The sequence below is a fragment of the Pseudomonadota bacterium genome, from assembly GCA_039028935.1.
GTDB lineage: Bacteria > Pseudomonadota > Gammaproteobacteria > Steroidobacterales > SZUA-146 > SZUA-146.
Genome location: JBCCHD010000023.1, coordinates 1 through 57,671 on the forward strand (window position 1 = coordinate 1; position 57,671 = coordinate 57,671).

The window sequence follows — 57,671 nt, forward strand, 5'->3', positions numbered from 1 at the left end:
CCCTGTCTTGTTGACATTAGTATCTCAATGTTTTGTGCGCTGTACAACTTTACCCATACACTTAGTCGTCTTGGCCTACTCATACATGCATTCGAAACACAGTGAAGACGCGCAGTCATACTCATATTTCTTGTCTCAGAACGAAATGGTTTCAGTGCAGACTTCCAGTAGTATGCTCTCTTCTGTTGGCGGACGGCTGTTAGTAACGAATGTGCAGCGACTGCAGCCGCTCGAGTGACGAACTGCCGGTACCAAAATCATCCAACATCAGTTTGACGCCCATATCGCGCAGATTGCCAAGGACACCTTTTTCAACCGTCCGACACGCTTGCAGTGTGGTCTCACTTAGTTCCAGTCGAATTCGCTGGGGATCGATGTTGCCACGACGAAGCGAGGCGCCCAGTTTTTCCACAAAGTCACCCTGGACGAACTGCGACTCGTCGATATTGATGCACACGCTCACCGACTTATGAGCGTCGTTTTCGCTCGACCAAATATTCATATCGCGCACCACCTTACCGATCACCCACTGACCGATATCCAGCGCAAGCTGAGACTGCTGTGCAAGCGCCATAAAATCTCTGGGAAGTAAAATACCGCGCGATGGGTGATGCCAGCGAAGGAGCGCCTCAAAGGCCACCACCGCTCCGGTCTGCGTCGAAAAAATAGGTTGATAAAAGAGACTCAGCTCTTGTCGCTCGAGCGCATCCCGCAACTCGTCCTCCAGTCTAATGTCCGCTGGACTTGGATGCCGCAAGCCGTAACCATAGGTCACGAACGCCGCGCCACCTTTGGTCTTGGCATCGAACATCGCGACGTTGGCGTCTTTAAGTGTTTCGATCGCTGCGCGTTCTGATGCGGTCTCAGAAATACCGATACTCATCGACACGTAAAAAGAATGCCCCGCGACACGTAACGGCTTCCGGAAGCTACGCAATATTCGTTGCGCAATCAGCTCTGCGTCGGAGCCGATGCGTTGACCAGGCGCCATAATCGCAAATTCATCTACGCCAATACGCGCCATCATGTCGCCAGGGCGCAACAAATCCTTGAGCCGATGAGCGATCGCCACAATCACTTTGTCGCCGATAGTGTGACCAAACTGTTGATTGATGAGCGAGAACCGATCGACATCTAGGTACAGCACGGCCGTCGTAGTAGTCGCACTACGCCGTGTCTGACGCGAGTCGCGTTCAAGATGATCGATGAGCATATTGCGATTAGGCAGACCGGTGAGTGGATCTAATAATTCATGGTTTGCATCGACTCGACTGGTGGCATCATTGACAATGTTGGCCACCAATTCGAGGAGCGAGTGGAGCATTTCACGATCGTCAACCGACAACTCCCACGCGTCGGATTGCTCACGCGCATTGCCACCGAGCAAAATAGCCAGACCGCTCGCCTGATGAAAACACCACACCGTTTTTTCAGTGTGCGTTAAAAAGCGGACAAACTCACTAACGCCTGGAACAGCGCTTCTGGCGTCGGCACAAACAAATTCGGGCATCGCCGATTTACGTGACAAATCGCACGCTTCGTCAATTGAAAAGCCCACGCTGGCGAGTGTTTTGAAACCCGCCTCATGGGTTGACTTGGCATACAGCGCGCCACACTCGACACCCATATAGCGGGTTAACGAAGACAGGACGCGTTCCGCAACCTGGGTGGGCGAGTATCGTGCCGCCTTGAGGCGAAACAAATGCCTCGTGAGCGTATTGGTCAGTTTCGCGCGACGTACGTCCAGCAAGGTTTGCCGTTGACGACGGTTACTTTGCTTCAGCTGGTCGCTGAGCTTTGCACACAAATCGCGGTAGTAGTCTGCCGATTGACTAGGCGTATCGACGATGGGAGTGTTTTTATTATTATTCATGAATCACCAGAGTTCGATTACTGATGACACGCTAGCACAATCCGCGATTCGCTTGAGGCGGATGTAACGAAATATCGGCAATTGGTGTTAGACTCGTAACATAACGCGACGATCAACTCTCTGGCCGCAACATAATTCGTGACCATACCTCCACTGCAACCCCCGCCCGACTCCGAGGCCGTCAAACCGCCAATGCCAGCGGTAGCGGCCTGCATGAACTGCGGCAAACCTCTCGACGATCAGTTTTGCTCTGCCTGTGGACAACGTAAACAACGGCGCTTGGTGTCGCTCTTCAGTTTGGCGGGTGACTTTGTCAGCGACTTAGTCAACTGGGATTCTCGAGTGTGGCGCACGCTGTGGCCGCTGTTTTTTAAACCCGGTCTTCTTACGCGCGCGTATTTGGACGGGCGTCGTGAGCACTACACACCGCCGGTGCGTATGTATTTAGTGAGCAGCATTATATTCTTCCTGCTCATTTCTATGTCGCCGCGCAGCTTTCTAAGCGAACTGTCCGACCTGATTAATTTTAAGGCGGGCGGCGTTATTCCCGGGCTGGAACAAGGACTCGACTCACCGATCAACAGCGAATCGTCGCGCGCGGTCATCAATCTGATTAACGAGAAGAGCAGCGTGGGCAAGGGTGGCGCAGTGATTCTCACTTCTGCCCCACAACGCAATGGCGAGAATGACGATGACTCAGCGGATGAAGCCACAACACCAGAAGACGAACTCATACCGTCCATTACGCTCGACGATCGGGTTGTTATAGACGTCGACGCCCTCGCGACCGAGCTTGAATCGCCGCGCACCGAAACTCAAGACGATTCAACGGCCGAAAGCAACGTAGTCGAAGACGAGCTGGCCGACAGCGCCGACACCCGCCCAGAAGACGCCAGCGCAATAGTCGAAGACGAACCAGAGAGCGGCGACATTCGGGTGGAATGCGGATGGATCTCTACGGGCGCCTTCTCACCGGGCGCCGAGTTTATGCGCGCGCCCAGCCAGCGATTCTGCGAGTCGGTGTCGACGTGGCGCGGCCTCATCAATTTTTTGGCCGAACTGATCGACAGCCTTCCCAAGACGCTGTTTGTACTCTTACCGCTAATGGCCCTAGCCAACAAAACTCTCTATCTGTTTTCACGTCGCTTCTACGTTGAACACCTGCTCTACTACGTGCACAACTATTCATTCTTGTTTCTGTTTACGGTAGTGATGGTGGGTATCACGAAAGCGTTTGAATTAGCCGGTGCCAACGCTGGCAACGTAATCGCACCCGTCGGCTTCTTATACGTGGTGTACTACTTTCTCAAATCCATGCGAGTGGTCTACGGTCAGGGTTGGCTGCTGACCATCATTAAGTGGATTATGTTGATCATGGCATTCATCCTGCTACTGAGCGTGGTGCTCGTGTTTTACATGCTCGCGTCGGCGGCCATGCGTGGCCTGTGACCACCGACACCGATAATCGCGTCATCATGCATGTGGACATGGACGCGTTTTACGCCTCCATTGAGCAGCGCGACAATCCCGAATTGCGTGGCAAACCGGTCGTAGTGGGCGGCGGCGGTCCGCGCGGTGTGGTAGCCGCCGCCAGCTATGAGTCACGCCAGTTTGGCATCCGCTCAGCCATGCCCGGCCGCGAGGCACAAAGACGCTGTCCTGACGCCATATTTATCAAGCCTCGTATTCATCATTACCAGACGGTGTCTCGCGAAATCTTCGCAGTCTTTCGCTCTCTCACGCCGATTTATGAGGGTTTGTCGCTCGATGAGGCGTTTCTCGATTTCAGTGGTGAGCCGAATATACGTGCGCACATGCGCGACCGCGCCATGCTCATCAAATCGCGCATTCAAGAGCAGACCAAACTGACTGCGTCCGTCGGTGTTGGTCCGAATAAGCTCGTTGCAAAAATAGCATCCGATTTAGATAAACCTGACGGCCTTTGCATGCTGTTTGATGAGCAGATTCGGCAAACGCTCGATCCGATGCCAGCCGGTACCATTCCAGGTATCGGTAAGAAGACCATCGCGCGCTTACACAAAATCGATGTGCGCACGATCCGTGATCTACGTACCGCGCCGGATGCCGCGCTGGCCGCCGTATTCGGTCGCTACGCCATGCGCATCAAACAGCGTGCCGCCGGCATTGATCACCGTGAAGTTGTCGCCTCACGCAGCGACAAATCGATCAGTGCAGAGAACACGTTCTCAGAAAATCTGACAGATCTCGAACAGATGGAAACCGAATTGACGCGTCTGGCGGATCGCACCGCCGAACGCGCGCGCAAAAAAAACCTGCTTGGCAGTGTCGTGATGATCAAAGTACGCATGCCCGATTTCACCACGCTCACCCGTCAAATGAGGTTGCAACCCGCGGCAAATTCAAGCGACGCCATCGGCCGTCAAGCCCGTACATTGCTGCAGGACTGGCGAGCCGACTATCCCGACGCGGCCGTGCGGCTGCTGGGCGTCGGCATCGCGGGTTTGCAAGAAGCGCGGCAAATGGGCTTGTTCGATCCACCAGATTCTCAACAAGACGTGGATCAAGTACTTGATAGTATTCGTGAAAAGTTCGGCTCCAACAGCGTAAAGCGTGGCAACCGATTACCTTAGCAGGTACCATGGTGGGTCAGCAAAACGCTGAGCCAAGAGAGTAGAACCCCTCGTGTACACGCCGTTTTTTGGCCTGACGGAAAAACCGTTTTCGATCACGCCAGATCCCAGCTTTCTCTTTTTGTCCGAGCGCCACGCCGAAGCGCTCGCCCATCTGGTCTATGGCGTGACCGAGAGCGGTGGCTTCATTCAACTCACCGGAGAGGTCGGCACCGGAAAAACCACACTGACGCGCTGCCTGCTCGATCGACTACCCGAGTCGGTCGACCTCGCCGTGGTACTCAATCCTCGGCTGAGCGTGCCGGAGTTTCTCTCGACCATATTCAGCGAGCTCGGTGTCGAGGCACCTGATCGCGATGCCAGCACAAAGGAACTGGTGGACGCGCTCAATCAACATCTGCTTGAGTCGCATGCCAACGGACGGCGGACCGTACTGTTGGTAGACGAAGCGCAAAATTTGGACAGCGACGTGCTCGAGCAACTCAGACTGCTCACCAATCTTGAAACCAGCAAAGAAAAGCTGTTGCAGATTATTCTGGTAGGTCAGCCCGAGCTACGCGACACGCTCGCGCGCAATGACCTGCGCCAACTGGCACAGCGCATTACCGGCCGCTATCACCTAGAAAACCTCAACGCCGAAGAGACCATTGCGTACGTGAAGCACCGCATGGAAGTGGCCGGCAATACAGACGATGTGTTTGAACCCGATGCGCTATGGGAAATCCACGCACTCACCGGGGGCAGCCCGCGCCTGACCAACGTATTGTGCGATCGTGCGTTGTTGGGCGCCTATTCCGCCGAATCGCGCACGGTGTCAAAAGATCTGTTGCGCAAAGCGTTTACGGAAATCCATGGCGAAGCGCCCAAAACCTCGCGCCGTAAGCCCACCGCGCTGTCCGGCCATGTGCTCGATAATCAATTCTGGTCGCTGGCCGCCACGGTGGTCGTCGGGCTTGGATTAGCCGGCGCCGTAGGCTGGCAGCTAGCAAGTCTTAATAATCCCGAGCCGGTCGTCGATACGCAGGGGGTGGACACCACGCACACCACCCGCGACCGGCGCTTGTCCGGCTCTTTATCGGCGACCACGACGCCCCCTGAGGCCACGCGCTACGAATCACAACTTGCCGTCAGCACGCCGCTCAGACTGACTCGCTCGCTCGGCGTGAGTCAGCCTGACGAATCCCTAACGTCGCTGGCGAGTTTGCTCAACAACCCGGCCTATAACACCAGCACTGATCAAGCGTTTCGGGATGCATTCAGTCTGTGGCAACGACCCACCGGCTTTGGCAGCACACCGCCATGCGCCTGGGCGTCTCAACACCAGCTTCGCTGTGAGTACCTCGTTGGCGCGCTCCGACTGATTGGTACGATCAATCGACCGGCCATCTTATCGCTCGTGGATGACGCCGGTCAGGTGCACAACGCGCTGATGGTCGAGCTGGACGACGATACGGCCGTGCTACGTATCGCAAACACCGAGTTTCGCATAACCAATAGTGACCTATCGCGCTATTGGTACGGAGAGTTTCTGGTGCTCTGGCAGCCACGAAACGGCGTTGGGGAGCTATTGCTGCCCAATACACGCAGCAACGGCGTAGCGTGGTTGCGTGCGATGTTGGCACGACTCGATCGCCAGCAGGTACCCAGTCCGAATTCCGCCTTCTTTGATGCCGCTCTACGCCAGCGCGTGACCGCATTTCAGCGCGCTCATCAACTTGAAGCGGACGGTATCGCCGGTGTGCAAACGCTCATCGCGCTCAACACCGCGCTCCGCGTCTCCGGCACACCACTTTTACGCCCGTATGTGGCACCACTCGCATTGAGAAATTAGAGGGCTGCGTATGTCGTTCATTCTCGATGCACTGCGAAAAGCGGAAGACAAGAATCGCGATCGGCATCATCTGCCTGTTATTCAGGGTCCCAAAGTGCTCGACGAAGACTTGCCGCCTCGAGCCGAAGCCCGCCGCTTTCCGTTGTGGCTTCTGGCCATACCGCTGGTCATTGGCGCAGCCTGGTGGTGGTCTGCGTCGGACAGTGAACCTGTGTCGGCGCCCGCCGCCGTGACCGCGCCCGTCGCGACGCAATCAGCACCCACACAACCCACCGATCGCCCAGCACTTCCCCAGGCGGTTCCGCGGGAAACCGGCGCCCGGTCGTTGGATCGCGAAGTCTCGCGCGGACAACGCACACCGATTGATCGCGTTGACCGAGCGCCTACCGCCGCCGCGACGCCGGTCGTCACACCGGGCACCGTGGCACCAGGCTCAATCACACCTGGCACCGTCACGATAATCGGCGAGGACAACACAACCCCCGACCCACGCAATCCAGAGGCCCTCGATCGTCGCGGCACGGTAGAACAAGAAGTGCTACCCGAGTACCGCGAATCACTGGCCTCTGGCGAAGTGCCCATTCCAAAGCTTCACCTCGATATGCACGTGTACAGTGCAGAATCGGCTAAGCGTTTTGTGTTTATCAACCTCGACAAGTACGGCGAGGGAGAAGCGATTGACGACGACACGACGGTGGAATCGATCGAACCGCAGGGCGCCGTCATCAATCACAAGGGGTTCCGCTTTGTCCTTCGGCCCGACTAGCCGTTGAGCGTGCAGGGTATCGCCGCCCGGAACGACGCTACACGTACGAACACCATGTGCGGCGTACACGCCGCTGTCGGTTGGGACTTTTTCAACGAACAACGCGCCGTGGCACAATAACGACGCCCAAGGATGCGGCGCCCAACGAGAACGACAACAAGAGTAGGCTATGACCGCAACCAGTGCTTCCCCAACGCCAGGCATCATTTATGTCGACGGCCCCCGTATTCGCCGCGCCATGGTGGCGGGCATTAAAAAAGTGATTGAGGGCCAGGAGCACTTCAATAAGATCAATGTGTTTCCGGTGGCGGATGGCGACACAGGCACGAATCTGGCACTCACCATGCACTCGGTTCTGGCGACGCTGCGGCGTTCAACTTCCAACGACGCGCATGCGCTGCTGACCGATATTGCGGACGCGGCGCTGGACGGAGCACGCGGAAACAGCGGCGCGATCATCGCTCAGTTCTTCCAAGGGGTAAGTGACGCCGCATCCGGACTCACAACCATCACCACCGAACAGTTTGCCAAAGCCATCAAAAGCGGCGAACAGTACGCGCGCGATGCGCTAACCAAACCGCGCGAGGGGACGGTGCTTACGGTGATGCGTGATTTTGCCGATCATCTGCTGCACCTTGCGGTCACACAAAAAACACTCGACTTTGTCAGCTTGTTTCAAGAGGGGCTGATCAAAGCGAAGACCTCACTGGCCAGCACCCCGGACCAACTCGACGCGTTGCGCAAGGCCGGTGTCGTGGATGCCGGCGCAGCCGGATTTGTCAGTTTATTAGAAGGCATCGTCCACTACACCGAACATGGCAACGTCGACCAGAGCATCCCGGACGCGAGCGAATTCGAGCTGGAACACAGTGAGGAGATCATGGCGGGCGACGTGCATGATCTCGACTACCGCTACTGCACCGAATGCATGATTACCGGCAGCGATATCGATCGCCGCCACCTGCGCGAGGAGTTGTCGCAACTTGGCGACAGCCTGGTGCTGGCCGGCACAAACCGAAAGGCCAAAGTCCACATTCACGTCAATGAACCCAATCAGGTATTCGAATTAGCGGCTCGCTACGGCGATGTGTCCGGCACGAAAGCGGACGATATGCATCAGCAGCAGGAAATGACCCATCACAATCAGCCGGTTGTGATCACGATCGATTCGGCGGCCGACTTACCCGATAGCGAAATCGAGCGGCTCAATATTCATATGATCCCCGTACGTCTTCATTTTGGGGAGGAAAGCTATCTGGACAAAGTGTCGATTGATGCCGACGAGTTTTTTAAGAAGCTGGATGAGCACCCTGAACACCCGAAGACCTCTCAGCCACCGCCTGGGGATTTTCGACGGAACTTCGATTTTCTGGCCTCGCATCACGCGCACGTTGTGTCGATCAATGTCACTAGCTGGGGCAGCGGCACACACCAGGCTGCCGTCACGGCTGCCGAGCGATCCAAACACGACACGATCACCGTATTCGATTCAAAGTCAGCGTCAATTGGTCAGGCCTTGCAGGCGATCCATGCAGCGGAATGCGCTGCCGAGGGCATGGACATCGAACGCGTCATGAGCGAATTGGAGTGGGCACGGGACAATACGATGGTATTTGGTATGTTTCCCGAACTCACGTACACCGTACGAGGTGGTCGCGTTAAACCATTTGTCAAAATCATCACGGATTTTCTTAATGTGGCGCCTGTGTTTATGCTCAATCGCCAAGGCAAACTGGTGCCGCGAAAAGGCCTGTTTGGCCGACACAATTTACCGTCTCGGCTTGGCGACTATGTCGGCAAACAGCTGGTGACCGGTACCCAGTATCGCGTTGGCATTGCTTACGGACGCGAACGCGCCGCGGCCGACGAATTGTTTGCCACCATCGAACAACAGATGGAAAAGCGAGGCGCACGCATCGAGCGGCACTTTTTCGCACGGCTTGGCACCGCGCTCGGCGCGCACGCCGGACCCGACTGCATCGTTATCGGTCTACAAAAGCGCCTGCATTGAGCCGGCGAGAAAAAAAGGGGGCATACTATCTGCCGCCTGTCACGATAATCCCGACAAACGCTACGCTTAAACCGCACGCCAGTCGCCCGCCCGACCGATTCCGGGTATTCTTCCACTTTCATCTTGGGCTAACCCGGAGACCCCCATGCGCTACGTATCCCTGCGCCCTGCCCTGATCGGCGCCGCGTTACTCGTACTCACAGCTTGCGCCGACAAAACCGCCGACGAACCCGTCGCAGAGGCGGTCAGCCGCCCGGTTTCAACCACTCCTACGGCACCCACCAGCGACCAAAATCATCGCGACATTGACCTCAAAGTGTTTATGCGGCACGTGCGCATGCTCAGCGCGGATGAATTTGGTGGTCGCTCACCGGCATCGCTCGGCGAGGAAAAAACCATTAACTACCTGCGCGATGAACTGCGCAACATGGGTGTTGGTCCGGGCAATGGCAACAGCTATTTCCAAGACGTGCCACTGGTGACCATGACCGCAACCCCCGACGAGGTCATGACTGTTCGCAACGACAGCGCCGAGACGATCGATCTGCAGTTTGGTCCCGACATGGTCATCTGGACGAAGCGTGTGACGAGCCGTAGTGAAATCAACGACTCGGAAATGGTGTTTGTTGGCTATGGCATTGTTGCACCAGAATACAACTGGAACGACTACGAAGGTGTCGATGTCGAAGGCAAGACCGTCGTAATTTTGGTCAACGATCCTGGTTACGCGACCCAAGACCCGGAGTTGTTCAATGGCAACGCCATGACCTACTACGGTCGTTGGACCTATAAATTTGAAGAAGCCGCTAAGCAAGGCGCAGCCGGCGCACTGGTGATTCACGAAACGGCGCCAGCGGCCTATCCGTGGTCTGTCGTTGAGGGCAGCTGGACCGGCGCACAGCACGATTTAGTCACACCGGACAAAAACATGGGGCGCGCCGCCATCGAAGGATGGATCACCGATGTCCGCGCCGATCAGCTTTTTAAAGCGATGGGCAGTAGCTATGAGCAGGCTAAAAAGGACGCGCTTGATCGCAATATCAAAGCCCAGCCGATGGGCATGAGCGTGTCGGCCGGACTCAGCAACACCATCAGCGTCGCCGACTCACAGAATGTCGTGGGCAAAATCGAAGGCTCAGACCGTCCAGATGAGTACATTCTCTACATGGCGCACTGGGATCATCTGGGCATCGACCCGACTCTCGAAGGGGATCAGATCTATAATGGCGCGGTGGATAACGCCACCGGCACCGCTGGCCTGTTGATGATCGCGCGAGCGTTTACTCAACTGGATGTTAAACCCGAGCGCTCCATATTATTCGTGGCCGTGACCGCCGAAGAGTCGGGGCTTCTCGGCTCGCGACAATTTGCGAATAATCCGCCCATGCCATTAAAGAAAATCGTGGGCGGTATCAACATGGATGCACTGAACGTTTACGGCCCGACTCGCGACGTCTCGGTCATTGGCTATGGCTCGTCCGAGCTCGAGCAATATTTGGCCAAAGCAGCCAGTGCTCAGGGCCGCACAATCGGTCCTGAACCGACGCCAGAAAGAGGCTATTTTTACCGTTCGGATCATTTCAACATGTCGAAAAAAGGCGTGCCGATGCTCTATGCGAAGGGGGGCGTGAATCTCATTGATGGCGGCGTGGAGGCCGGCACCGCCGCACAAACCGCCTATACCGTCAACGACTACCACAAGCCGTCTGATGAAATAAATGACAGCTGGAAGCCGACGGGCACCGCCGAAGACTTACAAATGTTCTTCGACATCGGCAAGCAGCTCGCGATGGAGTCCACCTTCCCATCGTGGTATCCCGGCAATGAGTTTCGTGCTATTCGCGAGGCGAGCATGGCGGAATAGTACCGCCCTCCCCGAACGTCGAGCTACCGCTTTGACGCCCAAGCTCGTGCTTGCGTCCATTCCGCGCTTCCACCATGCTTGATGTATGTCCAAAAAGAAATTCGAAACACGTCTGATTCATGGCGATGACCCATCGGGCAACCCCGGTGCCCTGCCCGACCCCACCACAGGTGTCTCACCGCCGATCGACCTGAGCACGACCTATCGCCGCACAGATCCTCGCGACGACTCGGAGTACATTTACAGCCGTACCAATAATCCAACGCGACAGCGACTTGAAGCGCGTTTGTGTGGATTGGAAGACGGGTACGCCGCGGTCGCATTCGCCTCGGGATCCGCGGCCTCTATGGCATTATTTCAAGCGCTGCCAGCGGGAAGCCACATTATCGTGACCGAGGACGCCTATTACGGCACGCTTTTGCAGCTCAACAATATTGTCGCGAATCTTGGACACCACGTCACCGCCATCGACACCACGCGAATCGATGAGGTTGAGCACGCGTTCCAAGACAACACATCGCTCGTGTGGCTCGAAACACCGAGCAATCCGCAAATGCGAGTTAGCGATATTCGCCGCATCGCCGCGCTCACCGCACAGCGCGGAGCCAAACTCTGCTGCGACAATACGCTCGCCTCATGCGTCTGGCAGCGACCGCTACAGTTGGGTGCGGATTTTTGCATGCACAGCTCAACCAAGTTTTTTGGGGGCCATAGCGACGTCACTGGTGGAGTGCTAATCGCACGTGAAGCGAGCACACTCTTGGATCAGGTGCGCTACATTCAGCAAGTGGGCGGCGCCGTACCCAGCCCATTTGACTGCTGGTTATTGCTTCGCTCGTTATCAACACTCGCGGTTCGCGTTCGACACCAGACGCGCTCCGCAGAGCAGATTGCTCGGCATTTCAGCAACCACCCCCACATCGAGCAAGTACTCTATGTAGGATTGACTGATCATCCGGGTCATGCGTTGAATCAAACCCAGATGCACGCCGGCAGCGCACTGCTGTCGTTGCTCGTAAAAGGCGACGCAAGCACAGCCATTAAGGTCGCTCAATCCACCCAATTCTTCGCTCAAGCCACCAGCCTGGGCGGTGTGGAGTCGCTAATCGAACACCGCTATTCCGTGGAAGGAAAAACATCGTTGTGCCCGCCTAATTTGCTCAGGCTCTCAGTCGGACTGGAGCATGCCAACGACCTCATTGAGGATCTCGAACAGGCGCTCGCGACTGCGCACGTGTGACCGGTGATGAACGCGCTTTGCAGCCTCAGGTTCGAGGCCGACAGGGGTAGTGGAAGACGCAACTCGGTCGCTCGCTAGACACACTGCGACGCTTCACCAGGTCAGGTGCGGATTCCAACACCTCGGTGCAACAAGTACAGGCACAGACTCCCGAGCAGCACAATAAACACCAGAATAATCGCGTAGGCGGTGCCGATACTGATGTCGGATTCCCCAAGAAACCCGTAACGGAAGCCATTTACCATGTATAGGATAGGATTGGCTTTCGAGACGTTTTGCCAAAATTCAGGCAGCAACGAAATGGAGTAAAACACGCCGCCGAGATAAGTAAGCGGCGTCAGAACAAACGTCGGGATAATCGAGATCCCTTCAAAATTCTTAGCAAAGATGGCATTGATAAAACCGGCCATCGAAAAAACAATGGAGGTCAGCACCACGACGGACAGCGTCACGAACGGGTTCTGGACATGAATCTTAGTGAAAAACAGCGCTACGCCGCTCACAATGAGTCCCACGCAGATGCCGCGAATTAGACCACCTGTCACAAAGCCTGCCAACACCGTGAAATTCGACAACGGAGAGACCACCACTTCCTCAACGTAATGGCCAAAACGTGCGCCAAAAAACGACGACACCACATTGCCATAAGAGCTAGTGATTACCGACATCATGATGAGCCCCGGCGCGATGTACTGCATATAGCTGTAGCCGCCCATCTCACCGATGCGCGGACCGATAAGATTACCGAAAATGACAAAATAAAGGGTCATGGTGATGCACGGCGGCACCAGCGTCTGCACCCAAATTCGCAGGATACGCGTGATCTCTTTACGAACAATCGTCTTGTAGCCCACCCAGTTGGTGGTCAGTCCCTCACTCATTGACAACCCCCTCATCGTTCACATCGACGAGGCGAATAAAAAGCTCTTCGAGGCGATTGCTTTTCGTGCGCATACTTTCAATTGCAATATTTTGACGCGTTAGCTCACCAAACAGATCATTGAGATGCTGACTCGATTGCATCTCCACCTCGAGCGTCAAATTGTCTTCGCGTCGACACGCAAAGCCATGGAGGTTCAGTGACTCAGGCAACTCCGCCACACTGGTGAGTACAAACGTCTGCACTTGTAGCTTGCGCAATACGTTTGCCATTCGATCATTCTCGATGATCCGCCCCTTGTCGATAATCGCCACATTACGACAAAGGCTCTCAGCCTCCTCGAGATAGTGCGTCGTCAAAATAATCGTTGTGCCTTGCTCGTTCAGCTGTCGCAAAAAGCGCCACATGCTGCGTCGAATTTCGATGTCTACCCCCGCCGTCGGCTCATCGAGAATAAGCAGCCTAGGTTCATGCATCAGTGCCCGCGCGATCATGAGGCGTCGCTTCATACCCCCCGATAGCTCCCGCGAAATGTCGTCACGTCGATCCCATAGCTGAAGCTCAGACAGATATTTCTCGGCGCGTCGCATGGCCTCGCGCCGCGGTATCCCATAATAGCCCGCCTGATTGATGACGATATTTTGTACCGGTTCGAATTGATTGAAGTTAATTTCTTGCGGGACCAGGCCAATGCAGGACTTTGCCTGCTCTTTTTGCGTGCGAAGATCGTAGTCAAAGACTTTGACTGTGCCCGCGGTGGGCGTAACCAGCGAGCTTACAATGCCGATCGCCGTCGTCTTTCCCGCACCATTGGGGCCGAGTACCGCAAAAAAATCGCCTTGTTCAACCTCAAGGTCAATGCCGCGCAGCGCGGTGACCGAGCCATCATAGGTTTTCTTTAGGCCTGATAGTGTTAAAGCATTCATAGTCACTTACGTATTGAAGATATCGACAGCACCGGCGCGCCGGCCGCATCATAGCATGAGCGTCGCCCGTGACCGATACCCTGGGTCACCCGATGCGTTGCTATTGTCCAACGGTGGGAGAATAATGACCGTGGTCACCGGCCTATCTCACCGGACATCGGTCCAGGGTCGGCCGAATGACCCGTCATCACAACACAGGGGGTTCCAACATGCTTCAGGAATTCAAAGAGTTTGCAATGCGCGGCAACGTTATGGATATGGCGATTGGCATTGTTCTTGGCACCGCGTTCGGCAAAATCGTGGCATCCTTTGTCGGCGATATGCTCATGCCCATTCTGAGCAAATTTGTCGGTGGGATCGATTTTTCGTCGTACTACATCAGTATGTCTGGTGATCAATACGAATCACTGTCGGCCGCTGAAGCCGCCGGCGCGGCCGTTATGAAATACGGCAGCTTTATCCAAACGGTGGTGGATTTTTTGATCATTGCGGTCGCCATTTTTGTGCTGGTTAAGGCGATCAACAGCCGCCAACAACAAGAAGAAGCGGCGGCGCCTGCCACCAAAACCTGTCCTCGGTGTTTTAACCGCATTCCCTTTGAAGCCACACGCTGTGGGTTTTGAACATCGGATGTGTAGTGGGTATGTGGCGCCGGAATCGTAACGAACGGTCTGTGACCCGATACCGTGCACAACCACCTCGACGGCGTTTACTATTGAACGACTCGGGAAACGAATCCAAATGACCAATATTGTCGACAAGGATCATACTATGCACTTCAAAACGGCCGACCTGTACGATGACTTCGCGGCGGAACTCGAAATCGCCTCACCAGGCTTCCGACGGTTTGGTCAACATGAGTCCTTCGCCGGCCCGATAGCGACCGTCAAGGTGCATGAGGACAACGTGCTGGTCAAACAGGCATTGGGGGAGCCCGGCGGCGACCGAGTGCTCGTCGTTGATGGCGGCGGCTCGATGCGCTGCGCCTTGCTCGGTGATCTGCTAGCGCAAATGGCGATCGACAATCAGTGGGCTGGAATTATTGTGTATGGCTGCATTCGCGACAGTCATGACATTGACGCCATGCCCATCGGCGTGCGTGCTCTTGGCACCCACCCCGCAAAAAGCGTCAAACGCGGCGAAGGCGTGCGCGATGAATCGGTATCGTTCGCCGGCGTCACGTTCGAACCAGGGCACTTTGTGTACGCCGACCACGATGGCATCGTGATTGCGCCACGTTCTCTGTTGAACTGAGCACGCTCTTTCGACGCCTTTCGTCATGTCCATCGATTACTCCAGCCGCAACGTGTTTGTCGACCCAAGCTTTGACCGGCTCGCGGAAAAGCGACGCGACCGGGAATGGATCGAGCGCGCGCTGCGCGCACCCGAAACCCGTTTCATCGGCGTATGGCAGCATCGAAGTGCGATCAATGCGCAGAGCCTGTGCGATTTGACCGCGCCAGAGCTCGCGGAGTTTGATCTCGACACAGCCGTGCTGCTCGGCGACGTGGGCGGCGACATTTACTTCGCATTGGATCTTGGCGAGTCCTCGACACCCCCAGCACCGCTCGCCGATTATCGATTCGACGGCTTACGCAGTATCGGCATGACCCTCCCCGCCGAGGAGGCCGCGCTGGCCGCTTACGCACAGGCCATGGTGTTTTGGCATCGTCGACATCGATTTTGCGGCGTGTGTGGCACGGCCACGATCAGCGTCGAGGGTGGCCATGTTCGCGAATGCCCAGGATGCTCGGACCGTTCGTTTCCACGAACCGATCCGGCGGTGATCGTATTGGCGTCGCGCGATGATCGCGTATTGCTGGGTCGTCAAGCTAGCTGGCCGCCCGGACGGTATTCAACCATCGCCGGATTTGTGGAACCCGGCGAGAGCCTCGAAGATTCTGTGCGGCGCGAAGTCACCGAAGAAACCGGACACGAGGCGAGTCACGTGCGGTATTTTTCGTCCCAGCCATGGCCATTTCCCTCTTCTTTGATGCTCGGCTTCAGCGCGACCGTGAGTGACGCGCCCATTCAGAAGCCAGATGAGGAGCTCGAAGAGGTCCGATGGTTCACGCGCGATGACATCATCGCCCGTGAAACACACGGTCCTAAACTCGTGCCGCCCCCGCTGTCCATCGCCTATCGACTGGTGGAACACTGGTTTAACAAAGGCAGCGATGTGCCTCTTGCCGACATCATCCAGCGCAACGAGGCGACCTAGCCATGTGTTTGATCGCCTTTGCCTGGGAAGCCTCTGCCGAGTATCCATTTGCGCTCGTTGCCAACCGTGACGAGTTTCATGCGCGGCCGACCCAAGCGCTAGGTTGGTGGCCCAATACCCAAATGGTTGCGGGTCGAGATCTACAAGCTGGGGGTACGTGGCTTGGACTCACCCAAGGCGGTCGATTTGCCGCGGTCACAAATGTCCGAGAAGGGAATGTCGAGCAACCGGCGCGACAATCGCGCGGCGCGCTGGTCACGCATGTCCTCGCATCACAGGCGCCACTCGACACACTGCAGACGGAACTCCTACAGATGGGCCAGCACACGGCCGGCTTTAACTTGTTGTTCGGCGATCTTTTCGGCGCCGATCATGAACTGCGCTATCTGTCCAACCGACCGAGCGTCGGCAACCTGCCAGGCGTAGGCGAAACAATCGATGCAGGCGTATACGCGCTGTCGAACGCCGGACTGCATGACGACTGGCCCAAAACACGAGAGGCCGAAATTGCGCTGAAACGTGCACTGCGTTTACGCCATCCCGATGGGTTTTGGGACGTGACGGCCGATCGCCGTGTGGCGGAACCCGACGACCTGCCTGACACCGGCGTTGGTGCAGACATCGAACGCTTTTTATCCGCCGCGTTTATTGTCGGCGACAATTACGGCACGCGCAGCACGATTCGACTGCTTGGGCAGCCCAAGTCGAGCATCTCAATTAGCGAGCGGCGGTTTAATCCGAACGGTGAGCTGACCGGCTGCAGTCAGGTTCGTGTAACGCGCAACGGACCGGATTCCGAGTAAACTATCGGCCGAGCGCTAACTGGCGCGCCCAATGTCGACCACACTCAGAAAAGGCCAACCATGTCTTCGAATCAGCACCACGCACCAGCCGGCACCTGGCAATCACCATTAACCGCAGAAACCCTAGCCGGCGCCAGCATTCGGTTGGCACAGCCGTGCCTCGACGGCGACCGCACTTATTGGCTCGAAGGCAGGCCCACCGAGAAAGGACGAACCGTGCTCGTCATGCGAGACGCTGACGGGCGTGTGCGAGATCTCACGCCGGAACCGTACGACGTACGCAGTCAGGTGCACGAATATGGCGGCAGCGCCTACCTGGTTGATCGCGACGACATTTTTTTTGTCAACGCACGTGACCAGGGGATATACCGCATCGACCGCCGCGGCATTCACTGCGTCTTCCAGCAGGACGATCAGCGCTTCGCCAATTTTTGCCTCGACCGCACACATGGACGACTGATTGCCGTCGGTGAGGCGCACGTAGGCGACAAAGAACCCATTAACCAATTGGTCAGTGTATCCCTGAGCGATGGCACGCTGAGTGTCCTGCATGAAGGTGCCGATTTTTACAGCTCGCCCACGCTAAATGCGGATGACTCCTCGCTCGCGTTCCTGACTTGGATGCATCCCAACATGCCCTGGGACAGCACCACGCTGCACGTGGCCGATGTCACCGCACAGGGCCTTAGCGCGGTCCGGATTATTGAGCAAGGGTATGCCGCGTTCTCTCCACAGTTCGGTCCGGACGGTCAACTGTATTTTGTGAGCGATCGCGATAATTTTTGGAACCTGTACACAACGGACGAAACGGGTTCGCGCGCCGTGACCCAACTCGACGCCGAACTCGGCATGCCGCACTGGATCTTTGGCATGTCGACCTATGGGTTCCTCGATGCGGACACCGCGATTGGCGTCGCCAGCCGCGACGGTCTGTGGCACCTGTGTCGCATCGATCTACGTTCGAGCACGGTTACGTTCGTCGACCCTTGGTTGTGGACCGCTGTCGATCATTTGGCGGTGACCGCTGAGGGCATCGTCTGCCATGCCGCCAGGCCCGATCATGTCGACAGCATTATTCGCCTAAAGCATGACGACCTAAAGCACGTGCAAGTGCTGCGTAAAGCGAGCGACTTCGCACTGGACGACAGCATGATCTCGCGCGCCAAGGCCATCACTTTTGGCGAGGGTCAATCGACAGCGTATGGCTTTTACTACGCACCACAACACAGCACAACCAAACTGCCAGCCGGTGACGCACCACCCTTGATCGTGCTGGTGCACGGTGGACCCACCACCGCAACCGGAAACGGCTTGAATGCGCGAATTCAGTTTTGGACCACGCGTGGATTTGCGGTACTGGATGTCAACTACCGCGGCAGCACCGGATTCGGTCGCCGCTATCGACATTTACTGCAAGGCCAATGGGGGCAATTTGATGTCGAGGACTGCATCCAAGGCGCACAGTACTTGATCGACCAGAATCTCGCGCACGCCGATCGCGTGTTTATTATGGGTGGTAGCGCGGGTGGCTACACGGTCTTGAGTGCACTGGCGTTTACCGACTTTTTTAGCGGCGGCGTCAGCTCGTATGGCATCGGTGACCTGGCGCTTCTGGTCAACGACACCCACAAGTTTGAAGCGCGATATTTGGATTCGCTTGTCGCGCCGTTTGATGCCGAACTGTACCGCGCGCGGTCGCCGCTGTATGCCGCCGATCAAATCCGAGTGCCGGTGCTGTTCTTTCAAGGCACGGAAGACAAGATGGTGCCTCTCAACCAGGCGGAAACGATGGTTGACGCCCTGAAGCAAAACGGCGTGCCCGTGGGCCTGGAGATTATGGTTGGCGAGGGACATGGCTTTCGTCGTGACGACAGTATCATCCGCCTTATGAATCTAACGCTCGCTTTTTTTCTCAAAATCATGGGCCATCGTTCGCCATCAACGGACGCACTCTCGTTGCACAACGACACTGTGTAGTGCTCCGCTCGTCGTAACGCTGCGCTCGTCGAGCGATACACGGGACACAGCGTATGACGCCAGCGGATAGTCCAGTACTTTTCATGTACGAAACTACTGCGGAGCCAACACGCGGCGCAACCAGGCGCCAATATCGCGGAGTTCCTCCAAACAGACCTGGTGCGCCATCGGATACTCATGCCAGTCGACAGCGATACCCTGCGCGTTGAGCGCCTCCCGGCTCTGTGTGCCCATATCCAATGTCACCATCGGGTCGTGTAGACCGTGCGCCATGAACAGAGGCGTGCGAGCATTCGCCTCACTGCGCTCATCCGCTAACGAATCTTCCAGCGCAAGATAGCTCGATAGCACCATGATGCCGGCGAAGGTCTCGGCATAACGCAATCCAACTTGCAACGCGACGGCACCGCCTTGACTGAACCCGGCGATGACAATGTTGGCAGTCGGCACACCGCGTTCATTCTCGCGCCGAATGAGCTGCTCAATCTGTGCTTGACTCTCACGAATACCGGCTTCGTCGGCGCGACCATGGCGATCAAGACTTTTAATGTCGTACCAGGCACGCATGCGCATACCCCCATTGATGGTCACCGCGCGCTCTTCGGAGTGTGGAAACACAAAGCGCACCGCCAGGTCACTGGGAAGCCCGAGCTCCGGCACCACCGGCACAAAATCATGGCCATCAGCCCCCAAACCATGCAACCAGATAACGCTGTGGGTGCACGGCTCAGCGGTGGTCACGGTTTCGGCATCGAGAATGGCGGTCATAGGCACTCCTTGTGTTTGCATTGATCGAGTGTAGGGTATGCTGCGCGCGGCGCCGTGTCGAACACACAAGGCCGCCGTCAGGCGATGTCGGCACGGTCGCGCATACCGACGCTCAGACTAACGGCACGAGCCTAACCTTCGCCCGCGCCCTGGGTGGCCCTACCCGCTGCCTCGCAATCGGTCGCTGCGGCAAAACCTATCCGATAATCGTCAACAACGATAAATTCAGCCAGGCAGGGTGGCATCTGGTGAGGCCGCATCCTATGATGGTGTCCCGACTCGCTAAAGGACGTTTCAGGATGAAATGGTTTCTCGATCTGGCCGGTTTTTCCAAAGATCAACTCGACGATCTGCTCATGCTCGCCCAACAGCTTGATATCTATCCAGAGCCCAACGCGTTGTCTGGCAAAGTGATGACGATGATCATGCTGCGCCATTCTTTTCATACCCGCGCGTCGATGGGCGCTGCGATGGCGCGTCTTGGCGGTAAGGTAATCAATATTGGTCCGTCCGGCTCGGGCTGGGAAATCGAAACCGGCGATGGCGTCATGGACGGCCATTCAGCTCATCACGCGCTCGACATGATCCCCTCGATGGGCGCCTATTCCGACGTACTCGGCATCCGAGCACCGGGCGGCTTTCGCGATCTGGCGTCCGACTTGCGCGAAGACGTATTCACCAAATTGTGCAAGGCCAGTCCCGTACCGATGATCAACCTCGAGTCGGCGATTAATCACCCATGCCAAAGTCTGGGTGACTGGAAAACCATGAACGATGCCGAGATCCCAAGCCAGGGCGGCCGCCTGGTGCTCACGTGGTCGCACAACACGGCACCGCATCCATTTGGCGTCACTGCAGCGACGCTACACATGGCTGCCCTACGCGGCATGCGCGTCACCGTATTGCGGCCGGACGAATACGCGCTGCCGCCGCCGTTGATCGCCAAGGCCCAACGAGCCGCGGCGCAGCACGGCGGCAGCATTGTAGAAACCGCCGATCGCGACAAAGCGTTCGAGGCCGCGCGCGTGGTCTATGCTGAATCATGGGTGTCGCCGTCGAACTACGCTGACAAAGAGGCAGAACTTGAGTTGCGGCAAAAGTACCGTGATTGGTGTATCGATGAGCGTTGGTTTCATGCGGCGGTCGAGGAATGCCGTTTCATGCATGCGCTGCCGTTACGCCGCGGCATTAGCGTCGCCGAAGACATACTTGATGGGCCGCGCAGCCTTGTCTTGGAACAAGCCCGCAATCGGATGCTCACACAAATGGCGGTACTGTATCGCATGCTGAAACGTTGATGAGTAACAACGCGTCATCCATCTGGTTTACCGAGCCCAGCCTCGATGCCATCGTCTATGCCAACGATCAATCATTGGTGACCACGCTCGATATCACGCTGACCGAAATCGGACCCGATTATCTGCGCGGCACCATGCCGGTCACGCCGCGAGTGCATCAGCCGATGGGGATTCTGCACGGTGGAGCATCGGTCGCACTGGCTGAAACACTCGGTAGCGTTGCGGCCAGTCTGACGCTGGATCTATCTCGACAGATGCCGGTAGGCCTGGAAATTAACGCCAATCACGTGCGCCCTGTGTCCTCCGGCCTGGTCACCGGAACGGCACGGCCGGCCCACATCGGTCGCACGACTCAGGTTTGGCATATCGATATCCGTGACGACCGCGACAAATTGACCTGCACATCACGCATAACCATCGCCGTGCTCGACAACGGCTGATTCAAGGGGGGCATCATGGATTATTGTCGCTCTGTGGTCCGCCGAATGGCGCTGTTAGTGCTCGCGTCTGCCATCACCGCCTGCGGCCAAATCGGACCGCTTTACCTGCCGGACGACGCGCAAGCGTCTCCGCAGCCGGATGAGAGCGGTGCCGAGCACCAACGCGATGACGCGGACACTCGGCGCGACGACAACGACGACAACGACGATAACGACGCCGAATCGAGCCAATGACGCGAGAGCGCGGTCGGCGCGAACAGGCGTTAGCGTCGCGATTCCAGCGTTGCATCCACGGTCTCACGCATCGCTTCGCGGCACTGGCTCCCCAATAGGAACTCGCCGAATATCCCCTATAATCAGGGACTGACCCACGCGTCGCCACGACGCACTTCACCCGCTTTGAAATCGATCGAAATATGACCAAGAAAACCAAACCCTTATTGATACTCGTCGATGGTTCGTCCTACCTGTACCGCGCGTTCCATGCGCTGCCGTCGCTCACCAACGCCAACGGCGATCCCACCGGCGCGGTGCTCGGCGTCACGAACATGCTTAACCGTCTGTTTCAGGATTACGATACGCCTCATATTGCGGTGGTATTCGACGCTAAGGGTCCGACCTTTCGTCATGAGCAATACGATCAATACAAGGCCAACCGCCCGCCGATGCCCGACGAACTGCGTCAACAAATCGATTACATCCATGACATTGTGCGCGCACTGGGTCTGCCGCTTCTGCAAGTACCTGGGGTGGAGGCGGACGATGTCATCGGCACGCTAGCCGTGCAGGCCCGAGGCGCCGGTATGAAAGTGGTCGTGTCAACCGGCGACAAAGACCTCGCGCAGTTGGTCAATGAAGATGTGACACTCGAAGACACGATGAAAAACGCCGTCATGGACGGCGATGCCGTGCTCGACAAATTTGGCGTTCGTCCCGATCAGATCATTGACTATCTGGGTCTGGTGGGCGACACCTCTGACAACATTCCAGGTGTGCCAAAAGTGGGCCCCAAAACAGCCGCCAAGTGGCTCGCAGACTACGACAGCGCCGAGCGCCTGATCGAGCACCGCGACGCCATTAAAGGCAAGGTGGGTGAAAGCCTGCGCGACAACATTGATCAACTCAAACTGTCCTGCGAACTGGCCACGATAAAACTGGATGTCGATCTTGACGCCACGCCAGACAGCCTCAAAATAGGCCAACAGGACGTAGCCAAACTCATCGAGCTGTACCAGACACTCGATTTCAAAAGCCTGCTGCGCGGACTGCCCGAAGCAAGCGATATCCCGATCGAAACAAACGTGGCGGCACCGGAAAAACACTACGAGACGGTACTCACGCAAGCGCGTTTTGATGCGTGGCTGTCCCAATTAAAATCGGCCAAAGTCTTTGCGTTCGACACAGAAACCACGAGCATCAATTACATGGACGCCCAGATCGTGGGCGTGTCGTTTAGCGTCGACGCGGGTATCGCGGCCTACGTTCCGGTGGCGCATCGCTATGCGGGCGCGCCAAAACAGCTCAGTTGCGACACTGTTCTCAACGCACTCAAACCATTACTCGAAGATCCGCACGTGGCCAAAATCGGACACCACCTGAAATACGACGCCCACGTGCTCAGGCACTATGACATCGAGCTGCGCGGCATCGACTACGACACCATGCTCGAGTCGTATGTACTCAACTCAACCGCGACGCGCCACGACATGGACAGCGTGGCTAAACGCTACCTTGGCGTCGACACCATTCACTACGAAGACGTGGCGGGTAAAGGAGCAAAACAGCTCACCTTCGATGAGGTGCCACTCGAAGAAGCCGGTCCTTACGCGGCCGAGGATGCCGACATTACGTTGCGCCTGCATCAAGCGCTCTGGCCACAGCTTGAAGAACAAAAAGCACTATCAAGCGTATACGCGGAAATTGAACGCCCCCTTGTGCCGATACTGCTGGATATGGAGCACAACGGCGTGCTGCTGGATATCGAGATGCTCAATGAGCTGAGCGTCGAGTTCGCCAGCATCATGCAGAAACTTGAAACCGAAGCATTCAACGCGGCGGGACAGGAGTTCAATCTGGGCTCACCCAAACAGCTGCAGGAAATTCTGTTTGAAAAACAGGGTCTGCCGGTCATTCGCAAAACCCCCAAGGGCCAGCCGTCAACGGCAGAAGACGTGCTCGTGGAACTCGCGCTCGATTACCCATTACCGCAGCTCATTCTCGACTATCGCAGCTTAAGTAAGCTCAAATCGACCTACACCGACAAACTGCCTCTGCAGGCCAACGCCGGTACGCAACGCGTACACACCTCTTATCACCAGGCGGTCGCCGCCACGGGACGCCTGTCGTCGTCCGATCCCAATCTGCAGAATATTCCAATCCGCACACCGCAAGGTCGCCGTATCCGCCAGGCCTTTATTGCGCCCAAGGGCTATACCCTGCTTGCCGCCGACTACTCGCAAATTGAACTGCGCATCATGGCGCATCTCTCGGCGGACGAAGGCCTGACGCGAGCGTTTGCCGAAGATCGAGACGTGCACCGCGCCACCGCCGCTGAGGTGTTTGATATGCCGGTTGACGCGGTCACCAATGACCAACGTCGTTCCGCCAAAGCCATCAATTTTGGCCTTATTTACGGCATGTCGGCGTTTGGCCTTGCCAAACAGCTCAACATTACGCGCCACGCCGCGCAGGAGTACGTCAACGTGTACTTTGAGCGGTATCCAGGTGTGCAAGACTACATGGATCGCACACGCGCACAGGCCAAGGAACAAGGCTACGTGGAAACCGTGTTTGGCCGTCGCCTGTATTTGCCGGACATCAACGCGCGTAATGGCCAGCGTCGACAGTATGCCGAGCGTAGCGCCATTAACGCACCGATGCAGGGCACGGCCGCCGATATCATCAAACGCGCAATGCTCGCGGTGCATGACTGGTTGGTGACGTCGGGCGCGGACGCTCGCTTACTCATGCAGGTGCATGACGAACTGGTGCTGGAAGTGGCCCACCGCGAGCTGGACGCCGTGCGTGAAGAGGTTGTGAAGCGCATGTGCGGCGCCGCTGAACTCAATGTGCCGCTAAAAGTGGATGCCGGCACGGGCATGAACTGGGACGAAGCACACTGAGTTCAGATACGGTTGGTATCACCGTAACCGACTGCCGTACACACCCAAAAACAGCATAAGTAATACGCTGTTTTTTCTCGGTATTCAGAGAAATACTCAGATTCTGGAACTAAACCCTGAACGCTTACTCAAAGTTATTAGGCGTGTGATGACGCTAGTCCGCTGCCCTCCCTGTGCGGACGACTGCCCGGCCACCCCATGCCGGGCGCAGGTTAACCCCGGCGCCTCCCCTAATCGGCGCTGGGGTTTCTTCTTTCTGGCCATTGCAACATGGCCGCCAAGACCTCACGAGCTTCATCAAGGCCTTGTTTTTTGAGTGCCGAGAAGAGCTGAATACCAACCCCATCGGCCAGCTGACGACGCGTCTGCTCAAAGCTTTTTGCGGCCGCACCGCGACTGAGTTTGTCGGCCTTGGTTAACAGAATGTGCACCGGACAACCGGCCGATCCAGCAAACTCTAGCATCTGCTCATCAAACGGCATAAGCGGGCGACGGGCGTCCATCATAACGATGAGCCCCGATAGACATTGCCGATGGGCAAAATAATCGCCCATCAGCGTGCGCCAATGGCGCTGGATGGGCTTGGGTGCTTTGGCAAAGCCATATCCCGGCAAATCCACGAGACGCCGATTGTCTGGCAAGCGAAAAAAATTGATCAGCTGGGTGCGCCCGGGCGTTTTACTCGTGCGCGCCAAACCGCGACGCTGAGTGAGAACATTGATGGCGGTCGACTTGCCTGCATTCGAGCGGCCGGCAAACGCCACCTCTGCGCCCGAATCCGGAGGGAAACCCCCGATATCATTGGCACTTTTAAGAAATTCCGCTACTTGAAATCGAGACATGGGACAGGTGTGGCAAGGCGAATCAATAGTGTACAATGCCCGGCACCGGGCGAACCTGCTGCGCAACTTAGCACAGGTCGGATGACTATTTTTGTGTGTTTCTGGAGGAATGACGCCGTGATGCGTTTTTTACCCTTTTTTGCCGCCGTTTGGCTGGCTGTCGCCCCGGCTTCTGCCGACCTGACCGGCGACCCTGAAGCGGGCGAGTCCAAAGCATTGGTGTGCGGCGCCTGCCACGGCGCTGACGGCAACAGCATCAGTGCCGAGTGGCCAAGCCTGGCAGGACAGCACGCGCAGTATATTGTCGCGCGTTTAAAAGCCTACAAGAACGGCGACGTGAATAACGCCGTGATGGGCGCTCAGGTACTGCTACTGAGCGAACAGGATATGCACGATCTTGGCGCGTATTTTGAGACCCTGACGATTAAACCAGGCGAAGCTGATCCCAGTCTGGTTGACGCCGGCGCCGCGCTGTATCGCCTCGGCAACCCGGATACTCACGTGGCGTCTTGCGCAGCCTGTCATGGCCCGAAAGGGCGAGGCAACCCGACCGCCATGATGCCGTCGCTCGCTGGTCAGCGCGCCACCTACACCATCGCGCAACTCAACGCATTCGCCAGCGGCGATCGACCGGGCGGCATTAACAACATGATGCACGACGTGGCCAGCAAAATGAGCGACGAAGAGAAACAAGCGGTGGCCAGTTTTCTGGAGGGGCTCCACTAGCGCACAACGATCCTCGCCGTTGAAACTTAACGGACGCAGAGGACACTAACGTAAGCCAAACAAGACGATGCGGATGGCGATCCCATATCGCGTCAGCAGTGGCCCACCGAACTGGAAGCCGCTCACAACACACCGAATAAGATCCGGAGTAAAACGATGAAAAAGAGTATTCTGGTCAGCCTCATGCTGACGTTTAGCTTGACCGCCTGTGGCGCCGACAGCGCCTCAGAGCCAGCGCGAGCCGCCGCGGACACCGCCAGCGCCAGCGCGGCAACGACACCAGCGACATCTGACAGCACAACGAAAATCCGACAATCGTCAATCGACGCGCTCAAATCCTTCAGCCCAGAAGCCGGCAAGGCGGATTTTGATGCCGCCGCGATCGTGGCGCAGTTTGAAAAAGAATTTACGGCCGGCACCGACTATCGGGTACTGTCTCCGGCCCAACCTACCAGCAGCGATCCTGAACACATTGAAGTAGCGGAAGTGTTTATGTACAGCTGCCCGCATTGCTACAACTTTGAACCGTTCATTAAGAACTGGATTGCCACCGAAAAACCGGTTGGCGTGAATTTTCTACGCATCCCAGCGCAATTTAACCGCCCAGCGCAGCTGCATGCAGCCGCCTACTACGCCGCCGAAGCGATGGGTGTCGGTGAACAGGTACACATGCCTCTTTTCCAAGCCATTCATTCCAAGAAAAATCCGCTGAGCTCACAAAAAGCCATCAAGCAGATCTTTGTCGATAACGACGTAGACGGTAATGATTTCGATAAGGCCTTCACGTCCTTTGATGTCGACACCAAAACCCGCCAAGCCGTCAATCTCGGCAAGCGCTACCAGATACAGAGTGTGCCAACTCTCGTCATCAATGGTCGGTACCAAACTTCGGGGGTCATGGCTAAGAACAATCAGCGCCTGAACGACATCGTGAATTATCTGATCGCGAAGGAAATGGTCGAACGCTAAATCGGCCACGCGAATGCGTACAAAAACCCCGCCTTGAGCGGGGTTTTTTATGGCGATACGCGCCGGATTGCCTCATGACGGAATAAGCGTCTGAGCCTGCCTCAGCGGGTGAAAGACAAGGCGGAGTGTGGATGAAAAAGCGGAGCGTACATCGGTACGTGAGCATTTTTCAGACGCGCTCCAACGCCGGATTGCGCCCGCTGAGGCAGGCTCAGATTTGGGTAGCGAGATCTTCGTTAACGATCCGCCACCGCTGATCGTCGCCTCGACGCCAGTACTGACGTTTGCGCGCCGTACCGTTGAAGTTATTGCTCTCGTAGTGTTGCTTGAATGTCACGACGAGCAAATCGTCTTCGTCAGGATATTCGTAAATACTCACGTCATCCAATTCGACAGCAATGTGCGATTTGTTCCGCGCGACGCGTCGTTTGTAGTCCCGCCACGCATCGATTTTCATATTGTTACCGATAAACGCATCGTCGTAGTGCGAGAGATAGCGCTCCACATCGCCGCTTTGCCAGTCAAGCCGCCATTGCTCGAGCGTTTCAGCCGCTTCAGTGCGGCGCTGAAGGAGTTCTTCGTATTCCACCCACTCCGCTCCCTCGCTGATGACCACGGGGGTGCTGCCCGGCTCAAGCAATGGTGCAAGCTGTTGCAGCTCTTCGTTAATGAGCGCCACGCACCCATCGCTGTCCATGGGAGGGCGACTATAAGAACGACTGGCGACACCGTGCAGCCAAATGCCACTGCCGGTACGGCTGTGTCGCCGGTCCCACGCGTTAGGATAGTCGACCGGAAATGCCACCGGACCATACTTGTCGGGCAGCGTTTCACCCGGCAACCGTTCGGTGACCATGTAGACACCGAGCGGGGTCCGCTTATCGCCTTTGCGTCGTTTGCGCGAACCGTTTTTGCCGATCGAAATGTAATAATCGGCGACGAGCTCAGGATCACCATGCCGATTCGCGAACACATACAACCGCGACACGTCGGTATCGATATACACCACGTGACGATGATGATCGGCGAGCTTGAGTAATGAAGCAGGCAATCGTTTACCCGGATCGAACGACGTGCCCACCACACGCTGTCGCGCTTCGGCCATCAGACGCTCAATATCAGAGCGGGCTTGGAGCGAATCATTGGTAATACTCGGCAGGCGTCCGCCGATACTCGCGAGGATATCGCCACGCACGAGGTGTGCAAGACGAAACGTGGGTTTTTGCTCCACCAATTCATCCACGCGCTCAAGCGCGGTGTGAGTGTCACCGGCGCGCAGGGCGTCGAGTGACTGCAGGAGCATGTCTTCCGGTGTCTGCATCGGCCGGATAACGCGACCCGACTCGGCCGGCAGGGCCACCATCGCGATGTGCTCGGTGGTGCCAGGCGATGGCGCAGTGCTCGCCACGGGCATACCCAGCCCGATAATGAGCAGTACAGCGATGAGTAGTATTCGGTATCCCGACGTCACGGCGGCACGTGCCTCCTTACTCCGATACCTCGCTGACAATCAGCCAACGTCCATTTTCATTGCTCAGCACCAACTTTTTGGTGACTTCGTCGCGGTAGTTGTCAGAGCGGTATTTCTGCCGGAACGTGGCCGTCGCGCGTGTGTCACTATCAAAACTGACGTTCAGCGCCGACACATCAACCTCGATGACTTTCGGTCGAGTGAGTCGATCGCGTCGATAGTCGACCCACGCTCGGTGACTGGCCCCGTTACTGGGACGGAAGTCTGAGACATAGCTGGCGAGATACCTGTCGACGTCTTTACTCGACCACGCGCTCGCCCAGCGATTGACCGCCGCTTCGATCGAGGCACTGCTGGGTGCTGGAGTGCTGGCGACCGGCTCGGGTGACATGACCGTCGGCTCTGGCGTGGCGGCCGCGACGGGCTGCGCCGGCTCTGGCTCTGGTGTCGACGCCACCGGCTCACTCACTGGCTGCGCCACGGGCTCAGACACTGGCGGCGTTGATTGCACTGGTGCCGCAGCGACGGCAACCGGCGGAGGCGCTGTGCCGGGCACGGCAAACAGACCATTAACCGCCGATAGTTTGAGGCGAGCCGAGTCATTGGAGCGATCCTGCTCAAGTGCGCGATCGTATGCCATGCCAGCCATCCGTGCATACAAGTCGCCCAAGTTCTCATGCGCAGTTGAGTAACTCGGGTGCGTTTGAATGGCGGCCAACAATGCCTCACGCGACTTATCAAACTCGCCCCGTTCCGCAAACAGCACCGCGAGGTTGTTCCACGGCTCGGGCAACTCTGGAAAATCTTGGGTCAGCGCCGCGAACGTTTCGATGGCTGAATCGGAATCACCGGCCTCAGCGTGAATAATGCCTTTTAGAAATCGTGCTTCGGCGTCGTTCGGCGTATCGACAAGCATCGCGTTGATTGTCGAGAGGGCCTCATCGAGACGTCCCTGATCGTACAACCGTTGTGCATCGCTTAATGACGCCTGCGCGCCAACCGACAACACCAATAAAATCAGAGAAATGCACAGCTTCTTCATGGAATCGATCACCCGGACTGGTAAGAGTAAAAATGGCTGATTTTTGCTGGTGCTAAGCTTAGCAGGAAATTCAGCCACATGGCATCGTTTTTACGAACAAATCTCAATGACTTCCATTGCTTACGAGGACGTTGCGGCGCACAACGCAGCGTCGTATGAGGCACCCTCAGAGGCACTCCTTGACCCAGTGTTATCGGTAGGTCTACCGCATTGCTCAAGGGGTCGCGTACACTCGACGGCCCGTTACTGAGCACCCGTCTACACATCATGACCCTTATCGGCCGACTCTCGCCTATCTTCACCGTCATCGTTGCCGTTTGGTTCATCCATGCAGTGAATGTGACCACCGGTGGTGTGCTCTACGCATTCGGCATTGAACCGCGCACACTACGCGGTCTGGATGGTGTGCTCGGCGCACCCTGGCTACACGGCGATTGGCAACACCTACTGTCCAACACTGCCGGGCTGGCGGTGCTGGGTGGGCTAATTTGCTTGCACAGTCGTTCCACCTTTTGGCGCGTGACCCTGTTTGTCACGGTGTTGGCTGGCATCGCCACCTGGGCGCTGGCCCGTCCCGGCCTGCACATCGGCGCCAGTCTGCTGGTGTTTGGCTACTTTGGTTATCTCATCGTGCGCGGGTGGGTCGAACGCACACCCATGGCGATCGTAACCGCGCTGATGGTAGCGTCGCTCTACGGCGGCATGCTCTACGGTGTGCTCCCGACGCGACCGGGCGTGTCATTCGAAGGCCATCTGTTTGGTGCGGTCGCCGGATTCTTGGCCGCGCGCTGGCGTCTTCACCTGCCGGTCAATCGCGCCACCTGATCACCCGCTGCCGGCATCGCCTGTGCGGGGTGCGTTTGCGTACTCGCAGCCAATACGGGCAACAAGTCCGTGTTTTTTCAGTGTTCGATCCTATCCGACGGATGACAAATGGCCTGCCGTTGTGCCACGGGTAGACCAACGCGCGCCGGCGATTCCTACGCGAGCATGCGGGGATGGATGCAAATTTCGAGGGCATTGAGTAAGCTATGCGGCCATGCAGCAATTTTGATAAGGGTTTTGACATGTCCACCTATCGCCCACCTCTGAAAGACATGCGGTTCGTACTTGACGAACTGGTCGATTTTGATTCGCTTCGCGCGATTCCCGCGTTCAGCGAACTCGATGCCGACCTCGTCGGGAGTCTGCTCGAGGAAGCAGGACGATTGGCCGTTGAAGCCATCGCCCCTAGTTATGAAGACGGTGACACCACTGGCGCGACCATCAGCGGAGACAATGTTACCGCCGCGCCCGGGTTTGGTGAGGCGTACCAGGCGTTCGTGGACGGTGGTTGGCCGAGTATCGCGTTCAATCCTGAATACGGTGGTCAAGGCTTGCCATCGCTCATGTCGTTCGCGGTTGATGAGATGCTCAATTCGGCCAACATGGCCTTTGCACTCTGTCCTATGCTCACACAAGCTGCGGTGGAATCGCTCGATCTGCATGGCAGCCAAGCGCTCAAAGACGCGTATCTGGCGAACATGATCAGTGGCGTTTGGACTGGCGCTATGGATCTCACCGAGCCTCAGGCGGGCTCTAACCTGGCGGCCATTCGGTGCAGCGCCAAACCCCAGGACGATCATTTTTTGCTGTCGGGCACCAAGATCTACATCAGTTGGGGCGATCATGCCATGGCCGAAAACATCATTCATATGGTGTTAGCACGGCTACCAGACGCACCACCCGGGGTGAAAGGCATTTCGCTGTTTCTTGTGCCAAAATATTTGGTCAATGACGACGGTTCGTTGGGCGAACGCAACGACTTTCGCCCCGTCAGCATTGAACACAAACTCGGTATTCACGGCAGTCCCACCTGCGTGATGGAGTTTGGCGCCAACGAGGGTGCGGTCGGCTACATGGTCGGCGCACCGAACGAGGGCCTGAAGTGCATGTTCACGATGATGAATAACGCCCGCCTCAAAGTCGGTCTTGAAGGGCTCGGCATCGCCGAAAAAGCCTACCAACATTCGCGCTACTATGCCTTTGACCGCGTACAGGGGCGCCCGCCCGGTGGCGATGACAAATCACCGATCGTTGGCCATCCCGATGTGCGACGTATGCTCATGCTGCAAAAATCGGTCAGCGAAGCGATGCGCGTCATGTGCTACACAGCGGGCGCCGACACCGACCGATCGGAAAACGGCGGCGAAGACAAACGGCCGTTTTACCACGATCGCGTGGCGCTTTTGGTGCCCATGGTCAAGGGATGGTGCACCGAACTGTGCCAGGAAATGGCCTCTATTGGTGTGCAGATTCATGGCGGTATGGGCTATGTGGAAGAAACCGGTGCGGCACGCATTTATCGTGACGCTCGCATCACAACCATTTACGAGGGAACCACCGGTATCCAAGCGCAAGACCTTGCCGGACGCAAGATCATCCGCGACAGCGGTAAGGCCATGTTCGCGCTATGTGATGACATCAAACACACCGTCAACGCCCTCACCAAAGCCGGATTATCCCGGCAGAGTAAACAACTCGATCACGGTCTCGAGACCATGCGCGCCGCCGTCGACTGGTTGCTGAGTCATTACGCCGACAATCCTTACGCCCCCAACGCAGTGTGCTACAACTTGCTCATGTCGTGTAGCACGGTGGTGGCCGCTTGGGGCATGGCGCGTTCGATGCTGGCCGCGACGCGACGCCTCGACGCCGGCGATAGCGATACGCTGTTCTTGGAAGGCAAGCTCACCACGAGTCGATTTTTCCTGGACAACGTATTGCCACGGGCTGACGCGTTTTCCCGCGCGGCACAGGCCGGCTCAGATCAAATAATGGGCCTCACCGACGAACAGTTTTTCGCCTCCAGTTAACGCCATGTCTCGCACACGACCAGCACGGCTGGCCATCACAGCGTGACCATCCACTCGGGGTTTATCAGTCGCCTCACCGACGCGACGCGCAGCGTGTCCAACTCGCTGGTAGAACTCGGTCTTCGCACGTGGCCGCCCAGTGGAGCGCACGTTACGACGGACGACGGGCTCATCCATCTATTCTATGTGCTCGACGGCATACTCACGTGTAAGCGCTCAACCCATTTGTCGCGCGTACTGCCACGCGAGGTCTTGCGCATAGGCGGTGCCGATGAACGCGTGCTGGATAATCCATCTCGATCCGATAGTGCGTTGGCGATCCACGTCACGTTGGCACCCGACGACAGCACGCCACTGTCCACTCGCCACCACTACTTTTCCGACGATCAAAAAGACAACAAGTTGTGTCACATTGCCGCGCGAGAGCGCAATGGGCGCACGCTGGCCACGGGCGCACCACTCGATCTCTATCTGACGACGCTCGGGCGCTATGAGACGGTGCTACTCGATCGCGCGGATGACCAACCGCTGCTCATTCAGTGCATCAGTGGTGAGGCCACCATCAACGGTACCCCCGCTAACCTCGACACCCAATCGATAGAGATAGATGGCCCCACTGCGACCATTACCGGCTCACGTCACTGCACGGTGCTTATTATCCGGGGCCAGGCGAGTGATGTGGGGTGATCCAGCCTGTCGCGTGCGGCAGCGGCGTTGTACACTAATCACCGCGCCGGACAGACGTCCATTCATTCATCAGCACCCGCGCGCTTTATGCGGCGCCTTGTGAGCCGTGGCATTTTTCCTCCGCTAACTCGATGGCGACACAATCGCTCCGTTACACTTCTCAAGGAACTCAGGCATGGAAAATTCTAACTCCAGACTCGCAGGCTGGGTAGCCAGCGTCATGGATTTCTTTGCGCACCGGCCCGACACAAGTGGCCTGGGCAATTGGTTGCGCCGTGGCAGCATTGTCCTGCTCGTCGCGTTTGTAGTGATGGCAATACTCGCGTTTTATTGGTCACGCGAACCCAAAATATTTTGGGTCAACGCCAGCACAAATGGCAGTACGGTGACAGGCTACGCCACCGCCGATGCACTCGCGCAGGTGATGAATACGCTGCTCGACAAGCCCGGTGGCTTTCTGCTCAATGACGTCACGCCACCCAGTGTGTTTCTCGACAATATGCCCAACTTCGAATACGGCGCAGTAGTGCAAGCCCGAGACCTCATCAAAGCCATGCGCAACGACTACGCCCGCTCGCAGTCTCAATCGCTCGAGGATCCGGATCTGGCTGGCGCGGAACCCAAACTGCAATACCAAGCCGACAAGTGGATTTTGCCCTCCGCGGAAAGCGGGTTTCGCGACGGTATTAAGCTGATCGAGTCCTATCGCGATCGCCTCAACGATGCCAACGCTCAAGACGCGCAGTTTTTTGCTCGCGCCGATAACTTGCGCGAATGGCTTATTGTGGTGGAGAAACGACTGGGCGGTATGTCGCAGGCGCTCACTCAAAGCGTAGGCCGACGCACGCTCAACACCGACCTCGCCGGCGATCCATCGGCCACCAGCACCTCCACCGTGGCGACCGATACCATTCGAAAAACGCCTTGGAACAAAATCGACGATGTGTTTTTTGAAGCCCGCGGCACCGCCTGGGCACTCGTGCATTTTTTGCGCGCGGCCGAGTTGGATTTCGCACGGGTGCTCGAGGACAAAAACGCCACAATCAGCCTTAGGCAGATCATTCGTGAACTGGAGGCCAGCCTCGAGCCCATTCGCAGCCCGATCATCTTAAACGGCGGCGGTTATGGCATGTTCGCCAACCACTCGCTGGTGATGGCTTCTTATTTATCGCGCGCCAATTCCGCTGTGATCAATTTGCGGGAGCTGCTCGACAAAGGGTAGGCGTCGTTTCTTACCCAAAAAAAAGCCGCGATGTTCGCGGCTTTTTTATGTTTGATGCAGGACGATTACTGCGACTGCTCAACCATGTAGTCGACCGACCAGCGCACGTGTTCGTCGCTCAAGTCGGCACGGCCGCCTTTCGCAGGCATCACGCCAGCGCTGCCTACGTAACCCTCAATCGCATGCACGTAGAGCGTTTCCATGCCTTGCGCAACACGCGCCGACCATTGACTCGGATCGCCAATCTTCGGTGCACCCGCGACACCCAGACCATGGCAGGCGACACACGCATCATTATAGACCGCCTCGCCAGACTCAAAGCTTGCCATCACGGGCTCAGCCACCGTCGGCCCCGCCGCAACAGCCATCGATGCCACCGCGTCCTGGCCATAGAGCGTCGTGTCCTGTCCACGAATCACGACATCGCCGATCGGGCGAAGTCGCTCTTCCAATCTCGCTTGAAACGCCGGGTCCTCGCTCACATTGGCCGAACGATTGGCGATGGTCACCGCTAACACGATGCAAAGCACCGTAAACAGCAGCAATCCAGCCAAAACGGCCGTAAAATTATCGATAAACTTTTGATCGGGCGTCGATTCCACGAGTTGGGCTCCCAGATGGTCAGATCAGGATTCGCGCTCTGCGCGCGGGCGCCAGTATAACGGCAGTCGTGCTTGCGGTGAAGGGCTAGACGCATTGCGCCACCAAACGACGAGCCCAGCGGAGTCGGCCAACACGCCCGGTGTCGTCGGAATTGCCTTTTTCGCCCGCTAACAGACTGATAATGTGGATGAAACATGAACGCGGAAGAACCAATGAGCGACCCCATCACCGAACACAAAGACCCCGACTTGCACATCGCGCTCATTCAATTCGACATCCAATGGCACGACCCCGTCCGCAACCGGGCGCGTATTGATGCGTTGTTAGATCGTCATGACGTCGCCAACCGCGATCTGATTGTGCTGCCCGAGATGTTCACCACAGGGTTTACGATGGCCGCCGACGAGGTGGCCGAGTCACCGGACGGCCCTACCGTGCGCTGGATGCAAAAGCGGTCCGCCGAGTTGAATGCGGTCATCACCGGCACTCTGGCGGTTCAAGAGGGTGGAGCCGCCTTCAACCGTCTGATTTTTGCTCACCCTGATGGTTCGATTGAACACTACGACAAGCGCCACTTATTCCGCATGGCCAACGAGCACACCGCCTATACGCCCGGTCAAACCCGACCGATATTCACACTGAAAGGGTGGCGCCTACGCCCCATCATCTGCTACGACCTACGCTTTCCCGTGTGGTGTCGGGCAGTTGACGACTACGATATCCTGCTGTGCCCCGCCAATTGGCCAAGCCCGCGGCATGCCGCGTGGGTCAGCCTGCTCACTGCACGTGCAATCGAAAATATCGCCTACGTGATTGCGACCAACCGGGTGGGACAAGACGCGCATGACAAGCTTTACTTGGGCAACTCAAAAGCGATTAACGCCAAGGGCCACACGCTGTGCGACGCCCTAGACGCGGAGGGCGTGGTTCAAACGTCTCTGTCGAAAAGCGCACTGCTTCGTTTTCGAGAACGTTTTCCGGTGCATATTGATGCCGATGCCTTCACGCTCGTCGAACGTGAATGACCGCGGAGTAGGGCCTGCGCCCGCACAACCGATCCACGACGCAACGCCGGCGGTATTAGCGTGCAATCGAGACGGGATTTAAGACGATCTTTTGAAGCGGTGAGACGAGGAGTAGTTGCGCAAGTACGCCTCAACACTTGCAGCAATGATCGGTTCACCGACAAGCGGGCCCTGCACCGCATCGCAACCCTTTTGACGAAGAAAACTGAGTTGCCCTTCATCAAACACGCCGTCGGCCGCCGCCAGCAAGCCGAGCCCGTGCGCCATAGCAATCGAAGCGGCCACCAGATGCTGATTGTCCTGCGATCGATTGACACCCCGCACCACCGAATGGTGGAGCTTAATCCCTGTCACCGACATGCGTCTTAATCGATTCAACGAGGTGTAGCCGGTCCCAAACGAGTCAATCCATAGGCTTACATCGTAAACACCGAGGTCACGAAGCAGTTCGGCGGTTAACAACATATTTTTAGAAAAACTCTGTTCACTGATCTCAAAACTGATGTCGCGCGAATCGATTTGCTCCCGCTCGAGTCCTTCCAGCAATATTTCGGATAGCCAACGCGGATCAAAATCAAGCGATGCCAAATTGTAGTGAAGTCGTAAATGATCAAAGCCCGCATCATGCCACCGGCGCAAATCTGCTAGCCCTTGGAAAAAACCCCATTCTCTGAACTTCTCACGCAAACCCGCCGATACCAATGCGGTCATAAAATGCTTGGGTTTCAGCTCCCCTCGTTCAGGATGATTCCATACGACCAATTGTTCAAACCCGGTTACGACGCGGCTGGTGGTATCGGCAATCGGCATGTACTTAAGCTCGAATTGCTCTTCTTCAATCGCCAAACGCAGCTCGGATTCCATCAGTAGGTTAAGTTCGACGCGTTCGTTTACGCGGTGTGTGTATGCCGACACAAGATTGGTGCCACGCTCTTTCGAGGTGTACATCGCCAGATCCGCATAACTCATCAACGTATCGGAATCTTTCGCATCGTGTGGATAAACGGCATACCCCACACTCGAGGACAGCACCACATCCATCCCAGCAATATCGACTGGCTGGCCGAGCGTACCGAGTAAATTGCGCGCCATCGGCGAAACGATGGTGGTGTCGGCAACGTCTCGCAGCAGTAGCACAAACTGGTCGCCGCCCCAGCGCGCCGCATTGCACACAGAAAGCCCGTTGGGCTCTCCATTCACATCCGTCGACCACGTGCGCAGGCGTTGCGCAAACGCTTTGAGCAGTCGATCACCAGCACCGTGGCCCAAACCATCGTTAACGCGCTTGAAGCCATCAATATCGATATACACCAGTACATGCTGCGCATCGGGATGACCGTTAACAAAAACATCGCTCATGAGTTGATGAAACGATGCGCGATTGCGCAGTCCCGTCAATTCGTCAAAGTACGCTTGAAATTCGATGCGCTGATTCTGTTCCTTTAAGTTCTGTCGCATCTGGTCAAACGACTGCGCCAGATCGCCGATCTCGTCGTCGCGCCGAAACCCAACGCGCGCGTCATAATCGCCCTTACCCAGACGATCGGCGAGCATCCCGAGTCGTTTCACGGGTTCGGCCAAGCGCTTCCCGGCCAACATTGCCACCAAACTCAACACCACAACTAGGACAAGGCCAATGACACCGAGCTCTAGAACACTGGTACGAACCGAATTGTCGGTCAGTTCGTTCAGCTGATCACCCAGTAGCGCGTGACTCTCATCGACGCCGGCAGTGCTCAACTCAACCACCACACCGCCATGAAGCTGCAGCTCGGAGCGCACCGGTCGGACCACTGCGATTGACCGACTCAGTACAAGCACGTCACTCTCGCCTGATTGAGGTCGGATGTTGGGAAACACCGTACGCACATCCTGATCGTACATGGCGATTTCACGTGTGCCGTCGTGCAAGATGCGTCCGTTGGCATCAAAAAAGAACACGCTCTCGACCGAGGTGGAGCGTCTTACCGGAACGATAAGGTCGTACAGCGACACCATATCCATGGCGAGATAGGGCTCGGTCACATTGTGCGCCAAAGTTTCCGCCAGTACGACACCGCGCTGACGAAGCTGGCGCACGGTTTCCGCCGCAAAGGTACGCTGGCTTTCTTGCGAGATTCGAGCGGATGTTTGTTGCAGCTGATAGACCTGCAATAAAAACATCGCAAACAACAGGGCGAACGCGATTGAACCCATGTAAATGGCATAACGTTGTGCCAGCGACAACTTGGACTTCATTTGTCCGCACCGTGGTTGTCGGTTGATTCGGCCATGGTGCGCTCAAAGGCGTCCATATCGCCACGAATTTTGTCGAGCGCCTGTTGTTGTGCCTCAGTAATGAGCGCGAACTCGCTGGCGCCATAGTAGCCATGGAGAATGTCCTGGGCGTCGGGATGGTTGTTCAAATCCAGTAGCGACTGCTGAATACGGGTGCGTAACAGCGGATCGATTCCAGCGCGCAGGATATCGAGGCTGCGTGGTACGTCCGTGGTGCGATAAAAAATCGACATATCCTGTCGAAACGCGGCTGGGGTGCGCCATTCGGATCCCCAGTCTTCGTTGCTAAATGCGGCCGCGTCGACAATGCGTTTGTGCACCCATGTAGAGGAATTCACTTCATCGCCCGAAAACAGGTAACCGATCGCGTCTGGGGGTGGCGGATGCCGATGCGATTCGAGTCGTACGAGTCGAAAACCGGCCCCTAGCAGTTCGATCGCAGGCAGAAAATAGGCGCTGGTCGATCCGGGCTTTTCGAACGCAATGGTTTTCCCCACCAGATCGCCAATGCCTTGAATGTTGGAATCTGAGCGCGCGAAAAACACGCTATGGTAAGCACCCCGACCGCGATTTTTCTTAGTGAGAAGAAACTGTGCGCCCGCCTCGCGTTCGTACTTGATGGCCGCATAGGGCGTTGCCGACACCCAGTCGACATGCCCATCACGCAACATCTCGGTCATTTGTTCGTGTGAGTCGATCGTCACAACCATGATGGCCTCGACCCCGAGATCACGAACGCGCTCGAGCATGTAGCGCGAAATTCCCTGCATTTGGCCGAAATTGTATTTCGGCGCATTGGTCACACTGCCGATCACCAGTCGTTTGCTGCTGCTCGCGTCACCGTAAATCGCGCGACTGCTGGTCGACGGTAGACCATCGGCGGCCACCGACAACCCGGTCAACCACCACCCAACCACCACAATATGCCCCAGGCGCCGCCAAGGCGAATCGGGTAGTCGAGCGGACAGAAAGCGGTGAACCATTAAACGCATTACGACGGTTTTCAATCAGTAACAACCCTAGATACTACGACAGATTACGTTCTGTGGCGCTAAAAAACCGTAAAGATTGCTTTCGCCTGCGAAGCATCGTGTACCACCCGCTCGCTGGCCCATCGTTTTGCCGTACTTGTCGGAACCTATGATACTGTTTTAACTTGTAAATATCTGATAGTTCAGGACAGGCTGGGTGTCACACCAACGTCATATAAAGCGAGTCTAATGATGGCTGAATCGTCTCCGGATGCGGCGCAAGTGAAACAGCAGACTATTCTTATCGTTGAGGACGAGCAGGCCATTCGCGACATGCTCGAGTTCAATCTGGTGCGCGCGGGCTTCGACGTTATCCACGTGGCGTCGAGCGGCGACTCGCAGGCCGCATTGGCGTCGCATCATCCAGACCTCATGCTCGTCGACTGGATGCTACCCGACATTAGCGGGCTGGAGCTCACGCGCTCCATCAAATCCGATGATGAGCTCCACTCTATTCCAATCATCATGCTCACGGCCAAATCGCAAGAACGCGACAAGATCGCGGGTCTCGATGGCGGCGCAGACGATTATGTGACCAAACCTTTTTCACCGCGCGAACTCATTTCGCGTATCAAAGCGCTGTTGCGTCGCGCGGCGCCACGGATTGAAGAAGAGACTGTCTTCACCGTTGGCCCCGTCACCGTCAATAGCACGTCTCACCGCGTCACGGCCAAGAACCGAAAAATCAAACTTGGGCCAACCGAATTTCGCTTACTCGAGCATCTGATTCAGCACCCGGATCGCGTTTACAGTCGAAGCCAGCTTCTTGATCGGGTCTGGGGCAGTGATGTGTATATCGAGGAACGCACGGTCGATGTGCATGTGCGGCGACTACGCAAAGCCCTCGCTGATGTTGGCTGCGACAGCATGATTCAAACGGTGCGTGGCGCTGGTTACCGACTGTCCAACGAACAGGAATAAACGTAAACTAGCGAAATGAGTGATCAAGAATCGCGATCGGTAGCGACGGCGACGGTCGTTAAACATGTTTTATTGATTGTGGCGGGCTATGTCATTGGCTGGATCAATGGGGCGCCGTTATGGGGCGCGCTCATCGCTGCGCTCGCCTTGTTGGGCTGGCACATCTATAATCTCATCAAACTGCGGACATGGCTGAAATCGAAGCGCAGTGGAGCCATTCCCTATGGCACGGGTATATGGCCGACGATCTATGCCCGCATCAGCCACTTTCGCGAGCGCTCCTCGGTACACAAACAACGCTCCCGCGAACTGGAAGATGCGCGTAGTGAATTTGTCCACACGCTGCCCAACGCGGCATTTGAGCTCAATGAACAGTTTGAAGTGCTCACCGCCAATGCCCAGGCCATGGAGCTCACCGATGACGCCCAGGAACAGCTTAGCGGCCCCATCTCGAATCACTTGCGCCAACCGGCATTTATCAAATATCTCGAAAGTGGCGATTACGCGGACGGCGTGATTCTGCAATCCGCGCAAAACCCAGAACAAACGCTGCAATGCGTGATTTCCGATCGTGGACGAGAAGGCTGGCTCCTGCAGCTCATCGACATCACCCAGCAAATTAAGGCGCTAAAGATTCGGGAAGACTTTGTCGCCAACGCCTCTCACGAGTTGCGCACACCCGTCACGGTGCTCAAAGGCTACCTTGAAGGGCTCGCCGACGATGAGCTTGACCATTCGATGGAAGGGCCGGTCAATGCTATGGCAGAGCAAGTGCGGCGCATGGAAGCGATCATTGCGGATTTGCTCACACTCAATGTCTTGGAAAGCGCCGGACCGGCGCCGACTGACAACCCCGTCAATATCGCCGAGTTACTCAAGTCTATTCACACGGATGCTTTGCAATCGAAGCACTGCCCAAGCGAATTCACACTCAATATCGAGTCCTCTGCCCAGGTGCTTGGGGATGAAGTCGAGCTACGCTCGGTGATTACCAACCTCGTCTCAAATGCCTTGCGCTTTACACCGCAGGAAGGTCGTATTCTCATCACGTGGCAAGACGCCGCTGACGAGGTTGAATTGCGCGTTGAAGACAACGGCATCGGTATTCATGAAGACGACATCCCAAGAATCACGGAACGGTTCTATCGCACCGTGCCAGGACGTAATCGTCATCAATTTGGAACAGGACTTGGACTCGCGATTGTGAAGCATGCGCTCGCGCGCCACGATTCGGAACTGACTGTCGACAGCGAACTCGGCAGTGGCAGCGTGTTTTGCTGTCGATTCCCCTCCTCGCGCATCCGTCGCGGCTAGCGCCAAACCTACCTGAAGCCAACTCGAAGCCGACCCACCGTAGAGTCGTCCGGCGCAACCTGCGTTGAGTACACGGCGTAGAGTTTACCCATCGGCCAATGTTTTTGCGGCTGACCCACGAGTGTCACAATTCTGTCATACATATGTAATTTAATAGCGGCGTTCGAGTCATTCCGACCATTCGAAACTACTCATATGGGAGCATAGAATGCCAACGTTTTCCGCGATTACGCGTGTGTGTATGACCGCTGCATTGTGCAGCATCACAGCACTTTCTTTTGCCGACATGACGGTTAATGTCGGCGGTCGCGTCCATCTTGACGCCGCCCTTTATGATGAGGATGTCACGGAACTCGGTAGCGGTACGGAATTCCGTCGGCTGCGCCTTTTTGCCTCCGGCAACATCGATGACAACTGGAAATACAAGGTCAATCTCGACTTCGCCGACGGCGAAGCCGATGTGAAAGACGCCTATGTGGCCTACACCGGTCTCAACATCGGCACACTGAAAATTGGCCACTTCAAAGGGCCTTTCAGCCTTGAAGAGATGGATAGCTCCAAGTACATCACGTTTATGGAGCGTGCCTCTAACGCCATTTTTGTACCCGGACGACGAGTCGGAGTGGGTATTGAAAATGCAGTGGGTAATAACACTTATGCGCTATCGATCTTTGGCGATTCCGCTGGCGATAATGGCGGCGACGAGGGCATCGGAATCGGTGGTCGTTTTACCACCGCCCCGAAATTGTCCGACACACGTTTTGCGCATTTTGGCGTCGCCTTCGCGTATGAAGAGCCAGCCGAAACCGGCGGCGACGGCACCGTGCGGTTTCGCTCGCGTCCTGAATCTCACGTGACCAGCACGCGCTTGGTGGATGGCGGAACCATCGCCGATGTCAGCAACCTGGTACGTGTCGGTGTGGAGGCTGCCTATGCCTCAGGTGGCTTTAGCGCTCAATCCGAATACATGCGCGTGTCGGTCGATGCCGCCGCCACGGATGTGGACTACGACGGGTTTTATATTTATGCCAGCTACTTTCCATGGGGCGGATCGCGGCCTTATAAGAAGGGCGTATTTCAGCGCGTCAAGGCGTACAACAAATGGGAATTTGCGGTGCGCTACAGCACGCTGGACTTGGATGACACGGGTGGCGGCACGCAGGACAACATCACCTTTGGCGTGAACTACTATGTGAATCCCTACCTGCGTTTCATGACCAACTACACACTGGTGGATGTCGAGGGCGGCATCAATGGCGACGAAGATCCCAGCATTCTTCAAATGCGAGTGTCATTCGACTTCAAATAAGCGCTGCCCACTGCCGAGCCGACAAGGATGGCGGCTCGCACCACAGTGACGTCATAAACGCATGCTATACTTAGGAAAACTGGAAGAGTAATCCCATGGAAACCACCGATCTTGGAACCCATATCAATCGCCGCTTTGACCAGGAGCTCGACACGCTGCGCAACAACGTTTTGCGCATGGGTGGACTCGTACAAGATCAGCTGCAAAAAGCGATCACTGCTGTCGTCACCGGCGACAGTGAGCTCGGCCTCAAAGTGGCCGGCGACGATTACAAGGTCAACAAAATGGAAGTCGACATTGACGAGGAGTGCAGCCACATTCTGGTGCGCCGCTCGCCTGCCGCGATGGATCTTCGTCTTATTCTGATGGTGGTCAAAACGATTACGGACCTAGAACGCATCGGTGACGAAGCGCAAAAGGTCGGGTATCTCGCTTCACGTCTGGCGGCCATGGAGCAGCCTGACGATCACTATCGCGAGCTCAAAAACCTCGGTAGCCACGTTCTGGCCATGTTAGAAGACTCGCTCGACGCCTTTGCGTCACTCGATGCGGACAAGGCCAAAGCGGTCGTGCTCGAGGATGAGCAGGTTGACGAAGAGTACGAAGCCATCAACCGGCAGTGTCTGACGTTCATGATGGAAGACCCTAAAGCGATCAAGCGCGTCATGAATGTCACGTGGGCGGCGCGGGCGCTGGAGCGCATTGGCGACCACGCCAAGAACATCAGCGAATACGTGATATTTCTCGCATTGGGCAAGGATGTTCGCCATACAGAAATCAGTGCACGACTGAAAGAATCCTGACCGTTCTTAACATTCCCTAAATCATTGTTTTTGAATCGAAAAGCTGGCTTTTTCGACCGTTTCGTGCGACCTGCACTCAACTGAAATATTTCCGTAACACTTTGCCCCTATCCTAGGCACATGCTCAATTAACTCATGGGAGTAAACTGTGAAAAATCTTCTTAAATCAAGCGGACTTATGCTCGCTGCGAGCCTACTGGTTGTCGGCCCAGCGCACGCTCAAAATAGCCGCGATCAGATCAACATTGTCGGCTCATCCACCGTTTACCCATTCGCCACGGTAGTGGCGGAGAACTTCGGTAATTCGACCGACTTCAAAACCCCGAAAATTGAGCCTACCGGCTCCGGCGGCGGCCTTAAAGCGTTTTGCGCCGGCATCGGCGGCCAGCATCCTGACATCACCAACGCGTCGCGCCGCATCAAGCAATCCGAGATTGACATGTGTGCCAAAAACGGCGTGGAAGAAGTCGTGGAAGTTAAAATCGGCTACGACGGCATTGTCATTGCTAACTCGGTAGACGCTGACCCGATCAAACTGACGCGACGAGACATTTTTCTGGCGCTGGCCAAAGAGGTGCCTGATCCGGCAGCGGACGGCAAGTTGATCGCCAACCCCTACACCACTTGGAATCAGGTGAACAGCGAACTGCCCAACGTCGAGATTGAAGTGCTGGGCCCGCCGCCTACATCCGGCACCCGAGATGCGTTCGTCGAGCTCGCAATGGAAGGTGGCTGCAAGACGTTTGATTGGATCAAAGCGATGAAAAAGACCGATAAAAACGGCTATAAAGCGCTGTGCCACACCATGCGAGAAGACGGTAAGTTCATCGAGGTGGGTGAAAATGACAATCTGATCGTGACCAAATTGAACCACAACAAGGCGGCTTTGGGCATCTTCGGCTTTAGCTTCCTCGACCAGAATAGCGACAGCGTTCAGGGCGCGACCGTAGACGGCAGCGAACCCACCTTCGAGGCCATCGCGGACGGCGACTATCCAGTTTCTCGACCGCTGTATTTCTACGTCAAAAAGGCGCATATCGGTTCGATTCCTGGGATTCAGGAATACGTTGAGGAATTTGTGAGCGAAAACGCCACCGGCGAAGATGGCTATCTGACCGACAAAGGGCTGATCCCTCTGCCGGAAGACGAGCGCGCCGATGTTTTGGCTGCGGTTGCCGGGATGGTTTCTGTTAAACTCGCTGTGGTTGACTAAACGGCTTTTCTGTCCTGTAAGAGAAACGGCGGTCTGGTCACAGGCCGCCGTTTTTTCGTCTTAGAAATCATCACGCAAACGTCAACTTCGTCATCAACTAAAGGGCTGCTACGGGTCAAATTGTGGGTACGGTAAACCTCATCTTGGTACTGCTGGCGATCACCGGTGTCGCCTACGTGATGGCGCGTAAACGAGCCATCACCGTGGCCGGCGGTCTCCGCCACATACGTAACCTGCACTCTTTGCCATCCTACTACGGCGCGCACACGGCACTTTGGATGCTGCTACCGGTATTGATCATGATGCTGTTTTGGGGCATGAGTCAGTCGTCGGTGATCGAAAACAGACTGATCGACACCCTGCCCGCGTCTTACCAACAAATGGATCGCGATGAACTGAGCCTTGTGATCAATGAAATATCAAACCTCGCCACCGGCGGCATTACCAGCGGCAACGAATCCAAGCCCGAATATGTGGCGGGTGCGGAAACGTTTAACGCGCTGTACAACCGCGCCGGTTGGTATCGGACCCTTCTCGCCTTCGCTTTGGCGGCGGTTGGTTTCCTGCTCTCTTGGCGCCTGATTCACCCCGATTTTCGCGCGCGTAATCGCGTGGAGAGCATTACTCGTTGGGTGCTGCTCGCGTGTTCGCTTGTGGCCATATTGACGACTCTGGGCATTCTTTTATCGGTTATTTTTGAGGCCATCCGTTTTTTCCAGATGATCCCGCTCACCGACTTCCTGTTTGGGCTTCAATGGTCACCACAAACGGCCATTCGATCCGATCAGGTGGGCTCATCGGGCAGCTTTGGTGCCATTCCACTGTTTACCGGCACCTTACTCATCGCCCTGATCGCCATGCTGGTCGCCACACCGGTTGGCTTGATGACCGCCATCTATTTGTCGGAGTACGCGTCTAAGCGCTTTCGCTCATTCGCGAAGCCCGCGCTCGAGGTACTCGCGGGTATTCCGACCGTGGTTTACGGGTTTTTTGCCGTCGTCACTGTGGGTCCGTTCATTTCAAACACGGCATCACTGATCGGCCTGGATGTCACACAAGGCGCGGCGCTGGGCGTGGGTCTGGTGATGGGCATCATGATCATTCCGTTTGTGTCATCGCTGTCGGACGACGTGATCAATGCGGTACCCCAAGCCATGCGCGACGGCAGCTATGGGCTCGGTGCAACACAGTCTGAAACCATCAAACGCGTGATTCTTCCGGCCGCACTGCCCGGCATCGTCGGTGGCATTTTGCTGGCGATTTCTCGCGCGATCGGCGAAACCATGATCGTGGTAATGGCGGCCGGACTGTCGGCCAACCTCACCGCTAATCCACTTGAATCTGTCACCACAGTGACCGCGCAAATCGTCAATCTGTTGGTTGGCGACCAAGAGTTCGACAGCGCTAAAACGCTCGCGGCATTCGCACTGGGTTTGGTCCTTTTTGTCGTCACCCTTATCCTCAATGTGATTGCGCTACGCGTTGTTCGTCGCTATCGCGAGCAATACGCATAGGGGCTTGCCGTGAACGACGCATCGAACCTCAACGAGACACCGCGCCGAGAAACGCTAAAACGCGTTCGCGCAGGACTCAACAAGCGGTATGCCAAAGAGCGACGCTTCCGCCGATTGGGCTTTGCGGCGGTGATGGTCGGACTCGCCTTTTTGGTGTTTTTCTTCAGCAGCATTTTCTCTCGTGGCTATACGTCCTTCGTGCAGACCAACCTTTTACTCACCGTTTCGCTGGACGAAAAAATCATCGATCCAAAAGGGGAACGCGACGCCAATACGCTTCGTCGTGCCAACTACCGCACAATTGTGCGCAATGGCCTGATGGGTGAGCTGGGCGAGGTGAAAGGTCGAACGGCGCGCAAGGAGCTGCTCAATTTGGCCAGCAACAGCGCGGCATTTGATTTGCGCGATCGAGTGGTGGCGAACCCAGAACTTATCGGCACAGAGCTCACGCTCTGGGTACTCGCCGATGACGAAGTGGATCTGTATCTCAAGTCAGGCGAATCCGCCGACAACTACACCGGCCGCCTGTCCGAGACCCAGATTGGGTGGATTGATACGCTGCGCGACAATGACCGCCTTGAATTCAAATTCAATACACCGTTTTTTACCAATGGTGATTCTCGAGAACCCGAGCAAGCCGGTGTAATGGGCGCCGCGCTCGGCTCGTTTTATATGCTGATCATCACACTACTGGTGGCCTTCCCGGTGGGTGTAGCCGCATCGATCTATCTAGAAGAGTTTGCGCCAACCAATAAGTTCACCGACCTGATCGAAGTCAATATTAATAACCTCGCTGCGGTGCCATCGATTGTGTTCGGCCTACTGGGGCTGGCCGTCTTTATTAATTTCTTCCAGCTGCCTCGTTCCGCGCCCTTGGTGGGTGGATTGGTGTTGAGTCTGATGACGCTGCCCGTCGTTATTATCGCCGGGCGCGCGGCCATCAAATCGGTGCCCCCGTCGATTCGCGAAGCCGCGCTAGGGCTTGGCGCGTCGCACACGCAAGTGGTTTTCCACCACGTATTGCCGCTGGCAATGCCGGGCATGCTCACGGGCACGATTATCGGTATGGCCCGCGCACTGGGTGAATCGGCGCCCCTGTTGATGATCGGCATGGTCGCGTTTATTGTTGATAAACCCTCCGGACCGCTCGACTCGGCCACGGCCCTGCCGGTGCAAATCTTTCTATGGTTTGATATCCCGGAGCGCGCATTTACCGAACGCACGTCGGGCGCCATCATTGTGCTGCTGTTGTTCCTCCTTGCCATGAACGGAACAGCAGTGTGGTTACGCAAGAAATTTGAACGCCGCTGGTAACTGAAGAGAAAAAACATGCATGCAGACATGGAATCAGACACGTACGAGACGATAGGGGACGTGTCCGCGAAAGACCCGGTGATGACCACCAAAGAGGTGGACGTGCATTACGGCACGAACAAAGCCATTGACAACGTGTCGCTCGACTTTGGTCGCAATGAGGTTGTCGCACTGATCGGCCCTTCGGGATGCGGTAAGTCGACGTTCTTGCGCTGCATGAATCGCATGAACGACACCATCGAGATCGCCCGCGTCACTGGCGATATCCGGCTGCATGGCGAAGATATTTACAGCAAGAGCATGGACCCGGTGTTGTTGCGGGCGCGCGTGGGAATGGTGTTTCAAAAACCCAATCCATTTCCTAAATCCATCTATGAAAACGTCGCGTACGGTCCGCGTATTCACGGCTTAGCCAGCGATCGCGCCGAACTCGACGAAATCGTGTTTACCAGTCTGCGCAAAGCCGGCTTGTACGAGGAGGTTAAAAACCGACTTGACGAACCCGGCACTGGCTTGTCTGGGGGACAACAACAGCGCCTATGCATTGCGCGCACAATCGCGGTGGACCCCGAGGTTATTCTAATGGATGAGCCATGCTCGGCACTCGATCCGATTGCGACGGCTCGCATTGAGGATCTGATCGACGAGTTATCGAAAAACTACACCATCGCCATTGTCACACACTCGATGCAGCAGGCAGCCCGTGTCTCGCAACGCACCGCCTATTTCCACCTTGGTCGATTAATTGAAGTCGGCACCACTGAGTCGATCTTCACGACGCCTCAGCATAAACTCACCGAAGACTATGTGACTGGGCGATTCGGCTAGCTTCCCTTTCTGTCCAGTTCGACAGCTCCCCCTGATCAGCCGCGCTTTTTTCAACGTGCTATCCACCGAACGCTGAATTGAACGATTCACCGCCTGCTCAGTCTCAATCAGCAGGCGATGCGACAAATTCGTCGGCGCGATCCATGGTCAACTCACAGGGGGGAGAGAGTCATGAGAGCTGCTCTATTGATGTTAACGGTTATCGCGGTCAGCGCGTGTGGTGGCGGGAGCGGCGTTAGCAACACGCCACCGCCCGCCGCGCCGCCGGTCCCCACTCCCACACCGCCACCACCGACCGATCCAACGCCATCCTCATTTTTTATGGATGCCAGCGCATCACTACCAGACAGCCGCAATCGGGACTGTTTCGATGCGCTCGCGGTGGACCTCGATACCGACGGTGATCTCGACCTCGCGCTGGCGGGCTTTGGACTAAACGGCGCTGACAATGTCATTTTGCTTAATGACGGCAACGCCTTGTTCACCGATGTGTCGGCCACTCACTTGCCCAGTAACAGTGAAGTGTCTGAACACGTGACGAGCGCCGACTTTGATATGGATGGCGATCCCGATTTAGTGTTCGCCAACGTCAGCCGCAATAACTCCGATCACGAGTACTATCTCAATACTGGGGTCGGGGGCGTTATGGCGGCAGCCCCTGCGCTGCCGGTCACCGGTCAATCTGCGTTTGTCGTCGCCGAGGATTTTGATAACGACAACGACCCAGACCTATTTATCGGCAATTTCGGCCTCAGCAATCTATTGGTCAATGACAGCTTTGGTGGTTTTACCGATGAGTCGGACACCCGCTTACCGCGCACGGATGCACAAATTACCGAAGACTCTGGCATCGGCGATGTGAACGGCGACAGCTTTGTGGATATTGTCGTCGCCTATCGCGGCAGCAACACCGAAGGCGAGGGTCGACGCAACCAAGTGTGGCTCAACAATGGATTCGGTGTATTCACCGATGCCACAGCATCCAACATGCCGTCGGGCACTAATTCGACGTTTGATATCGCTCTCGCCGACGTGGACAACGACGGCGACCTGGATGCAATTGTCGGCAACGCCACAATCGGAAATTCAAACGCCCCGTTGCTCGACAACCTGTTGATCAATGACGGTAATGGCGTGTTCACGGATGAAACCGCCCAACGCTGGCCACAAAACAGCCTATCGAATACCTATGGCATCAGCACGCTGGATATCGATGGAGACGGTGATCTGGACATTCTGACGGCGGAAAATCTGGGCGCAAGCGGCGACGGAACGGTGCGTGCTTATGAAAACGATGGCACCGGACGCTTTACCGAACAAACCAACACGCTTATTGGCGATGTCCGAGGCAACATGGTGGACATTGAAGTGCATGATTTTAACGGCGACGGAATAGCCGATTTGTACTTTTGTGCGACCCGAAACTTTGGCACCGCCGAGTCCGCGCGCGATTTTTTGTTTTTAGGACTATAATCAAACACTCATTCGACTTTGGAGCCCGTACATGACCGCAATCAAACTGACGTATTTTGATATGCACGGCGGACGTGGCGAGCCCGTACGAATCGCGCTTCACGCCGCCGGCGTGAGTTTTGATGACGAACGGCTCTCCTTCAAAGATTTTTTTGCAATGCGCTCATCCACACCACTTGACGCCGTTCCCGTCATGACGGTGGATGGCACGGACTACACACAATCAAATTCGATGCTGCGTTACGTTGGTCGGCAAGCCGGACTCTACCCCGACGATTCCTGGCAGGCATTTCTATGTGATGAAATCATGGATGTCACTGAAGATCTTTTGCATCAGGTCGTCGCCACCTTCGGACTAGAGGGTGACGCACTCAAAACCGCGCGACAATCACTGGTGGAGGGCGGTATTACACGCTATTTGAAATTAGTGGATACCCGGCTGACAGCGGCGGGCGGGCGGTATCTGGCCGGTAACCAACTAACAGTGGCCGACCTCAAGACGTTTATACAGCTTCGCGCCTTCGCCGCAGGTGTATTGGATCACGTGCCCACAGACATTTGCGACACGTTGGCGCCAAGTGTTGCTGCCTATGGCCAGCGCATTGGCGAGGAGCCCATTGTCACCGCGTACTACGCCTCGCTCTCGGGATAGTCATACGATGCGGCAATCTGGCGACGGTGCCGTTAGACACTCGCCACTCTCGACACAGGAAACTCAACGACCTTCCAGTAGGTTTCCACTAATCCGACCGCTTTTTCGAAACTGTTGCCAACATCGGATTTGAGCATGTACCCGGCAACATTCAGGTCGTAGGCCTCAAACCGGTCTTTCTCATCATTCGACGTGGTGAGCACAAACACAACCGCGTTCTTGAGTTTGGAATCTGCGCGGAGCTTACGTAAGAACTCAATACCGTTCATTCGCGGCATATTGATGTCTAACACAATCAGAAACGGCCGGGAAATTTCTTTATCGGATTGTCCAGTAATGATCTCCCAAGCCTCTAGGCCGTCGTGCGCCCGTACAATCCGATTCGCAATTCGGTGTGCTTTTATCGATCGCATGAAATCCATTGCGTCGATTTCATCGTCTTCGATCAACAGTAAACTGACTTCTTCACTTTGCCTCATGAGGTTTTCCCAACCAGCTTGGAATGCGCGATGTCCTTTCGCCACTCCAGCTTGAATACGCAGCCCGACTTCCCGTCTGGCGCATCAATCCACACTTTGCCACCCTGCAGTTCGACTATGCGCGCAACGATAGCAAGACCAATTCCACTTCCCTCAACGCTGTCGCGCGGTTTCAGCGTCTGGAACATACCAAACACTCGGTCGCGAAACTGCTCATCAATACCATCCCCATCGTCTTCCACAGAAACTAGAAAGTGATCGCCTTCATCACATATCGATACGGTCACAACCCCATCCTGCCGCGGGTGATGCTTACACGCGTTGCCGATGAGATTACGCAGCACCTGCTCAAGCGGTGCGCGGAGCGTGTCAAAGTCGCCGACAGTATCATTGACCACCACACTGAAGGAGTCGGGTAAAGACATTAACGAGGTAACTTGATCGACCAACGCCTTTAGCGATGTACGTTCAACATCGGCTTCGGTGCGACCAACACGCGAATACTCCAGCAGATCTTCGAGAAGATGCTGCAGTCGTTCCGCACGCTGCTCAAGTAGATCAAGATGCGAGAGGACGTCCGGCGCGTCAATTTCGGCCAGATCCTCGCGCAACCAATAGACAATGGCCTGAATCGCGCGCAGCGGCGCTTTCAAGTCGTGAGAGGCAACATACGCAAACTGCTCGAGATCTTTATTGGAACGTGACAGTTCGAGCTGCTTGGCTTCCAGTTCGCACTGCAAACGATGCAGATCGGTAATATCGGTGGCTTCGCAGAAAATACCCACGACACGACCTTGACTGTCGAAGTCTGGTTCAAAACGCACGCGCATATACTCTTGCGTTTTTCCATCAACATCGCTGTAGGATTCAAACGTCACAGATTCACCATTCAACGCGCGATCATAATGATGCGCGTTGAGCCTAAAACGTTCGCCAACCAAGTCCGGCACCGACCGTCCGATAAATTCATCCGACGTCATGCCGTTTCTCTTTAGCAATTCGTCATTGACGTAACGATAGATTAGATTCTTATCAACGTAGTAAAAGACATTCGGCACACCCTTGAGAATGTGGGCGAGTTGATCTTTTAGCTGATATATTTGGGTGGCGTTTACGGTTTGTACGAACACACCGCTCACGCGGTCTGCCGTCAGCACCGGTTCAAAAAATACGCGAACGTACTCACCGTTTGTGCGTTTGACGTCCCGCGCTTGTCTTGCTCCGTCAAGCGCGTTCTTAAAGGCCTTGGCTAGTACCGGAAAAATACGAGGGCCAAGCAGCGTCGACACCTGCATGCCACACACTTCCTCCGGCGTCTTAGCAAACCGCCCAACAGCATTTTGATTCGCAAACTCGATACGCATATTGCTATCGACCAGCATGATGCCCCGATCCTGGGTCTCGAGAGCCCGAATCAGCTTTTCACTCACGCCTTGCTCAATCGGTTCCGCCACACTCACGACGTCGGCCTCCACAGACGGCACAGCAAAAAAGACGCCGTCCACACCCGTTTCCAGCGCACAGCAACGACTCAACAACTGAACCGGCGCACCGGTGGCGGCGAGATGCACGTAGACATCGTTCGGATCAGTGCCTTGCAGGGCATATTGGAGTTGCGCGTCAAGTGCATTGCGGGACGAAGGTTCAAACAAATCGAGAAATTCCGATCGTTCAACATCGCGGTCAGAAAGACTAAAGCGATTGAGTAGCCGCGCGGTTGTAGCGTCGACTGTAAACTGACCTGCTTTCGCGCTGTAGCTCCAACGACCAATGCCGAGGCGGTCTACTCCGCGGTCTCGCGGCATAATGGGTTGATACATACACTGTTCTGTCATGACATCACTTCCTCTGTTGCGCCGAATCGGCCGGGCGCATCAATCATCCGATAGAGGCCTGTGCGCACTTTCTTAATCGTACTTTGCAACACCTGTGGGGATACCGCGCGACCGAATACCCAGCCCTGCCCAAGATCGCAACCAAAGCGCGTCATAAATTCCAGTTGCGCCTGTGTTTCAATACCCTCTGCGACAGTTTGAAGATTCAGGCCCTGTGCCATCGCGATAATTGCGGAACACACGGCAGTGCCATGCCCTTCTTGACCAATGTCGCTCACAAACGAACGATCGATTTTCAATATGTCGATGGGAAAGGTCTTGAGGTAGCTCAAACAGGAATGACCCGTGCCAAAATCGTCGATGGCCAGCCGCACACCAATATCTTTGAGCCGGTGCAAGCACGTCTGTACGGCGCTGGTATCCTGCATAAGTGAATACTCGGTGAGTTCCAATTCCAGTAAATTGGCTGGCAATTGATAATTCTCAAGTATCGCTTTCACCTCATGATGAAAACCGGGTTGTTGAAACTGCATGGGCGAGATATTGACCGCGATGGGCACCAAAACCTCATTGCTGTTGCGCCACTGAACGAGCTGCTGGCAGGCGGCTTCAAGTACCCATGATCCCAAGGACACAGCAAGGCCCGCTTCTTCGGCCACCGGTATGAACTCGACGGGACTGACAGCACCCCTTTCTGGGTGCTCCCAGCGAATCAAGGCTTCGGCGCCGCAGACCGAGTGATCGGTGAGTGATACTTGCGGCTGATACACAAGATGAAATTGACTGGCGCTAATGGCCTGTTTGATATCGGTTTCCATACTGTGAAACCGAATAAGATCGCGATGCATTTTCGATGTGAAAAACTGAAAGTTATTCTTGCCGCGATCTTTGGCCTGATACATCGCCATGTCCGCGTTACGCAATAGACTTTCACGGTCCATGTCATCGGTCGGATAGAGCGTAATGCCAATACTGGTCGTTACATCAATTGCGCGCGTGTTGATCTTGAATGGTTGCTTAATTTTATTGAGCAGATGAGTCGCAAACGACTCAACATCAAGCACCGAATCGACATCTTCCAAGACCAGCGCAAACTCGTCGCCGCCTAAACGCGCTATGGTATCGCCTTGACGGACGGCGTGGCGCAGACGCGACGCAACAACGCGAAGCAGCTTATCGCCCGCAGCGTGGCCCATCGTGTCATTGATCGTTTTGAAGTTATCGATATCAAAATAGAACACGGCAAAAGTAGAACTCGTTCGCTCAGCTCGAGCAATCGCTTTTTCAAGTTGATCGTTGAAGTACTGCCGATTTGGAATTTCAGTGAGCGTGTCGTACTGGGCCAAATAGTTCAGCCGCAGCTCCGAACGCTTGCGCTCAACTGCATAGCGGATGGCGCGAGCGATGTGTTTGGTCTCTGCTGGCCACTTAACCAAGTAGTCCTGTACGCCGAGATTCAGAATTTCGATGGCGTAGTCTTCGTCGTCTTGGCCGCTTGTAACCACGACCGGTACGGTCGGATCGGCATCCAGTATGCGCTTTACGGATTGGGGGCCCGTCGAGTCTGGCAAGTTTAGATCAAGCATCACTAATTCAAACGCGCCATTTCGCAAACACGACACTGCATCGTCCATGGTTTGACAATGCACGATATCGAACGTCTGCGATTTCACGCGCTTGAGTGACGACTGAAGAAATAAAACGTCGTTCTCATCATCTTCTACGAGAAGTAGTTTCATGGACCGGCGGTAGTCTCTGGTGGCTTAGCGAATTCCCCACGCTAATGGCATCGCCGGTAACACGTTGAGAACCAAGTCACAATTGCCATGGGATACCCGTTTCCAAAAGCATAAACTGTGCGCTGGACACGGATTATCTTGTGGATTTTGCACGCACTGAGACGAAAACAGAGGCCGAACTATGGGCGGGCAGCACAACCGAAACGGTCGACACGCGTGGCGCTAGAGATTATGCAACACCGAATTGACCCACATCGGCGCTGCGTTCACACAGCGTCGGGACCGGGATTAGTCAAACAGGATATTGATGCTGCACGGCTCGTCGACGAGATCACGGCCGTAGGTATGGATGGTCAATACGGTCTCATCTGAGCCGTTGAACACTCGATGCGGTCGCTCGCAGCCGGGGTTGATACCATCAACGTCGCCAGGCTTGCAATGATGCACATTGGTTCGCACAGGCTCAGCGCCTTCGGTATAGGAGAAGCCTTCTGCAGTCGGATGGCCGGCGTATACACCCATGGCACACCAGGCGCTGTGGCCATGTACCGGCGAAGCCTGGCCCGGCAACCATGCCACGGACATCACGGTATAGCGACCAAGTGGATCGGCGTACAGCAAATGACGCCGATAACATTCATCACTGGTCAAGCAACAATCATCGGGCAGCCAGTCGGGCTCACGAATAAGGGTGCGCAACGCGTCAGCCACCTGCTTTGCGATCGAATCGTGGCCGCCCGCCAGCAGGGCATCGACGGTTTCAATGTACTGAACAAATCGTATTTCTGAGACCAACGGAGCCGGAGTTAACGCGCGGCAATGCGGCGGCAAGGAGGCAGAAACAGTTTGAAGTGAAGCCGACATGAAATCATCCGTAAGTGACTGCTTTGTCATTGAATTTTAGCAATACTGTGATGCGATTGGGTTGCAAATATTGACCCAAAATCAATCATTCTTGGACTTTCATACCCATTTTTAGTTATAAATTAGGAATGTATTCTATTGATTCGAAAGATCGACAGATCCTAGACCTGCTGCAGCGCGATGCGACTCTTCAGGTGGCAGCCATCGCCGAACAGGTTGGTTTATCGCGCACCCCGTGCTGGCGTCGCATCCGTGAGCTGGAAAAAAACGGCTATATCCAAAAGCGCGTCGCGCTACTTGATCGCAACAAACTTGAGTTGCCCATCACCGTCTTCGTGGCGGTTAAAACCAATGAGCATAACGCGACGTGGCTGGAACGGTTTCGCCATGCTGTGAATGAGCTGCCGGAGATCGTTGAAGCCTATCGCCTGAGCGGCGACACGGATTACCTACTGAGAATCATCGTGAAAGACATCGAAGGGTTCGACGCGGCCTATCAGCGACTCATTGAAATGGTGGACTTTTCCGATGTGAGCTCGAGCTTCTCCATGGAGGAAATGAAGTTCACCACTGCCATCCCACTCTTCTAACTCGTCGCGCTTTACCGCGACCGAGCACACCGATCTCAGGCCGATTCCGATAACACTTCCGGCGTTGCCGCCAGAATGGGTGATTCAGCCGCTCGATGATCTTTTTTGCCGGGCACGTAGCGCACGACTTCGGCGATAGGATTGGAGAACACACACAGATCGCGCACCCCTTTATCACTCGCCGTTTCTTCCACCACTTGCCGTATGCGTTTGGCCATGGGCGCGCTCAAGATACTGCGGTACAGGCGATACTCGTCATTCACACGCGCACCGGCGACTTGGCAACCTTCGTCGGCCGCCACAAAAAACGCCTCGACTTCTGTCAGACCAGGCACGCCCGCGTCGAGCATTAAATCGGTAAAGCGCTGACTCTCAGCGCGACGAACCATTGCCGATACCCGTATTTGATCACGCAGAATAGAGTCCGCTACTCGTGTTTTGTTGGCGCGTCGCTTTTCTTCAGTCGCTCCCGATTGATCGCGCCAATGGCTGTGTCCCGATAAGTGATCAATCGCTCGAATGATCTGCTGCATGTCGGCCGCATAGCGACGTGACGACGCGCGACTGGGTAGATTGCTCAATCCCGACACGCCATCAACCCGATAGATGAGACCGCGTCCGGGGCGATGAAATTCACCCGCTTCAGTCATTGCCGCAAACACCGATTCAGCTTGATCAGAATCGACCAATACGATCAACATCTCTTGATCGTGTTCTTTAGTAATTCGAAGCCACCCGAGTCGATCACGCAACCCTTGCCCCTCACAGTAGTGAACAATCGGTCCATGCGCACCGGCGTTGATTGCCGCACGACACACTTTATTGCTTCGATTCTGGCTAACAATGCATTGAATGATGCTTTGGCCGTGCCCCATTGAAATAGACTGAGCACCGCTTTGCATCGACAGCGAGGTAGGCCAATGGTGGTAGTCCGGGCCAAAATAAATGTCATGACACGGAGTACTGAACACTGCACCGGTTGCCTGTTGATGCAACCGACCTTTTAGCGCTATCGCATCGGCGATGTCCTGCACATCCTGATCGGGCACAACAAGCTGTAGTAATGTCTTGGCCGGGCTGATGGGCGGCACCCAGTGCTTCCACCACTGATCATTTAACAACGTACCTCGAGCGCGCCATGCCAACGCACTCGCACCGTGATGCATTTTTATTTCGTCCATCACATTTCCGGCGCTCGCCGTGGGCAATACCGCTGTGATAGAAGAATAGCCGTTCGTTGTCATACCTGAGCTCCTAGGTGCTTACTACTGTATTACTGACATCCTGCTCGGCGGCGGACTCTTCTTGATTGGCCGACGAGCGATAGTGTGTGTACAGACCAACGCTCAGCACAGTCAGAATCGGACCGACCGACGCTAGCGCCAAAATACCGAAGCCATCAGACACACCCGGCACGTTTGCACCAATGCCCAGACCCATT

Annotated in this window: 50 protein-coding genes (1 of these 50 running past the window's edge); 34 read left to right on the forward strand and 16 right to left on the reverse strand. The window is 56.0% G+C overall.

The features are described from left to right. Positions 1 to 199: 199 nt before the first annotated feature. Positions 200 to 1,873, reverse strand: a complete 1,674-nt coding sequence (locus tag AAF465_11425; protein MEM7083332.1) for an EAL domain-containing protein — start codon at positions 1,871 to 1,873, stop codon at positions 200 to 202. A gap of 138 nt (positions 1,874 to 2,011) precedes the next feature. Here AAF465_11425 and AAF465_11430 point away from each other — a divergent pair, with 138 nt between their 5' ends. The 7 genes from AAF465_11430 to AAF465_11460 all read left to right on the forward strand — a co-directional run bounded on the left by AAF465_11430 (position 2,012) and on the right by AAF465_11460 (position 12,197). Then, the gene (locus AAF465_11430) at positions 2,012 to 3,322 is read left to right on the forward strand and encodes a DUF3667 domain-containing protein (protein ID MEM7083333.1); all 1,311 of its coding nucleotides are present in this window, start codon (positions 2,012 to 2,014) and stop codon (positions 3,320 to 3,322) included. Further along, on the forward strand, positions 3,319 to 4,485 hold the full coding sequence (gene dinB, locus AAF465_11435) for a DNA polymerase IV (protein ID MEM7083334.1): 1,167 nt from the start codon (positions 3,319 to 3,321) through the stop codon (positions 4,483 to 4,485). The genes AAF465_11430 and dinB overlap by 4 nt, the downstream gene beginning before the upstream one ends. A 52-nt stretch (positions 4,486 to 4,537) precedes the next feature. Then, positions 4,538 to 6,316, forward strand: coding sequence for an AAA family ATPase (locus AAF465_11440; GenBank protein MEM7083335.1), 1,779 nt, complete (start codon positions 4,538 to 4,540; stop codon positions 6,314 to 6,316). A 10-nt stretch (positions 6,317 to 6,326) separates the two neighbouring features. Beyond that, positions 6,327 to 7,082 carry a general secretion pathway protein GspB gene (locus tag AAF465_11445; protein MEM7083336.1) on the forward strand — a complete coding sequence of 252 codons (756 nt, stop codon included), beginning with the start codon at positions 6,327 to 6,329 and terminating at the stop codon, positions 7,080 to 7,082. Between the two features lie 169 nt (positions 7,083 to 7,251). Next, positions 7,252 to 9,093: a DegV family protein gene (locus tag AAF465_11450; GenBank protein MEM7083337.1), complete on the forward strand. Its 1,842-nt coding sequence runs from the start codon at positions 7,252 to 7,254 to the stop codon at positions 9,091 to 9,093. Between the two features lie 145 nt (positions 9,094 to 9,238). Continuing rightward, a complete protein-coding gene (locus AAF465_11455) occupies positions 9,239 to 10,957 on the forward strand; it encodes a M28 family metallopeptidase (protein ID MEM7083338.1) in 1,719 nt (572 codons plus the stop codon). An 85-nt stretch (positions 10,958 to 11,042) separates the two neighbouring features. After that, positions 11,043 to 12,197 carry a PLP-dependent aspartate aminotransferase family protein gene (locus AAF465_11460; GenBank protein MEM7083339.1) on the forward strand — a complete coding sequence of 385 codons (1,155 nt, stop codon included), beginning with the start codon at positions 11,043 to 11,045 and terminating at the stop codon, positions 12,195 to 12,197. Between the two features lie 101 nt (positions 12,198 to 12,298). Here the strand turns inward: AAF465_11460 and AAF465_11465 are convergent, their stop codons facing one another. After that, a complete protein-coding gene (locus AAF465_11465) occupies positions 12,299 to 13,078 on the reverse strand; it encodes an ABC transporter permease (protein ID MEM7083340.1) in 780 nt (259 codons plus the stop codon). After that, complete coding sequence (locus tag AAF465_11470) at positions 13,071 to 14,003, reverse strand: ABC transporter ATP-binding protein (protein MEM7083341.1); 933 nt, start codon at positions 14,001 to 14,003, stop codon at positions 13,071 to 13,073. The genes AAF465_11465 and AAF465_11470 overlap by 8 nt, the downstream gene beginning before the upstream one ends. 209 nt (positions 14,004 to 14,212) lie before the next feature. Here AAF465_11470 and mscL point away from each other — a divergent pair, with 209 nt between their 5' ends. From mscL to AAF465_11495, 5 genes are all read left to right on the forward strand, one after another. Then, the gene (gene mscL / locus AAF465_11475) at positions 14,213 to 14,626 is read left to right on the forward strand and encodes a large-conductance mechanosensitive channel protein MscL (protein MEM7083342.1); all 414 of its coding nucleotides are present in this window, start codon (positions 14,213 to 14,215) and stop codon (positions 14,624 to 14,626) included. A 148-nt stretch (positions 14,627 to 14,774) separates the two neighbouring features. Continuing rightward, positions 14,775 to 15,257: a ribonuclease E activity regulator RraA gene (gene rraA, locus AAF465_11480; GenBank protein MEM7083343.1), complete on the forward strand. Its 483-nt coding sequence runs from the start codon at positions 14,775 to 14,777 to the stop codon at positions 15,255 to 15,257. 25 nt (positions 15,258 to 15,282) lie between these two features. After that, positions 15,283 to 16,224: an NAD(+) diphosphatase gene (gene nudC / locus AAF465_11485; protein ID MEM7083344.1), complete on the forward strand. Its 942-nt coding sequence runs from the start codon at positions 15,283 to 15,285 to the stop codon at positions 16,222 to 16,224. Between the two features lie 2 nt (positions 16,225 to 16,226). After that, positions 16,227 to 17,027: an NRDE family protein gene (locus tag AAF465_11490; GenBank protein MEM7083345.1), complete on the forward strand. Its 801-nt coding sequence runs from the start codon at positions 16,227 to 16,229 to the stop codon at positions 17,025 to 17,027. Between the two features lie 60 nt (positions 17,028 to 17,087). Then, a complete protein-coding gene (locus tag AAF465_11495) occupies positions 17,088 to 19,004 on the forward strand; it encodes a prolyl oligopeptidase family serine peptidase (protein ID MEM7083346.1) in 1,917 nt (638 codons plus the stop codon). A 93-nt stretch (positions 19,005 to 19,097) separates the two neighbouring features. Here the strand turns inward: AAF465_11495 and AAF465_11500 are convergent, their stop codons facing one another. Further along, positions 19,098 to 19,772 (reverse strand): alpha/beta hydrolase-fold protein, encoded by a 675-nt coding sequence (locus AAF465_11500; protein ID MEM7083347.1) that lies wholly within the window; start codon positions 19,770 to 19,772, stop codon positions 19,098 to 19,100. 299 nt (positions 19,773 to 20,071) lie between these two features. Between AAF465_11500 and AAF465_11505 the strand changes: the two genes are divergently transcribed. The 4 genes from AAF465_11505 to polA all read left to right on the forward strand — a co-directional run bounded on the left by AAF465_11505 (position 20,072) and on the right by polA (position 24,632). Further along, positions 20,072 to 21,070: a hypothetical protein gene (locus AAF465_11505; GenBank protein ID MEM7083348.1), complete on the forward strand. Its 999-nt coding sequence runs from the start codon at positions 20,072 to 20,074 to the stop codon at positions 21,068 to 21,070. After that, positions 21,070 to 21,510, forward strand: coding sequence for a hotdog fold thioesterase (locus AAF465_11510; protein ID MEM7083349.1), 441 nt, complete (start codon positions 21,070 to 21,072; stop codon positions 21,508 to 21,510). The genes AAF465_11505 and AAF465_11510 overlap by 1 nt, the downstream gene beginning before the upstream one ends. 15 nt (positions 21,511 to 21,525) lie before the next feature. Continuing rightward, on the forward strand, positions 21,526 to 21,744 hold the full coding sequence (locus AAF465_11515; GenBank protein MEM7083350.1) for a lipoprotein: 219 nt from the start codon (positions 21,526 to 21,528) through the stop codon (positions 21,742 to 21,744). A gap of 182 nt (positions 21,745 to 21,926) precedes the next feature. Beyond that, the gene (polA, locus tag AAF465_11520) at positions 21,927 to 24,632 is read left to right on the forward strand and encodes a DNA polymerase I (protein ID MEM7083351.1); all 2,706 of its coding nucleotides are present in this window, start codon (positions 21,927 to 21,929) and stop codon (positions 24,630 to 24,632) included. A 230-nt stretch (positions 24,633 to 24,862) separates the two neighbouring features. Here the strand turns inward: polA and yihA are convergent, their stop codons facing one another. Beyond that, a complete protein-coding gene (gene yihA, locus AAF465_11525) occupies positions 24,863 to 25,474 on the reverse strand; it encodes a ribosome biogenesis GTP-binding protein YihA/YsxC (GenBank protein ID MEM7083352.1) in 612 nt (203 codons plus the stop codon). A 120-nt stretch (positions 25,475 to 25,594) separates the two neighbouring features. Here yihA and AAF465_11530 point away from each other — a divergent pair, with 120 nt between their 5' ends. Beyond that, a complete protein-coding gene (locus AAF465_11530) occupies positions 25,595 to 26,200 on the forward strand; it encodes a c-type cytochrome (GenBank protein MEM7083353.1) in 606 nt (201 codons plus the stop codon). A gap of 156 nt (positions 26,201 to 26,356) precedes the next feature. Next, entirely contained in the window at positions 26,357 to 27,169 is an 813-nt protein-coding gene (locus AAF465_11535) for a thiol:disulfide interchange protein DsbA/DsbL (GenBank protein ID MEM7083354.1), read from the forward strand. Between the two features lie 211 nt (positions 27,170 to 27,380). Here AAF465_11535 and AAF465_11540 read toward each other — a convergent pair whose 3' ends face one another. Further along, a complete protein-coding gene (locus AAF465_11540; protein ID MEM7083355.1) occupies positions 27,381 to 28,640 on the reverse strand; it encodes a L,D-transpeptidase family protein in 1,260 nt (419 codons plus the stop codon). Between the two features lie 16 nt (positions 28,641 to 28,656). Next, positions 28,657 to 29,682 carry a tetratricopeptide repeat protein gene (locus AAF465_11545; GenBank protein MEM7083356.1) on the reverse strand — a complete coding sequence of 342 codons (1,026 nt, stop codon included), beginning with the start codon at positions 29,680 to 29,682 and terminating at the stop codon, positions 28,657 to 28,659. A 267-nt stretch (positions 29,683 to 29,949) separates the two neighbouring features. On the opposite strand from AAF465_11545, the gene AAF465_11550 reads away from it, so the two are divergent. From AAF465_11550 to AAF465_11565, 4 genes are all read left to right on the forward strand, one after another. After that, a complete protein-coding gene (locus AAF465_11550; protein ID MEM7083357.1) occupies positions 29,950 to 30,507 on the forward strand; it encodes a rhomboid family intramembrane serine protease in 558 nt (185 codons plus the stop codon). A gap of 242 nt (positions 30,508 to 30,749) precedes the next feature. After that, positions 30,750 to 32,537: an acyl-CoA dehydrogenase C-terminal domain-containing protein gene (locus AAF465_11555; GenBank protein ID MEM7083358.1), complete on the forward strand. Its 1,788-nt coding sequence runs from the start codon at positions 30,750 to 30,752 to the stop codon at positions 32,535 to 32,537. Between the two features lie 42 nt (positions 32,538 to 32,579). Next, on the forward strand, positions 32,580 to 33,224 hold the full coding sequence (locus AAF465_11560) for a hypothetical protein (protein ID MEM7083359.1): 645 nt from the start codon (positions 32,580 to 32,582) through the stop codon (positions 33,222 to 33,224). A 175-nt stretch (positions 33,225 to 33,399) separates the two neighbouring features. Then, positions 33,400 to 34,446 carry a DUF2333 family protein gene (locus AAF465_11565; protein MEM7083360.1) on the forward strand — a complete coding sequence of 349 codons (1,047 nt, stop codon included), beginning with the start codon at positions 33,400 to 33,402 and terminating at the stop codon, positions 34,444 to 34,446. Positions 34,447 to 34,511: 65 nt separating this feature from the next. Here the strand turns inward: AAF465_11565 and AAF465_11570 are convergent, their stop codons facing one another. Next, positions 34,512 to 35,048, reverse strand: coding sequence for a c-type cytochrome (locus tag AAF465_11570; GenBank protein MEM7083361.1), 537 nt, complete (start codon positions 35,046 to 35,048; stop codon positions 34,512 to 34,514). A 195-nt stretch (positions 35,049 to 35,243) separates the two neighbouring features. On the opposite strand from AAF465_11570, the gene AAF465_11575 reads away from it, so the two are divergent. Next, positions 35,244 to 36,074, forward strand: a complete 831-nt coding sequence (locus AAF465_11575; GenBank protein ID MEM7083362.1) for an amidohydrolase — start codon at positions 35,244 to 35,246, stop codon at positions 36,072 to 36,074. 78 nt (positions 36,075 to 36,152) lie between these two features. On the opposite strand, the gene AAF465_11580 is transcribed toward AAF465_11575, so the two are convergent. Together AAF465_11580 and AAF465_11585 are read right to left on the reverse strand one after the other, a co-directional pair. Next, positions 36,153 to 38,312, reverse strand: a complete 2,160-nt coding sequence (locus AAF465_11580; GenBank protein ID MEM7083363.1) for an EAL domain-containing protein — start codon at positions 38,310 to 38,312, stop codon at positions 36,153 to 36,155. Further along, complete coding sequence (locus AAF465_11585) at positions 38,309 to 39,343, reverse strand: phosphate/phosphite/phosphonate ABC transporter substrate-binding protein (GenBank protein ID MEM7083364.1); 1,035 nt, start codon at positions 39,341 to 39,343, stop codon at positions 38,309 to 38,311. The genes AAF465_11580 and AAF465_11585 overlap by 4 nt, the downstream gene beginning before the upstream one ends. Before the next feature lie 231 nt (positions 39,344 to 39,574). On the opposite strand from AAF465_11585, the gene phoB reads away from it, so the two are divergent. The 10 genes from phoB (at position 39,575) to AAF465_11635 (ending at position 50,723) form a co-directional block, all read left to right on the forward strand. After that, positions 39,575 to 40,303 carry a phosphate regulon transcriptional regulator PhoB gene (gene phoB / locus AAF465_11590; GenBank protein ID MEM7083365.1) on the forward strand — a complete coding sequence of 243 codons (729 nt, stop codon included), beginning with the start codon at positions 39,575 to 39,577 and terminating at the stop codon, positions 40,301 to 40,303. 15 nt (positions 40,304 to 40,318) lie between these two features. Beyond that, positions 40,319 to 41,617 (forward strand): phosphate regulon sensor protein PhoR, encoded by a 1,299-nt coding sequence (locus tag AAF465_11595; protein MEM7083366.1) that lies wholly within the window; start codon positions 40,319 to 40,321, stop codon positions 41,615 to 41,617. Positions 41,618 to 41,825: 208 nt separating this feature from the next. Next, on the forward strand, positions 41,826 to 42,926 hold the full coding sequence (locus AAF465_11600; GenBank protein ID MEM7083367.1) for a porin: 1,101 nt from the start codon (positions 41,826 to 41,828) through the stop codon (positions 42,924 to 42,926). A gap of 95 nt (positions 42,927 to 43,021) precedes the next feature. Continuing rightward, on the forward strand, positions 43,022 to 43,729 hold the full coding sequence (gene phoU / locus AAF465_11605) for a phosphate signaling complex protein PhoU (GenBank protein MEM7083368.1): 708 nt from the start codon (positions 43,022 to 43,024) through the stop codon (positions 43,727 to 43,729). Between the two features lie 178 nt (positions 43,730 to 43,907). Next, entirely contained in the window at positions 43,908 to 44,942 is a 1,035-nt protein-coding gene (locus tag AAF465_11610; GenBank protein ID MEM7083369.1) for a PstS family phosphate ABC transporter substrate-binding protein, read from the forward strand. A 122-nt stretch (positions 44,943 to 45,064) separates the two neighbouring features. Next, positions 45,065 to 46,456, forward strand: a complete 1,392-nt coding sequence (gene pstC / locus AAF465_11615; GenBank protein ID MEM7083370.1) for a phosphate ABC transporter permease subunit PstC — start codon at positions 45,065 to 45,067, stop codon at positions 46,454 to 46,456. A 9-nt stretch (positions 46,457 to 46,465) separates the two neighbouring features. Next, a complete protein-coding gene (gene pstA / locus AAF465_11620) occupies positions 46,466 to 47,770 on the forward strand; it encodes a phosphate ABC transporter permease PstA (GenBank protein ID MEM7083371.1) in 1,305 nt (434 codons plus the stop codon). Positions 47,771 to 47,785: 15 nt separating this feature from the next. After that, positions 47,786 to 48,598 carry a phosphate ABC transporter ATP-binding protein PstB gene (pstB, locus tag AAF465_11625; protein MEM7083372.1) on the forward strand — a complete coding sequence of 271 codons (813 nt, stop codon included), beginning with the start codon at positions 47,786 to 47,788 and terminating at the stop codon, positions 48,596 to 48,598. Positions 48,599 to 48,769: 171 nt separating this feature from the next. Continuing rightward, positions 48,770 to 50,071, forward strand: coding sequence for a VCBS repeat-containing protein (locus AAF465_11630; GenBank protein ID MEM7083373.1), 1,302 nt, complete (start codon positions 48,770 to 48,772; stop codon positions 50,069 to 50,071). 31 nt (positions 50,072 to 50,102) lie between these two features. After that, positions 50,103 to 50,723 (forward strand): glutathione S-transferase family protein, encoded by a 621-nt coding sequence (locus AAF465_11635; protein ID MEM7083374.1) that lies wholly within the window; start codon positions 50,103 to 50,105, stop codon positions 50,721 to 50,723. A gap of 32 nt (positions 50,724 to 50,755) precedes the next feature. Here the strand turns inward: AAF465_11635 and AAF465_11640 are convergent, their stop codons facing one another. The 4 genes from AAF465_11640 to AAF465_11655 all read right to left on the reverse strand — a co-directional run bounded on the left by AAF465_11640 (position 50,756) and on the right by AAF465_11655 (position 55,640). Further along, a complete protein-coding gene (locus AAF465_11640; GenBank protein MEM7083375.1) occupies positions 50,756 to 51,202 on the reverse strand; it encodes a response regulator in 447 nt (148 codons plus the stop codon). Continuing rightward, positions 51,199 to 53,037, reverse strand: a complete 1,839-nt coding sequence (locus tag AAF465_11645) for an ATP-binding protein (protein ID MEM7083376.1) — start codon at positions 53,035 to 53,037, stop codon at positions 51,199 to 51,201. Before AAF465_11645 ends, AAF465_11640 begins: the two co-directional genes overlap by 4 nt. Beyond that, positions 53,034 to 54,776 (reverse strand): EAL domain-containing protein, encoded by a 1,743-nt coding sequence (locus tag AAF465_11650; GenBank protein MEM7083377.1) that lies wholly within the window; start codon positions 54,774 to 54,776, stop codon positions 53,034 to 53,036. The genes AAF465_11645 and AAF465_11650 overlap by 4 nt, the downstream gene beginning before the upstream one ends. Positions 54,777 to 55,064: 288 nt before the next feature. Continuing rightward, entirely contained in the window at positions 55,065 to 55,640 is a 576-nt protein-coding gene (locus AAF465_11655) for a cysteine dioxygenase family protein (protein ID MEM7083378.1), read from the reverse strand. 137 nt (positions 55,641 to 55,777) lie between these two features. Here AAF465_11655 and AAF465_11660 point away from each other — a divergent pair, with 137 nt between their 5' ends. After that, positions 55,778 to 56,230, forward strand: a complete 453-nt coding sequence (locus AAF465_11660; GenBank protein MEM7083379.1) for an Lrp/AsnC family transcriptional regulator — start codon at positions 55,778 to 55,780, stop codon at positions 56,228 to 56,230. Positions 56,231 to 56,265: 35 nt separating this feature from the next. Here AAF465_11660 and AAF465_11665 read toward each other — a convergent pair whose 3' ends face one another. Together AAF465_11665 and AAF465_11670 are read right to left on the reverse strand one after the other, a co-directional pair. Next, positions 56,266 to 57,474: a hypothetical protein gene (locus AAF465_11665; protein MEM7083380.1), complete on the reverse strand. Its 1,209-nt coding sequence runs from the start codon at positions 57,472 to 57,474 to the stop codon at positions 56,266 to 56,268. Between the two features lie 10 nt (positions 57,475 to 57,484). Next, positions 57,485 to 57,671, reverse strand: partial view of a DUF1538 domain-containing protein gene (locus tag AAF465_11670; protein ID MEM7083381.1) — the final stretch only. Its footprint extends 1,730 nt past the window's final position; 187 of the gene's 1,917 nt are visible here — the last part of the coding sequence; its start codon lies off the right edge, out of view — the gene reads right to left on this strand; it ends in the stop codon at positions 57,485 to 57,487.

Excerpts from the sequence above, each read along its gene's own strand:
- phoU (MEM7083368.1), top strand. The coding sequence starts at position 43,022 with ATGGAAACCACCGATCTTGGAACCCATATCAATCGCCGCTTTGACCAG.
- AAF465_11610 (MEM7083369.1), top strand. The coding sequence starts at position 43,908 with ATGCTCGCTGCGAGCCTACTGGTTGTCGGCCCAGCGCACGCTCAAAAT.
- AAF465_11455 (MEM7083338.1), top strand. The coding sequence starts at position 9,239 with ATGCGCTACGTATCCCTGCGCCCTGCCCTGATCGGCGCCGCGTTACTC.
- AAF465_11580 (MEM7083363.1), bottom strand. The coding sequence starts at position 38,312 with ATGAAGTCCAAGTTGTCGCTGGCACAACGTTATGCCATTTACATGGGT.
- nudC (MEM7083344.1), top strand. The coding sequence starts at position 15,283 with ATGTCCATCGATTACTCCAGCCGCAACGTGTTTGTCGACCCAAGCTTT.
- pstB (MEM7083372.1), top strand. The coding sequence starts at position 47,786 with ATGCATGCAGACATGGAATCAGACACGTACGAGACGATAGGGGACGTG.
- polA (MEM7083351.1), top strand. The coding sequence starts at position 21,927 with ATGACCAAGAAAACCAAACCCTTATTGATACTCGTCGATGGTTCGTCC.
- AAF465_11585 (MEM7083364.1), bottom strand. The coding sequence starts at position 39,343 with ATGCGTTTAATGGTTCACCGCTTTCTGTCCGCTCGACTACCCGATTCG.
- AAF465_11445 (MEM7083336.1), top strand. The coding sequence starts at position 6,327 with ATGTCGTTCATTCTCGATGCACTGCGAAAAGCGGAAGACAAGAATCGC.
- yihA (MEM7083352.1), bottom strand. The coding sequence starts at position 25,474 with ATGTCTCGATTTCAAGTAGCGGAATTTCTTAAAAGTGCCAATGATATC.
- AAF465_11555 (MEM7083358.1), top strand. The coding sequence starts at position 30,750 with ATGTCCACCTATCGCCCACCTCTGAAAGACATGCGGTTCGTACTTGAC.
- AAF465_11640 (MEM7083375.1), bottom strand. The coding sequence starts at position 51,202 with ATGAGGCAAAGTGAAGAAGTCAGTTTACTGTTGATCGAAGACGATGAA.
- AAF465_11565 (MEM7083360.1), top strand. The coding sequence starts at position 33,400 with ATGGAAAATTCTAACTCCAGACTCGCAGGCTGGGTAGCCAGCGTCATG.
- phoB (MEM7083365.1), top strand. The coding sequence starts at position 39,575 with ATGGCTGAATCGTCTCCGGATGCGGCGCAAGTGAAACAGCAGACTATT.
- AAF465_11665 (MEM7083380.1), bottom strand. The coding sequence starts at position 57,474 with ATGACAACGAACGGCTATTCTTCTATCACAGCGGTATTGCCCACGGCG.
- AAF465_11650 (MEM7083377.1), bottom strand. The coding sequence starts at position 54,776 with ATGAAACTACTTCTCGTAGAAGATGATGAGAACGACGTTTTATTTCTT.
- rraA (MEM7083343.1), top strand. The coding sequence starts at position 14,775 with ATGCACTTCAAAACGGCCGACCTGTACGATGACTTCGCGGCGGAACTC.
- AAF465_11465 (MEM7083340.1), bottom strand. The coding sequence starts at position 13,078 with ATGAGTGAGGGACTGACCACCAACTGGGTGGGCTACAAGACGATTGTT.
- AAF465_11635 (MEM7083374.1), top strand. The coding sequence starts at position 50,103 with ATGACCGCAATCAAACTGACGTATTTTGATATGCACGGCGGACGTGGC.
- mscL (MEM7083342.1), top strand. The coding sequence starts at position 14,213 with ATGCTTCAGGAATTCAAAGAGTTTGCAATGCGCGGCAACGTTATGGAT.
- AAF465_11545 (MEM7083356.1), bottom strand. The coding sequence starts at position 29,682 with ATGAAGAAGCTGTGCATTTCTCTGATTTTATTGGTGTTGTCGGTTGGC.
- AAF465_11575 (MEM7083362.1), top strand. The coding sequence starts at position 35,244 with ATGAACGCGGAAGAACCAATGAGCGACCCCATCACCGAACACAAAGAC.
- AAF465_11515 (MEM7083350.1), top strand. The coding sequence starts at position 21,526 with ATGGATTATTGTCGCTCTGTGGTCCGCCGAATGGCGCTGTTAGTGCTC.
- AAF465_11490 (MEM7083345.1), top strand. The coding sequence starts at position 16,227 with ATGTGTTTGATCGCCTTTGCCTGGGAAGCCTCTGCCGAGTATCCATTT.
- AAF465_11450 (MEM7083337.1), top strand. The coding sequence starts at position 7,252 with ATGACCGCAACCAGTGCTTCCCCAACGCCAGGCATCATTTATGTCGAC.
- AAF465_11655 (MEM7083378.1), bottom strand. The coding sequence starts at position 55,640 with ATGTCGGCTTCACTTCAAACTGTTTCTGCCTCCTTGCCGCCGCATTGC.
- AAF465_11425 (MEM7083332.1), bottom strand. The coding sequence starts at position 1,873 with ATGAATAATAATAAAAACACTCCCATCGTCGATACGCCTAGTCAATCG.
- AAF465_11510 (MEM7083349.1), top strand. The coding sequence starts at position 21,070 with ATGAGTAACAACGCGTCATCCATCTGGTTTACCGAGCCCAGCCTCGAT.
- AAF465_11530 (MEM7083353.1), top strand. The coding sequence starts at position 25,595 with ATGCGTTTTTTACCCTTTTTTGCCGCCGTTTGGCTGGCTGTCGCCCCG.
- AAF465_11550 (MEM7083357.1), top strand. The coding sequence starts at position 29,950 with ATGACCCTTATCGGCCGACTCTCGCCTATCTTCACCGTCATCGTTGCC.
- AAF465_11495 (MEM7083346.1), top strand. The coding sequence starts at position 17,088 with ATGTCTTCGAATCAGCACCACGCACCAGCCGGCACCTGGCAATCACCA.
- AAF465_11470 (MEM7083341.1), bottom strand. The coding sequence starts at position 14,003 with ATGAATGCTTTAACACTATCAGGCCTAAAGAAAACCTATGATGGCTCG.
- AAF465_11630 (MEM7083373.1), top strand. The coding sequence starts at position 48,770 with ATGAGAGCTGCTCTATTGATGTTAACGGTTATCGCGGTCAGCGCGTGT.
- AAF465_11500 (MEM7083347.1), bottom strand. The coding sequence starts at position 19,772 with ATGACCGCCATTCTCGATGCCGAAACCGTGACCACCGCTGAGCCGTGC.
- AAF465_11460 (MEM7083339.1), top strand. The coding sequence starts at position 11,043 with ATGTCCAAAAAGAAATTCGAAACACGTCTGATTCATGGCGATGACCCA.
- AAF465_11600 (MEM7083367.1), top strand. The coding sequence starts at position 41,826 with ATGCCAACGTTTTCCGCGATTACGCGTGTGTGTATGACCGCTGCATTG.
- AAF465_11595 (MEM7083366.1), top strand. The coding sequence starts at position 40,319 with ATGAGTGATCAAGAATCGCGATCGGTAGCGACGGCGACGGTCGTTAAA.
- AAF465_11505 (MEM7083348.1), top strand. The coding sequence starts at position 20,072 with ATGAAATGGTTTCTCGATCTGGCCGGTTTTTCCAAAGATCAACTCGAC.
- AAF465_11645 (MEM7083376.1), bottom strand. The coding sequence starts at position 53,037 with ATGACAGAACAGTGTATGTATCAACCCATTATGCCGCGAGACCGCGGA.
- AAF465_11535 (MEM7083354.1), top strand. The coding sequence starts at position 26,357 with ATGAAAAAGAGTATTCTGGTCAGCCTCATGCTGACGTTTAGCTTGACC.